The sequence below is a fragment of the Pseudochrobactrum albidum genome (assembly GCF_051851455.1).
Classification (GTDB): Bacteria; Pseudomonadota; Alphaproteobacteria; order Rhizobiales; family Rhizobiaceae; genus Pseudochrobactrum.
Map to the genome: position 1 here is coordinate 1 of NZ_JBPVTR010000018.1, position 57,671 is coordinate 57,671.

Annotated in this window: 51 protein-coding genes, 1 tRNA gene and 1 riboswitch (1 of these 53 running past the window's edge); of the genes, 28 read left to right on the top strand and 24 right to left on the bottom strand. The window is 50.9% G+C overall.

Features of this window, described 5'->3' with window-relative positions:
• Both ACSTTO_RS02935 and ACSTTO_RS02940 read left to right on the top strand, forming a co-directional pair.
• A partial coding sequence (locus ACSTTO_RS02935; RefSeq protein WP_439271647.1) for a hypothetical protein occupies positions 1 to 216 on the top strand: 216 nt, incomplete at its 5' end.
• A 78-nt stretch (positions 217 to 294) separates the two neighbouring features.
• Positions 295 to 708 carry an RrF2 family transcriptional regulator gene (locus tag ACSTTO_RS02940; protein ID WP_439271648.1) on the top strand — a complete coding sequence of 138 codons (414 nt, stop codon included), beginning with the start codon at positions 295 to 297 and terminating at the stop codon, positions 706 to 708.
• Positions 709 to 714: 6 nt separating this feature from the next.
• On the opposite strand, the gene ACSTTO_RS02945 is transcribed toward ACSTTO_RS02940, so the two are convergent.
• Positions 715 to 1,749 carry a zinc ABC transporter substrate-binding protein gene (locus ACSTTO_RS02945; protein ID WP_439271649.1) on the bottom strand — a complete coding sequence of 345 codons (1,035 nt, stop codon included), beginning with the start codon at positions 1,747 to 1,749 and terminating at the stop codon, positions 715 to 717.
• Between the two features lie 250 nt (positions 1,750 to 1,999).
• On the opposite strand from ACSTTO_RS02945, the gene ACSTTO_RS02950 reads away from it, so the two are divergent.
• From ACSTTO_RS02950 to ACSTTO_RS02960, 3 genes are read left to right on the top strand one after another with little or no spacing between them, the layout of a single operon-like run.
• Entirely contained in the window at positions 2,000 to 2,842 is an 843-nt protein-coding gene (locus ACSTTO_RS02950) for an ATP-binding cassette domain-containing protein (RefSeq protein WP_439271650.1), read from the top strand.
• Complete coding sequence (locus tag ACSTTO_RS02955) at positions 2,790 to 3,659, top strand: metal ABC transporter permease (RefSeq protein WP_439271651.1); 870 nt, start codon at positions 2,790 to 2,792, stop codon at positions 3,657 to 3,659. Before ACSTTO_RS02950 ends, ACSTTO_RS02955 begins: the two co-directional genes overlap by 53 nt.
• A gap of 2 nt (positions 3,660 to 3,661) precedes the next feature.
• Complete coding sequence (locus ACSTTO_RS02960) at positions 3,662 to 4,105, top strand: Fur family transcriptional regulator (RefSeq protein ID WP_439271766.1); 444 nt, start codon at positions 3,662 to 3,664, stop codon at positions 4,103 to 4,105.
• A gap of 55 nt (positions 4,106 to 4,160) precedes the next feature.
• Here the strand turns inward: ACSTTO_RS02960 and ACSTTO_RS02965 are convergent, their stop codons facing one another.
• The gene (locus ACSTTO_RS02965) at positions 4,161 to 4,982 is read right to left on the bottom strand and encodes a helix-turn-helix transcriptional regulator (protein ID WP_439271652.1); all 822 of its coding nucleotides are present in this window, start codon (positions 4,980 to 4,982) and stop codon (positions 4,161 to 4,163) included.
• Positions 4,983 to 5,700: 718 nt separating this feature from the next.
• Between ACSTTO_RS02965 and ACSTTO_RS02970 the strand changes: the two genes are divergently transcribed.
• From ACSTTO_RS02970 to ACSTTO_RS02985, 4 genes are all read left to right on the top strand, one after another.
• Positions 5,701 to 6,804: an ABC transporter substrate-binding protein gene (locus ACSTTO_RS02970; protein WP_439271653.1), complete on the top strand. Its 1,104-nt coding sequence runs from the start codon at positions 5,701 to 5,703 to the stop codon at positions 6,802 to 6,804.
• 185 nt (positions 6,805 to 6,989) lie between these two features.
• A complete protein-coding gene (locus ACSTTO_RS02975; RefSeq protein WP_439271654.1) occupies positions 6,990 to 7,892 on the top strand; it encodes an ABC transporter permease in 903 nt (300 codons plus the stop codon).
• Positions 7,889 to 8,707 (top strand): ABC transporter permease, encoded by an 819-nt coding sequence (locus ACSTTO_RS02980; protein ID WP_439271655.1) that lies wholly within the window; start codon positions 7,889 to 7,891, stop codon positions 8,705 to 8,707. The genes ACSTTO_RS02975 and ACSTTO_RS02980 overlap by 4 nt, the downstream gene beginning before the upstream one ends.
• A gap of 3 nt (positions 8,708 to 8,710) precedes the next feature.
• Complete coding sequence (locus ACSTTO_RS02985) at positions 8,711 to 9,772, top strand: ABC transporter ATP-binding protein (RefSeq protein ID WP_439271656.1); 1,062 nt, start codon at positions 8,711 to 8,713, stop codon at positions 9,770 to 9,772.
• 90 nt (positions 9,773 to 9,862) lie between these two features.
• Here the strand turns inward: ACSTTO_RS02985 and gnd are convergent, their stop codons facing one another.
• Together gnd and odc2 are read right to left on the bottom strand one after the other, a co-directional pair.
• The gene (gene gnd, locus ACSTTO_RS02990; protein ID WP_439271657.1) at positions 9,863 to 11,293 is read right to left on the bottom strand and encodes an NADP-dependent phosphogluconate dehydrogenase; all 1,431 of its coding nucleotides are present in this window, start codon (positions 11,291 to 11,293) and stop codon (positions 9,863 to 9,865) included.
• Positions 11,294 to 11,520: 227 nt separating this feature from the next.
• Positions 11,521 to 12,651, bottom strand: a complete 1,131-nt coding sequence (gene odc2, locus ACSTTO_RS02995) for an ornithine/lysine decarboxylase (RefSeq protein WP_439271658.1) — start codon at positions 12,649 to 12,651, stop codon at positions 11,521 to 11,523.
• 692 nt (positions 12,652 to 13,343) lie between these two features.
• On the opposite strand from odc2, the gene ACSTTO_RS03000 reads away from it, so the two are divergent.
• The 3 genes from ACSTTO_RS03000 (at position 13,344) to ACSTTO_RS03010 (ending at position 16,240) form a co-directional block, all read left to right on the top strand.
• Positions 13,344 to 14,264 carry a LysR family transcriptional regulator gene (locus ACSTTO_RS03000; RefSeq protein WP_439271659.1) on the top strand — a complete coding sequence of 307 codons (921 nt, stop codon included), beginning with the start codon at positions 13,344 to 13,346 and terminating at the stop codon, positions 14,262 to 14,264.
• A gap of 155 nt (positions 14,265 to 14,419) precedes the next feature.
• Complete coding sequence (locus tag ACSTTO_RS03005) at positions 14,420 to 15,046, top strand: DUF1007 family protein (protein ID WP_439271767.1); 627 nt, start codon at positions 14,420 to 14,422, stop codon at positions 15,044 to 15,046.
• A gap of 117 nt (positions 15,047 to 15,163) precedes the next feature.
• The gene (locus ACSTTO_RS03010; protein ID WP_439271768.1) at positions 15,164 to 16,240 is read left to right on the top strand and encodes a nickel/cobalt transporter; all 1,077 of its coding nucleotides are present in this window, start codon (positions 15,164 to 15,166) and stop codon (positions 16,238 to 16,240) included.
• A gap of 1 nt (position 16,241) precedes the next feature.
• Here the strand turns inward: ACSTTO_RS03010 and ACSTTO_RS03015 are convergent, their stop codons facing one another.
• The 6 genes from ACSTTO_RS03015 to trhO all read right to left on the bottom strand — a co-directional run bounded on the left by ACSTTO_RS03015 (position 16,242) and on the right by trhO (position 20,964).
• Positions 16,242 to 16,463 (bottom strand): hypothetical protein, encoded by a 222-nt coding sequence (locus ACSTTO_RS03015; RefSeq protein ID WP_439271660.1) that lies wholly within the window; start codon positions 16,461 to 16,463, stop codon positions 16,242 to 16,244.
• A 77-nt stretch (positions 16,464 to 16,540) separates the two neighbouring features.
• The gene (locus ACSTTO_RS03020; RefSeq protein ID WP_439271661.1) at positions 16,541 to 17,212 is read right to left on the bottom strand and encodes a GNAT family N-acetyltransferase; all 672 of its coding nucleotides are present in this window, start codon (positions 17,210 to 17,212) and stop codon (positions 16,541 to 16,543) included.
• Positions 17,213 to 17,250: 38 nt separating this feature from the next.
• Positions 17,251 to 18,390: a molybdenum ABC transporter ATP-binding protein gene (gene modC / locus ACSTTO_RS03025; RefSeq protein WP_439271662.1), complete on the bottom strand. Its 1,140-nt coding sequence runs from the start codon at positions 18,388 to 18,390 to the stop codon at positions 17,251 to 17,253.
• Complete coding sequence (gene modB, locus ACSTTO_RS03030) at positions 18,387 to 19,061, bottom strand: molybdate ABC transporter permease subunit (protein WP_439271663.1); 675 nt, start codon at positions 19,059 to 19,061, stop codon at positions 18,387 to 18,389. The genes modC and modB overlap by 4 nt, the downstream gene beginning before the upstream one ends.
• A 19-nt stretch (positions 19,062 to 19,080) precedes the next feature.
• Positions 19,081 to 19,824 carry a molybdate ABC transporter substrate-binding protein gene (modA, locus tag ACSTTO_RS03035; protein WP_439271664.1) on the bottom strand — a complete coding sequence of 248 codons (744 nt, stop codon included), beginning with the start codon at positions 19,822 to 19,824 and terminating at the stop codon, positions 19,081 to 19,083.
• A 216-nt stretch (positions 19,825 to 20,040) separates the two neighbouring features.
• Positions 20,041 to 20,964, bottom strand: coding sequence for an oxygen-dependent tRNA uridine(34) hydroxylase TrhO (gene trhO / locus ACSTTO_RS03040; RefSeq protein WP_439271665.1), 924 nt, complete (start codon positions 20,962 to 20,964; stop codon positions 20,041 to 20,043).
• A gap of 272 nt (positions 20,965 to 21,236) precedes the next feature.
• Here trhO and ACSTTO_RS03045 point away from each other — a divergent pair, with 272 nt between their 5' ends.
• Both ACSTTO_RS03045 and ACSTTO_RS03050 read left to right on the top strand, forming a co-directional pair.
• Positions 21,237 to 21,851, top strand: coding sequence for an N-acetylmuramidase family protein (locus tag ACSTTO_RS03045; RefSeq protein WP_439271666.1), 615 nt, complete (start codon positions 21,237 to 21,239; stop codon positions 21,849 to 21,851).
• A gap of 104 nt (positions 21,852 to 21,955) precedes the next feature.
• A complete protein-coding gene (locus ACSTTO_RS03050) occupies positions 21,956 to 22,594 on the top strand; it encodes a 2-dehydro-3-deoxy-phosphogluconate aldolase (RefSeq protein ID WP_439271667.1) in 639 nt (212 codons plus the stop codon).
• A 73-nt stretch (positions 22,595 to 22,667) separates the two neighbouring features.
• Here ACSTTO_RS03050 and mepK read toward each other — a convergent pair whose 3' ends face one another.
• A complete protein-coding gene (mepK, locus tag ACSTTO_RS03055; protein WP_439271668.1) occupies positions 22,668 to 24,494 on the bottom strand; it encodes a peptidoglycan L,D-endopeptidase MepK in 1,827 nt (608 codons plus the stop codon).
• Positions 24,495 to 24,634: 140 nt separating this feature from the next.
• Between mepK and ACSTTO_RS03060 the strand changes: the two genes are divergently transcribed.
• The 8 genes from ACSTTO_RS03060 to ACSTTO_RS03095 all read left to right on the top strand — a co-directional run bounded on the left by ACSTTO_RS03060 (position 24,635) and on the right by ACSTTO_RS03095 (position 32,490).
• A complete protein-coding gene (locus tag ACSTTO_RS03060; protein WP_439271669.1) occupies positions 24,635 to 24,826 on the top strand; it encodes a hypothetical protein in 192 nt (63 codons plus the stop codon).
• A gap of 462 nt (positions 24,827 to 25,288) precedes the next feature.
• The gene (locus ACSTTO_RS03065) at positions 25,289 to 27,112 is read left to right on the top strand and encodes a M3 family oligoendopeptidase (RefSeq protein ID WP_439271769.1); all 1,824 of its coding nucleotides are present in this window, start codon (positions 25,289 to 25,291) and stop codon (positions 27,110 to 27,112) included.
• A gap of 5 nt (positions 27,113 to 27,117) precedes the next feature.
• A complete protein-coding gene (locus tag ACSTTO_RS03070) occupies positions 27,118 to 28,305 on the top strand; it encodes an aminodeoxychorismate synthase component I (protein ID WP_439271670.1) in 1,188 nt (395 codons plus the stop codon).
• A complete protein-coding gene (locus ACSTTO_RS03075; RefSeq protein WP_439271671.1) occupies positions 28,305 to 28,997 on the top strand; it encodes an aminotransferase class IV family protein in 693 nt (230 codons plus the stop codon). The genes ACSTTO_RS03070 and ACSTTO_RS03075 overlap by 1 nt, the downstream gene beginning before the upstream one ends.
• A 254-nt stretch (positions 28,998 to 29,251) precedes the next feature.
• Positions 29,252 to 29,629 carry an outer membrane lipoprotein Omp10 gene (omp10, locus tag ACSTTO_RS03080; RefSeq protein WP_439271672.1) on the top strand — a complete coding sequence of 126 codons (378 nt, stop codon included), beginning with the start codon at positions 29,252 to 29,254 and terminating at the stop codon, positions 29,627 to 29,629.
• 265 nt (positions 29,630 to 29,894) lie between these two features.
• Positions 29,895 to 30,941 carry a ferrochelatase gene (hemH, locus tag ACSTTO_RS03085; protein ID WP_439271673.1) on the top strand — a complete coding sequence of 349 codons (1,047 nt, stop codon included), beginning with the start codon at positions 29,895 to 29,897 and terminating at the stop codon, positions 30,939 to 30,941.
• 59 nt (positions 30,942 to 31,000) lie between these two features.
• Positions 31,001 to 32,035 carry an SPFH domain-containing protein gene (locus ACSTTO_RS03090; protein ID WP_439271674.1) on the top strand — a complete coding sequence of 345 codons (1,035 nt, stop codon included), beginning with the start codon at positions 31,001 to 31,003 and terminating at the stop codon, positions 32,033 to 32,035.
• Positions 32,032 to 32,490 carry an NfeD family protein gene (locus ACSTTO_RS03095; protein ID WP_439271770.1) on the top strand — a complete coding sequence of 153 codons (459 nt, stop codon included), beginning with the start codon at positions 32,032 to 32,034 and terminating at the stop codon, positions 32,488 to 32,490. Before ACSTTO_RS03090 ends, ACSTTO_RS03095 begins: the two co-directional genes overlap by 4 nt.
• A gap of 109 nt (positions 32,491 to 32,599) precedes the next feature.
• On the opposite strand, the gene ACSTTO_RS03100 is transcribed toward ACSTTO_RS03095, so the two are convergent.
• Positions 32,600 to 33,595 (bottom strand): KpsF/GutQ family sugar-phosphate isomerase, encoded by a 996-nt coding sequence (locus ACSTTO_RS03100; RefSeq protein ID WP_439271771.1) that lies wholly within the window; start codon positions 33,593 to 33,595, stop codon positions 32,600 to 32,602.
• A gap of 266 nt (positions 33,596 to 33,861) precedes the next feature.
• On the opposite strand from ACSTTO_RS03100, the gene ACSTTO_RS03105 reads away from it, so the two are divergent.
• Positions 33,862 to 35,370 carry an outer membrane beta-barrel protein gene (locus tag ACSTTO_RS03105; RefSeq protein WP_439271675.1) on the top strand — a complete coding sequence of 503 codons (1,509 nt, stop codon included), beginning with the start codon at positions 33,862 to 33,864 and terminating at the stop codon, positions 35,368 to 35,370.
• Positions 35,371 to 35,459: 89 nt separating this feature from the next.
• Here ACSTTO_RS03105 and galU read toward each other — a convergent pair whose 3' ends face one another.
• On the bottom strand, positions 35,460 to 36,353 hold the full coding sequence (gene galU / locus ACSTTO_RS03110; RefSeq protein WP_439271676.1) for a UTP--glucose-1-phosphate uridylyltransferase GalU: 894 nt from the start codon (positions 36,351 to 36,353) through the stop codon (positions 35,460 to 35,462).
• A gap of 627 nt (positions 36,354 to 36,980) precedes the next feature.
• Here galU and ACSTTO_RS03115 point away from each other — a divergent pair.
• Together ACSTTO_RS03115 and ACSTTO_RS03120 are read left to right on the top strand one after the other, a co-directional pair.
• A complete protein-coding gene (locus ACSTTO_RS03115; protein WP_439271677.1) occupies positions 36,981 to 38,216 on the top strand; it encodes a lytic murein transglycosylase in 1,236 nt (411 codons plus the stop codon).
• 98 nt (positions 38,217 to 38,314) lie between these two features.
• Positions 38,315 to 39,598, top strand: coding sequence for an SGNH/GDSL hydrolase family protein (locus tag ACSTTO_RS03120; protein ID WP_439271678.1), 1,284 nt, complete (start codon positions 38,315 to 38,317; stop codon positions 39,596 to 39,598).
• 83 nt (positions 39,599 to 39,681) lie between these two features.
• Here the strand turns inward: ACSTTO_RS03120 and ACSTTO_RS03125 are convergent, their stop codons facing one another.
• A complete protein-coding gene (locus ACSTTO_RS03125) occupies positions 39,682 to 41,151 on the bottom strand; it encodes a glutamate synthase subunit beta (RefSeq protein WP_439271679.1) in 1,470 nt (489 codons plus the stop codon).
• Positions 41,152 to 41,183: 32 nt separating this feature from the next.
• On the bottom strand, positions 41,184 to 45,929 hold the full coding sequence (gene gltB, locus ACSTTO_RS03130) for a glutamate synthase large subunit (protein WP_439271680.1): 4,746 nt from the start codon (positions 45,927 to 45,929) through the stop codon (positions 41,184 to 41,186).
• 752 nt (positions 45,930 to 46,681) lie between these two features.
• Here gltB and ACSTTO_RS03135 point away from each other — a divergent pair.
• Complete coding sequence (locus ACSTTO_RS03135; RefSeq protein WP_439271681.1) at positions 46,682 to 47,734, top strand: threonine aldolase family protein; 1,053 nt, start codon at positions 46,682 to 46,684, stop codon at positions 47,732 to 47,734.
• A 52-nt stretch (positions 47,735 to 47,786) separates the two neighbouring features.
• Here ACSTTO_RS03135 and ACSTTO_RS03140 read toward each other — a convergent pair whose 3' ends face one another.
• Positions 47,787 to 48,281 carry an Hsp20 family protein gene (locus tag ACSTTO_RS03140; RefSeq protein ID WP_439271682.1) on the bottom strand — a complete coding sequence of 165 codons (495 nt, stop codon included), beginning with the start codon at positions 48,279 to 48,281 and terminating at the stop codon, positions 47,787 to 47,789.
• A gap of 277 nt (positions 48,282 to 48,558) precedes the next feature.
• Here ACSTTO_RS03140 and ACSTTO_RS03145 point away from each other — a divergent pair, with 277 nt between their 5' ends.
• The gene (locus ACSTTO_RS03145; protein ID WP_439271683.1) at positions 48,559 to 49,548 is read left to right on the top strand and encodes an alpha/beta fold hydrolase; all 990 of its coding nucleotides are present in this window, start codon (positions 48,559 to 48,561) and stop codon (positions 49,546 to 49,548) included.
• A gap of 28 nt (positions 49,549 to 49,576) precedes the next feature.
• On the opposite strand, the gene hisN is transcribed toward ACSTTO_RS03145, so the two are convergent.
• From hisN to ACSTTO_RS03185, 8 genes are all read right to left on the bottom strand, one after another.
• Positions 49,577 to 50,398, bottom strand: coding sequence for a histidinol-phosphatase (gene hisN / locus ACSTTO_RS03150; protein ID WP_439271684.1), 822 nt, complete (start codon positions 50,396 to 50,398; stop codon positions 49,577 to 49,579).
• Positions 50,399 to 50,675: 277 nt separating this feature from the next.
• Positions 50,676 to 51,581, bottom strand: a complete 906-nt coding sequence (locus ACSTTO_RS03155) for an N-formylglutamate amidohydrolase (RefSeq protein WP_439271685.1) — start codon at positions 51,579 to 51,581, stop codon at positions 50,676 to 50,678.
• Between the two features lie 288 nt (positions 51,582 to 51,869).
• Positions 51,870 to 51,944: transfer RNA gene (locus ACSTTO_RS03160), tRNA-Val, on the bottom strand.
• A 120-nt stretch (positions 51,945 to 52,064) separates the two neighbouring features.
• Positions 52,065 to 52,427, bottom strand: coding sequence for a cell cycle two-component system response regulator CpdR (cpdR, locus tag ACSTTO_RS03165; protein WP_439271686.1), 363 nt, complete (start codon positions 52,425 to 52,427; stop codon positions 52,065 to 52,067).
• Positions 52,428 to 52,747: 320 nt separating this feature from the next.
• Positions 52,748 to 53,191 carry an Lrp/AsnC family transcriptional regulator gene (locus ACSTTO_RS03170; RefSeq protein ID WP_439271687.1) on the bottom strand — a complete coding sequence of 148 codons (444 nt, stop codon included), beginning with the start codon at positions 53,189 to 53,191 and terminating at the stop codon, positions 52,748 to 52,750.
• Between the two features lie 55 nt (positions 53,192 to 53,246).
• On the bottom strand, positions 53,247 to 54,563 hold the full coding sequence (locus tag ACSTTO_RS03175; RefSeq protein ID WP_439271688.1) for an NAD(P)/FAD-dependent oxidoreductase: 1,317 nt from the start codon (positions 54,561 to 54,563) through the stop codon (positions 53,247 to 53,249).
• A 99-nt stretch (positions 54,564 to 54,662) separates the two neighbouring features.
• Complete coding sequence (locus tag ACSTTO_RS03180) at positions 54,663 to 55,490, bottom strand: transporter substrate-binding domain-containing protein (RefSeq protein WP_439271689.1); 828 nt, start codon at positions 55,488 to 55,490, stop codon at positions 54,663 to 54,665.
• A gap of 66 nt (positions 55,491 to 55,556) precedes the next feature.
• Positions 55,557 to 56,522: an amino acid ABC transporter permease gene (locus ACSTTO_RS03185; RefSeq protein ID WP_439271690.1), complete on the bottom strand. Its 966-nt coding sequence runs from the start codon at positions 56,520 to 56,522 to the stop codon at positions 55,557 to 55,559.
• 361 nt (positions 56,523 to 56,883) lie between these two features.
• Positions 56,884 to 57,031: riboswitch (FMN riboswitch) on the top strand.
• A gap of 103 nt (positions 57,032 to 57,134) precedes the next feature.
• Here ACSTTO_RS03185 and ACSTTO_RS03190 point away from each other — a divergent pair.
• Positions 57,135 to 57,671 carry the 5' portion of a DMT family transporter gene (locus ACSTTO_RS03190; protein ID WP_439271691.1) on the top strand. Its footprint extends 378 nt past the window's final position, so only the first 537 of its 915 coding nucleotides appear in the window; it begins with the start codon at positions 57,135 to 57,137; its stop codon lies beyond the right edge, outside the window.

Below are 57,671 nucleotides of genomic sequence, written 5' to 3' on the forward strand. Positions count from 1 at the left end.
TCCCTGCCGCTAGCAGCAAGGCCGCCCTCGTTGTGGCGCTATATAGACCCCCATAAACAAAACTGTCAACACTCAAAAATAAAAAAACAACACAAAACACAAACTTTCTTTCCACAGGGAAAAAACCGTTATTTAAGGGAATTTAAACGGTTTTTAAAAACCAAATCAAAGCAGATTCCGCAATTAAGAAAGACAGGGCTTTCAAATTCTGCATAGCCAGCCATTTGAAACAGGCAAGGGTCTGCGCTACACATAAAGGTAAGAATAAAATATGACGGAGGGGATGCCGCTAATATGCTGACCAAAAAAGGCAAATATGGACTTAAGGCAATGGTATATCTGGCGGAGGCAAAACAGGACAGTTTGATTTCTGTCGGTGAAATTGCCAAAGCCCGCAATATTCCGCGTAAATTTCTGGATAATATCCTGACGGATTTGCGTGCAGCCGGCTTTGTATATAGCCGCAAAGGCAAAGGTGGCGGCTTTTGCCTTGCCAAACCTGCCGATCAGATATCTCTCGGTAACATCATTCGCAGCCTTGACGGCCCCCTGGCTCCCTTACCCTGCGCCAGCAAAACAGGTTACAAACCTTGTATAGATTGCATCGAAGAGGACTGCAAAGTCAGACATATGATGCTGGAAGTGCGTGAAGCAATTGCCAGCGTACTGGATAAACGTACGCTGGCAGATAATTATTCCGATTTCTAAACGGAATTATTGCAAGCAGTCTTTCAAGGAAGAAGCCAGATTGCGAATGAGCTGAGGATAAAGCTCCGGACCATCCTGAAGATCTGAGCCCAGCGGATCCAGCACACCGGTTTTGGCACTTGTTCCCTCCAGAACAGTTTTCACCAGCCGCGGTTCAAATTGCGGCTCGGAAAACACGCAGGTTGCACCAAGAGATTTAACTTTATCCTGAATTTCGCGAATCCGGGCCGCACCTGGTGTTTTTTCCGGATCGACCGTTATAGAGCCGGCAGGCGCAAGATTAAAGCGTCGATCGAAATACTGATAGGCATCGTGGAACACAATATAAGGCTTATTGTGCAGCGGCTTAAGCTCTGCAGCCACTTCTTTCTGTAACTTATCAAGCTTTGCCGCATAAGAGACCGCATTTTCATGATATTGCTTGGCATGCTCCGGATCAGCCTTACTCAAGGCATCTGCAATCGGCTCCAGCATCAGCTTTGCATTTTGCGGATCAAGCCAGATATGCATATCATCATGATGATGATCATGTGCCTCCCCGTGATCATGACTATGCGCCCCGCCATGATCATCGTGTTTGTCATGACTGTGATCATCATGCTCATCGTGTTTCTCGTGACCATCATGGTCATGTCCCTCATGGTCATGCCCCGCATGGCCGTGATCATGTGCCTCAAAATTACCGCCTTCACGCGCCGGCAATAATTCAAGCCCTTTCACATCTTCAAGACGCACGACCTCTGCATTTTTGCCAAGGCTCTCCAATGGCTTAATCAGATAAGTCTCCAGTTCGGGCCCCACCCAGAAAATCACCTTGGCTTTTTCCAGAGCTGCAGCATCGGAAGGTTTGAGGCTGTAACCATGCGCTGATGCAGCCCCTTTAACAATCAGTTCCGGCTCACCCACACCCTGCATTACAGCTGAAACCAGCGAATGAACCGGTTTGATTGAAACAACCACATCCCCCTTCTCAGCAGCCATAACCGCCTGTGAAGAGAGCGACAAAAGTGCAGATGCCATTAAAACACGTAAAAAAGACATGAAACCTCGCAAATAATCCGGCTTGAGCTGTGCTCAGCTTGCAATTTCACCACATCGCAACAATATGTTATAAAGTTACGTTATTGCGTAATGCTATAACGTATGAGATAACAGGTGACAAGAGCGCATCCGCTTTTTTCATGAGTTTTGAAAGCCAGTCATGCATCATTCATCCCCCGCCCGATCAGGGTTTTCCGGGCAAAATACATATGCTCAGCCGCATATAGGGCAGACGCCGGAAGCTGATATTTTGCTGCGTCTTGAGAATGCCGGCATTGAACGCAATGGCCGCTGGCTTGTACGCAATATCAGCCTCAATCTGCATAAAGGCGAAATTGTCACCCTGATCGGCCCTAATGGTTCCGGCAAAAGCACCACTGCAAAACTGGCGCTTGGCATTCATATGCCTGATGAGGGAGCTGTGCAGCGCAAAAAGGCGCTGACTATTGGCTATGTTCCGCAAAAAATTACTATTGACGCCAGTCTGCCGCTTACGGTTGAGCGCATCATGCGCATGACACGCCCGCTGCCGCAACAATCCATAATGCAGGCTCTGGAGACAGTCGGAATTCCGCATTTACACCGCGCACAGGTTGCCCATCTTTCCGGCGGAGAATTTCAACGCGTTTTGCTTGCCCGTGCTTTTGCCTGCAAGCCGGATCTTCTGGTGCTGGACGAGCCTTTGCAAGGTGTGGATTTTTCCGGGGAAGCCGAATTATATGAGAAAATTACACGCTTCCGCGATGAAACAGGCTGCGGGGTGCTGATGATTTCGCATGATTTGCATATTGTTATGGCCGCAACAGACCGCGTAATCTGCCTCAACGGCCATATTTGTTGCAGCGGAACGCCGGTGGATGTGGCGGCAAGCCCGGAATATGCCAGGCTTTTCGGGCTGCACACAAATCGCGGCATGGCTATTGCGCCATCAATCGCACTCTACACACATCACCACGACCACACCCATCTTGCCGACGGACGCGTGCAACATGCAGACGGCAGTATAACCACCCACTGCCACCATGATGACGGGCATCATCATGGCGATGAAACACATAATGGCAATGACAGCAGCGGACACAGCCATGCTTGATGATTTTTTTCTGCGCGCCCTTATCGCGGGCACCGGCCTTGCCATGATTACTGGCCCGGTTGGCTGTTTTATCGTATGGCGGCGTATGGCTTATTTTGGTGATACAATGGCGCACTCCGCACTGCTTGGTGTGGGGCTTGCCATGCTGTTTAACCTCAACATCATGGTTTCCGTATTTGCCATCGCTTTTACCATTGCCATGTTGCTGGTTATCTTGCAGCGGCGCAACACATTATCAGCAGATTCGCTGCTTGGCATTCTTTCCCACGCCACATTGGCATTTGGTCTGGTTCTGGTTGCCTTTATGACATGGGTGCGCTTTGATCTTATGTCATTATTATTTGGCGATATTCTGGCCGTTTCGGTTTCTGATCTTGCTGCTATTTATATTGGCGGCGCCCTGATACTCATCCTGCTGATGAGATTATGGCGGCCGTTACTGGCGGCAACAATCAGCGAGGATATTGCCCGCGCTGAAAACCTGCAGCCTGAGCTCTACCGCACATTATTCATGATCCTTCTGGCCGTGCTCATTGCCATTGCCATGAAAATTGTCGGAATTTTGCTGATCACAGCCCTGTTGATCATTCCCGCAGCTACTGCACGGCGCTTTGCGGCCTCTCCGGAGCAAATGGCGATATTAGCCTCCCTTGCCGGCATCGGCGCCGTTATTGCCGGCCTGTTTGGCTCCTTGAATTATGATACGCCGTCCGGCCCTTCCATTGTTGTGGCAGCTGTCTGCTTTTTTGCTATAAGCCTGCTGCCATGGCACAGATTGAAAAGCCTTGTGCCTGCCGCAGCCGATAAGGAGACATGATGATGACCAGCCAGCCCCATTCTGCCGGCACAGCCAAAACGCCTAAATTGACGCGCAATCAAAATCTTGTTCTGCAAATATTGGAAAAGGCTGAGTCTCCGCTAAGCGCCTATACAATTCTCGACCAGTTGCGTGATGAAGGCTTTCGCGCGCCGCTGCAAGTCTATCGCGCTTTGGATAAATTACTGGAATATGGTCTCATTCACCGGCTTGAAAGCCTGAATGCGTTTATTGCCTGTGCACATCCCCATCACCACCAGCATGGCCATGCGCATGGTATCGCCGCCTTTGCTATTTGCGAACAATGCGGCCAGGCTGCAGAATTTTCTGAGCCGGATATCGAAAATTATGTGCGGCACTGGACTGAGAAAAACCACTTTCATCCGGTGAAAACCTCACTGGAAATCCGCGGCCTCTGCGCCTCATGCGCCGCCCACACCCCGTGAACGGGCAATAATCATTATCATCTGAATACCCGCGCCTGCAGCGCGGGTATTTATTTCAGCCCTGTAAATGTGATGTATCGGGCAGAGGTATAATACCAAGCGACATAGCCACCGCAACTGCCGATGTGCGATTGGCACAGCCCAGTTTAATTTTGGCATTTTGCAGATAAGTCACAACTGTCCAGCGGGCAATATTCAGAATTTCGGCAATTTCACCATCAGTTTTTCCCCGCGCCGCCCATTTCAGGCAATCAACCTCACGCGGAGTTAAAGCCACCAGTGCCTGCACGTCCTTTTTATGGCCGGCATGGGTGTTTGTTTCCGCCACAACTGCATTCTGCAACTGCATTGCAGCCCATTGCAAATCTTTTTCCAGCAGCCGGATAAGATCATCAGCATGCATTGGCTTATTATGATTATGATTACGCGGGCTATCAAAACCAAAAATACTATAGGCCACGCCATGGCTGTTCAAATTCTGCGTTACCAGCGCAAAAAGATCAGCAAATTTATGTGCACGTATGTCATTTACAAAGCTCTGCAATGCAGGCACAGACTGTTCTTCTTCATATATTTCAGTAATGCTTATTTTCCGGTCATCCTGCGCATCAGACCATGACTGATGAAATAACGGGTCGATATCGAAATAGTTTTTAGCTGCATAATGAACAACCCAGTCAGCCGGCGCTGTTGAAACAACAGTTTTCAAAGTTTCGCTCCCAACATCTCCCTCCGTAAGTTTGGGCGAAATATGTGTAATATGCTTGCATGAAAGACGCTCACGCACAGCACAACAGGTTTCAAGAATTGTCGAACAGTATTCCTTACCAAAAAAACTGTTCTGAAAGTCCGGAAAGTGGATAAGTTCAAGCTCCATTTATAAATTCCGTCTGAAACACCGCAACAGCGGCAATAGAAAACAAAAAAGCAAATTCAAACGACAAAACGCGCAAATATGAAAGTGATTCGAAAGATTACAGCGTTCAAAGCATGTTTTTAGATCAATATTGCGTCTTAAATACAGCGACAGCTCTCAACTCCTTCCTTTGTCGCAAACAAGATAAATTTCCAATACAGGAACCGGCATCATCAAAAAGAAAAAATCCTACAGGCAAAGCATAATAAAATCGCCTCCTTTTCAAGCGACCTCCATAAAAATACTTTAAAATCAAAAACTTAACTATAATTTTTGCTTTTAAAACAATCAATCCTCATTTCATAAATGCACAGAACCTTCATTAAAATGTTTTTATAAAAATGCACAATTACCAATAAATACCTCCCAACAAATATGATATTTGCGACATGAAAACCATGTTTTAAAAAGGATTCCTAATATTCTAAACCGCTAAACAGCATTTGTTTGTTATTTAAAAATAATAAACATATTCAATATATTAAGCTCTTCGCGCAGTTGCAAAAATTAAAATTACAACATGCAATTGATCAGCGCCTCAAAACATGGTTCACTTTCCGGCGAATTAACAAAAAAGATTATTGTCATGTAAATTTTACAAGGCACGCATATCGGGAAACAGGCGGATGCACTCAGTGCACTTTAACCGGATCCGCTTAGATTTATGGGGAGAATGACAATGCTATCAAAAACAACACGGCTGCTGTCTCTGACAACAGTTATCGCATTTACCGGAACCAGCCTGTCTGTGGCTGCTCCGTCAGAAGAGCTGATTGCTGCCGCCAAGGCAGAAGGCCAGCTGACCACAATCGCCCTGCCCCATGACTGGTGCGGCTATGGCGAGATTATCAAGAGCTTCAAGGATAAATATGGCATTCAGGTCAATGAGCTGAACCCTGATGCCGGCTCAGGCGATGAGATTGAAGCAATCAAGGCCAATAAGGATAACAAGGGCCCGCAGGCGCCCGATGTGATTGATGTGGGCTTCACTTTCGGCACCACAGCAAAGGCGGAAGGTTTGCTGCAGCCATATAAGGTCTCAACATGGGATTCCATTCCCGATGACGCCAAGGACGCTGAAGGGTACTGGTATGGTGACTATTATGGCGTGCTCGCCTTTGAGGTGAACAAGGATATTATTCAGGATGCCCCGCGTGACTGGGCCGACCTGTTGAAGCCGGAATATGCCAATGCCGTGGCACATTCAGGTGATCCGCGCGCTTCCACACAGGCAATCCTGAGCGTTTATGCTGCCGGTCTGGCGCTTAATGGCAAGGCTGGTGAAGATGCGGCACAAAAGGGGCTGGAATTCTTCCGCGATCTTAACAAGGCCGGCAATTTTGTTCCGGTTATCGGCAAGGCCGCCTCGCTGGCACAGGGGTCAACACCAATCGTTATCCGCTGGGATTACAACGCCCTTGCCGACCGCGATACGCTGAACGGCAATCCGGAAGTGGAAGTTATCATTCCAAAATCCGGTGTGGTAGCAGGCGTTTATGTGCAGGGAATCAGCGCCTATGCACCGCACCCGAACGCCGCAAAACTCTGGATGGAACATCTCTATTCCGATGAGGGCCAGATTGGTTATCTCAAAGGTTATTGCCATCCAATCCGCTTTAACCAGATGTCCAAAGACGGATTGATTCCGCAGGATCTGCTCGATAAGCTGCCACCGGCAGATGCCTATCAAAAGGCTGTTTTCCCGTCATTGGAAGATCTTGATAAATCGCAAGCCGTTATCACCAAAAACTGGGATAGCGTTGTCGGCGCGAATGTCCAGTAAGCTGCGCATATGAACCGCCCTGTTCCGGAACAATATAATATTCCGGAACAGTTTCATCATGCACACAACGCGGATCTGCGCTGATATGAAGGGCTGTGTTTTTACCGCTCTGCCCGGAATATTAACGCAGATCCTATCCCGGCCACGGAATTACCCATTGCCACGGAATCAAAAGCAATCATCATATGACCCTGTCCAATGATCATATTATCTCCGGCACACCGCCCTCATCGCGCAAAAAGCGTGGTCTGCCACTTGAGTGGCTGGGTGTCGCGCCATTTTTTATTTTTGCCATTCTGTTTCTGCTCTGGCCAACCATGTATCTTGTGGTCGGCGCCTTTCAGGATAATCAGGGCAATTTTACCCTGCAAAATATTATCGGCCTGTTTGAGCCGGGCATTTTGAGTGCCTATTGGGTTTCAATCAAAATCAGTTTTGCCTCTGCGCTTGGCGGCGCGGTTATCGGCTCTTTCATGGCCTGGGCAATCGTTCTTGGCAAATTGCCGCGCTTTCTGCGCCCCACAGTGCTGACCTTTTCCGGCGTTGCCTCCAATTTTGCGGGTATTCCGCTGGCTTTCGCTTTTCTGGCAACACTTGGGCGCACCGGTTTTGTCACTATTTTGCTGCGTGAATGGTTTGGTTTTAATCTTTATGCCACAGGCTTTAATCTTTTAAGCTTTTTCGGGCTCACATTAACCTATCTTTTTTTCCAGATTCCGCTGATGGTATTGATCCTCACCCCTGCACTGGATGGTTTAAAGAAAGAGTGGCGTGAGGCTTCCTCCATTCTCGGTGCAACAACATTCCAGTATTGGCGCATGGTGGCTTTTCCGATTCTCTGGCCCAGCCTGCTTGGCACCAGCCTGTTATTATTTGCCAATGCATTTGGCGCTGTAGCGACAGCCTATGCATTAACCGGCTCCTCGCTTAATATTGTACCTATTCTGCTTTATGCACAAATCCGCGGCGATGTGCTGCATAATCAAAATCTTGGCTATGCGCTGGCACTTGGCATGATTCTGATCACCGGCATTTCCAATCTGCTCTATATCTGGCTGCGCATGCGTGCGGAAAGGTGGCAGAAATGAAGCTGAAACATTTCCTGCCCAAAACCTTCATACCCAAGACCATCGGTGCATGGATCGCCTTTTTAATCGGCGCCATTTATTTTATTGTGCCTTTGATCGGAACATTTGAATTTTCACTGCGCATGCGCCGCGGAGAATATTCCTTTGATGCCTATCGTGTGGTGCTGACTGATCCTAATTTTCAGGCCACTTTCGGCTATTCGATTATTCTGGCGCTGATGACCATTGTGTTTGGTGTGCTTCTGGTGGTGCCAACCGCTTATTGGGTGCGGCTGCGCCTGCCCTATCTGCGGCCGGTAATTGAGTTTATCACCTTGATGCCATTGGTTATTCCGGCCATTGTTATCGTTTTTGGCTATCTGCGCATCTATAATTCATCCTCATGGCTGCCCTTCACTTCCTCAACCAGGGCAACCGATCTTTTGCTGATGTTTGGCTATGTAACGCTGGCACTGCCCTATATGTATCGCTCGATTGATACAGCCATGCGCACCATTGATGTACGCACCTTGACAGAGGCTGCCGAAAGCCTTGGTGCCGGCTGGCCGACAATCCTGTTCAGAGTGATTTTTCCCAATGTTCTTTCCGGTGTCATGAGCGGAGCATTCATTACATTTGCCATTGTAATCGGCGAATTTACCCTTGCCTCCCTGCTCAACCGGCCGGCTTTCGGGCCTTATTTGCAGCTTGTCGGCGCCAATCGCGCTTATGAGCCCTCAGCTCTGGCGATTATTGCCTTCGGCATCACTTGGGCAAGCATGATCATGCTCCAGCTTGTCACCCGTTTCTCTAAGTTCAAGACAGCAGGCAATTAAGTTATGGCGTTTCTTGATATCAAAAACCTCAAAAAAAGCTTTGGCGCCAATACGGTTGTGCATGATTTCAATCTGGCGGTTGAAAAAGGCGAATTCATCTCATTTCTGGGGCCGTCCGGCTGCGGCAAGACCACTGTCTTGCGCATGATCGCCGGCTTTGAAACACCTGATCAGGGTATCATCAAGATTAACGGACAGGATGTAGTCGATCTTAAACCCAACAGGCGCAATATTGGCATGGTGTTTCAGGCCTATGCATTGTTCCCGAATATGACTGTTGCGCAAAATGTCGCCTTCGGTCTGCGGGTATCAGGCACTCCAAAAGCCGAGATAACCACCACCGTGAAGGAAATGCTGGGGCTGATCCGGCTGGATCATCTGGCCGACCGCTTTCCCTATCAGATGTCGGGCGGACAGCAACAGCGCGTTGCGCTTGCACGCGCGCTGGCCACCAAACCGCAGGTGCTGTTGCTGGATGAACCGCTTTCGGCACTGGATGCCAAAATCCGCATTTCTCTGCGTGAGGAAATTCGCCTGATCCAGCGTCAATTGGGAATCACGACTGTTTTTGTGACCCACGATCAGGAAGAAGCATTGTCGATCTCTGATCGTATCGTAGTGATGCATGAAGGCAAAGCCGATCAAATCGGCACACCTTTTGATATTTACAACCGTCCGGCCTCGCGCTTTGTCGCCTCTTTTGTCGGCACGCTGAATATGCTTGAGGCCAAAGTGCTTGATCCGCACAATAATATTGTGGATCTTGGCGGCAACACAGTCACACTGGCTGAATCACTGGCTGCATACCGCAAATCAGATAATATTACGCTGGCCTTGCGGCCGGAGGCTATCAGCCTTGAAGCATCTCCCGCCCGCAGCAGAAATATTGAAGTTATTGTTCAGGATGTGCATTTTCTGGGTTCGGTTATCCGCACCCGTGTAAAGCTTGGCGGCGATCAGCTGTCTTTCGACAGTTTTAATAATCCTGCCATTCGTCCGCCGCAGCATGGTGACAAAATCACTGTTTATTTTTCACCATCCGATCTGCTGGTTCTTGGCAAATAAATCTTTGCCTTTGTTATTTATCAAGAAAAAGGCTCCGGATTGGGAAAATCCGGAGCCTTATTGCCACAGCGGTTGCAATCATTTACCAAATCACAGGCCCCCCCAGGGGCCGTGAAAATCGCCGGTTTTATCAATGCGCCTGAACCCGTGTGCGCCAAAAAAATCACGCTGCGCCTGAATCAGATTAGCCGATCCGCGCTTTTGCCGCAGGGCGTCAAAATAGGCAATGGCAGAACTTAATGCCGGAACCGGCACGCCGGCGGCCACGGCTTCCGCTACAATATGGCGCAGACTTTGTGAAGCTCGTGCCATTTGCGCGGTAAAAGCAGGCGCAAGCAGCAAATTCTCAACAGCCTGTTCCTGCGCTGTATGACTGGCAAAAGCCTCACCAATCTCATCCAGAAATTGCGACCGAATAATGCAGCCCGCACGCCAGATACGGGCAATTGTTGCCAATGGCAAATTCCATTGATGTTCTTTGGAGGCCGCCGCCATCACGGCAAAGCCCTGCGCATAAGCGGCAATTTTTGCAGCCAGCAGCCCCTGCTCCAGCGCCTCAATAAAAGCCTGATCAGCCTTAACATATCCCGCCCGCACCGGTTCGCCATAAATTGCCGCCAATTGCCGGCGCTCTTCAATGGCAGATGAGATTGAACGCGCCGCAACAGCCGCCTCAATACCCGTTGCCGGCACACCGAGAATCTGGCTTTCAATCGCTGCCCAGCGCCCCGTTCCCTTTTGTCCGGCAGCATCCAGAATAATATCCGGCACCGGCCTGCCCGTTTCAGGATCAATTGCCTGCAACACCTTTGCGGTAATTTCAATCAGATAAGAGTTGAGAGGCCCTTGATTCCATTTCTCAAAAACCGATGCGATCTCTGCGGCGGGCAAACCGCAGGCATCGCGCAAAATGCCGTAAACTTCGGCAATCATCTGCATGTCGGCATATTCAATACCGTTATGAATAGTTTTCACAAAATGCCCGGCACCATCCGGCCCCATCAAGGCGCTGCATGGCTCGCCCTTATAGCGCGCGGCTATAGCATCAAGAATGGGCTTAATCCGCCTGTAGGCCTCAACTGTACCGCCAACCATCATTGAAGGACCATTGCGCGCCCCTTCCGCACCACCAGAAATCCCCATACCGACAAAAGTCGGATCATTCTCACCAAGGGCATTCAACCGGCGAACCGTATCGCGATAATCAGAATTACCGGAATCAATAATAATATCGCCCTTATCCAGAAACGCCTTAAGTTTCTGCATTTCCGCATCCACCGGCGCACCGGCCTTGATCAACATGATAACCGGACGCGGGCGAATAATATTCCGGCTTAATTGCTCCATAGTTTCGCAGGGAATAATACGCTCCTGCAAGGCACCGCTTGAAGCATAAAACTTTTCCAGAACCGGTGGCTCGCGGTCATAAACGGCAATGCGATACCCTTTTTCAGCAATATTGAGCGCCAGATTGGAACCCATAACGCCAAGCCCGATCATTCCGATATCTGCCAGTTGCATCCTGTTTTCCCTGTATTTTTTAAAAATATTGCCAGCACAGACCTGCGCATTCACCAAGCCTGCCTGATAATCCATATGGTCGCAGTTTTATACAGCCGTCAACTCCGACAAGATAATGGATAATATGGCAGCAACACGATAGCGTGAACTGAAATCCATACAAAAAACAACCGGCAGAATAATATTCTGCCGGTTGTTGTATTTTTAAAAATAAAGGCGTTCACAATTCATATCACATAGGAACGCAGCGGTTCAAAACCATTAAACGCAACAGCCGAATAGGTTGTTGTATAGGCGCCTGTGCCTTCTATCAGCAATTCATCACCGATTGTCAGCGATACCGGCAGCGGATAAGGCGTTTTTTCATACAATACATCGGCACTGTCGCAGGTTGGTCCGGCCAGCACACAAGGCTCCATGGCATCGCCGTCACGCGGTGTCACAATCTGATAGCGAATGGCCTCATCCATGGTTTCAGCAAGGCCGCCAAATTTGCCGATATCCAGATAAACCCAGCGATTATCATTATCAGCCTTGCGGGAAACCAGAACCACTTCGGTTTTAATCACACCGGCATTGCCAACCATGCCGCGCCCCGGTTCAATAATTGTTTCCGGCAAGCGGTTGCCAAAATGGCGGCTGAGCGCATCAAAAATCGCTTCACCATAGGCTTGCGCACTCGGAATATCCTTGAGGTAACGGGTCGGAAAGCCACCGCCCATATTCACCATTTTCAGGATAATTCCCTCCCTTGCCAACTGGTCAAAAACCCCTTTGGTATCTGCCAATGCACGATCCCACGCGGTCAGATCTGTTTGCTGGGAACCGACATGAAAAGAAACGCCATAGGCATCCAGTCCTGATTTATGCGCCGCACGCAGCACATCCACCGCCATTTCCGGCACACAGCCAAATTTGCGCGACAACGGCCATTCAGCGCCCTCGCCATCGGCAAGAATACGGCAAAACACGCGGGAGCCTGGAGCCGCACGAGCCACTTTTTCCACTTCTTCAATACAATCAACAGCATAAAGACGAATGCCATAATCATAAGCGCGGGCAATATCGCGTTCTTTCTTGATGGTATTGCCATAAGAAATACGATCAGGAGTAGCACCGGCATTCAGTGCCATTTCAATTTCTGCAACCGATGCCGTGTCAAAATTCGAGCCCATAGAGGCGAGCAATGACAGGATCTGCGGCGCAGGATTTGCCTTGACCGCATAAAAAATACGCGAAGCAGGCAGCGCCTTTTCGAAATGTTCATAATTTTCACGCACAACGTCGAGGTCGACAACAAGGCAAGGGCCTTCCGGGCGACGGGTGGCAAGAAAGTCAATAATGCGCTGTGTAGCCATCCTGATCTCCTGAACTGCTTTTGGCAGTAAAAAGCCGCATCTCATACCGGTTGTGATGCGATGCCAGACACTTTGCATATCCTCACGCAAAGGCCGGCATGATTTTTTTAAAAGGACCGGAAACAAAAGCCACAGCAAGGCAGCCATATTCCGGAGCGACAAAGTATTGTGTTTGCAAGGATGAATCATCCGCACGCGCACCGGCCTTTGGAGCTGCCGAAACACGGGACAATACATTTGCAGGTGGATAAACGCCTTTTCTGAGCGTTTTTCCGCTTTGTCTGCCTTGGCTTGGAATGGGGGGGGAATCCCGGTTCCGCACTTGGGGCAATGAAGGTGTGCCTCTTTGAGTTCCCGACCTGTGGAGAGCCGGAAGACACCAGAAAGGCCCGCACCGTCGTTGCTTCAAGGTGTCCTTGATCTGTGGTTGGCCATCAGATCAACTGGAGCGGTTAGGTCCAGGTTACCGTACCGGTTCATTCTCCATTCAGAAGACCGGCGGACACCCACAGGCACGTGCGACTTTGGGCAAGCGCGATATAAGATGATTTATGTGTCTATACAATGACAAATTTGCATCAAAGCGATTTTTTTGGGCGTATTGGCCGTTTCTTTATAAAAAACAATTATTCTGCGCTATAAAGATATGCATAACCTGCTCAGATCACCGGTTTTTAAGGGGGCTTTGTAACATGGACACTCTCACGCGGATGCGTGCTTTTATCGATGTTGTGGAGGCCGGAGGTTTTTCTGCGGCGGCACGCAAAATCGGCCGTTCCAAAGCCCTGTTATCCAAATATGTGCGTGAGCTGGAAGATGATCTGGGCGTGCGCCTGCTCAATCGCACCACGCGGCAGTTTTCACTCACAGAAAGCGGCCACACCTATTATCACCGCGTTACGGAAATTCTTCGTGATCTGGATGATCTGCAGGATTCAATCTCTGAAAGCACCGGCGATATGCGCGGCAAGATCAGGCTCACGGCACCGCGCAGTTTTGCCGATACATCGCTTGGCATGTCCCTGATTGATTTTTGTGCTGACTATCCTGAAATATCGCTGGATATCCACCTTGATGACCGCTTTGTCGATTTGGTGGAAGAAGGCTATGACCTTGCCATTCGTATCACCCGCCTGCAGGATTCATCACTGATTGCCAGAAGGCTGACAAATTTTTATGCCGTTGTCTGCGCATCTCCTGATCTGATCGCCCGCCTCGGCAAGCCCCAAAGGCCTGAACAATTACAGGATTTGCCCTGTATTATTGATACCAACAGCCGTTCGCGCAATAATTGGCAGTTCCGCAATCAGGACGGTTCCCACCTCACCGTCTCCGTCCGCGGGCCGCTTGAGGTTAACAGCCCGCTCACCACAATGGCGGCAAGCGTCAGGGGACTTGGTTTCAGCATGCTGCCCCGCTTTGTCGCGGACAGTGAAATTTCCAGAGGCACGCTCATCCCTGTTCTGCAGGATTTTATGCCCGATGATGGCGGTATTTATGCCGTTTATCCGCACCGCACCTATTTGCCGGCCAGAATTCGGCTATTTGTAGACTATATGGCAAAATGGTTTAAAGATAACCCCTGCACGCAAGACATACAGCAAGAGCTGTAAAACACGTTTAATATAATGATTGTCGCAGTTTTGCCCAAGTGCTGAAGCAGTTTCAACCATGAGACCTTAGCCGCAGCACCCCTTGAGAAGATGATTTCCAGCCCATGACCCCAAGCCTGCACCGAAATTATCTGTTTTTATCCGGCCTGGCCTGCATGATGGCCGGTTTTGCCACAGTGCCGGCGGCCGCACACCCGCATGTTTTTGCCGAGGCACGGCTTGAAATCACCATTCAGCCTGACGGTTCGGTTGAGAAGCTGGCGCATGTCTGGCGTTTTGATGACCTTTTCTCTTCCACCGTGTTAATGGAATTTGACAAAAAGGGCACATTAAAACTCGACAATGAAGAGCTGGATGAACTGAGCAACACCATCAATACATCCATTGCCGAATATAAATATTTTCAAACCGTAACACAGGACGGCAAAGATGTTACCATGGCAAAGCCGGAACATCTTATTGCCGATTTACCGGATAATCAGCTCATCGTTCTGTTTGAAAGCAAACCGGCAAAACCGCTGAAACTGCAACCCGGCCACAAGGTCAGTTTTGGCGTTTATGATCCAACCTTTTATAGTGCTATTGATTATCTCAAGGATGAGGATCTGGTGGTTAAAGGCATGCCGGCCGGTTGCACATCAGCCGTAATACGCCCTGATCCGGATGAAGCCATAGCCATGAATCAGCAAAGCCTTACACAGGCCTTTTTTGATGAGGCTGCGGCAATGACAAATGACGTGTCCAAGTTTTTTGCCACACGTATAGAAATTACCTGCAAATAACATATTGGCCGGCAGCCTGTTAACCGCAATGGCTGGCATAAATATGTTACGTTATATCGTATGAGGCATTCAAGCATGAACCAGACAGACAGGCACACCGGCATCTCCCGTACCGTTATGCGTCCTGCCACAATAATGCTTATTCTTGCCGCCCTTTGCATAATTTATATGCCACATGCATGGGCGCAATCCTCGCTTGGTATTGGCGCCAATGAGGTTACCCTGCAGCCAAGCGGCCCTTTTGCCCGTCTGATCCTGTGGCTGAATGCCGAACAAAAACGCTTTTATCTGATGATGACCACGGCACTTAAAGCCATGCGAGACGACCCATGGGCGGCATGGTTGCTGATCAGCCTGTCCTTTCTCTATGGTATCCTGCATGCCGCAGGCCCAGGCCATGGCAAAGCCGTCATTTCCTCCTATATGATTGCCAATCAAACGGCCTTGCGCCGCGGCATATTATTGTCTTTCATTTCTTCCCTTTTACAAGCCGTCTCTGCCATTATTCTGGTGGGGCTGGCATGGTTTGTGCTGCGCGGCACCGGTATATCCATGGGGATGACGGGGCGCTATATGGAACTGGCAAGCTATGTGCTGGTTATCTTATGCGGGGTTTATATCATTATCCGCAAAATACGACCTGCCTCACAACCGGCCATACTCACAACCACTCCGGCCGGAGCCGAACCTGTCTGGCAAGGCTCGCTCTCCGCATCCGCCACGCAAAGGCCCTCCGCCCTTAACACATCCATGCGTCTCAAATATCAGCCAGCCGACAAGAAGGCGGCAGCATTTGACCATGAATTTTCCGGAACCGGCGCCAATTGCACAACCTGCGGGCACAGCCATGTGGCGGATCCCGCCGCTTTAAGCGGTGATTTTAACTGGAAAACCGCCTGGGCAGCCATTATTGCGGTTGGCATCCGCCCGTGCTCCGGCGCAATTATCGTATTGACATTTTCCATGCTCAACGGCCTTTTGCTTGGCGGCATCTTATCTGCCTTTGCCATGGCGCTTGGCACATTCATTACTGTGGCCTTGCTGGCCACCCTTGCCGTTACAGCTAAAAACACCGCCTTGCGGCTGGTAAAAAACCCGCTCATGTCATCGCGCCTGCAAAATATTATTGAGATAGGCGCGGCTTTATTCATCATTCTAACCGGTGTTTTGCTACTGCTTGCAGCACTGAAATAATTTAGTGCCGCTTTTTCTGGCTGCGCGCCCGCAGCCAGAAAACAATAAAAAACGCCAAAATAAAAATAATCGCAATCAAGGCCGCCAGCACATGGCTATAAGGCCCGACAGCCAGCATGATCACCGGCATAAAATAAAACAAAACACCAAAAACCAGCATGATCAGTGCTGCAGCAATTGCCGCATTGCGTGTTTCATTTTTATTTGGCTGTGGCATTGTCATGCATCCCTCCCGTGCAAGATCATACACAACAAGCGTGTAACAACCGGTATTATGGCTATGCAGGCGGCTTTACTTTATCACCTGTAAAAACTTTCCAATTTACGAATCTGCCGACCTTGCCTGTCAAAATTATCGGGCGCCAGCCAGTGTTCATAAGCCTGTTTTAAAACCGGCCATTCACTGTCAATCACCGAATACCATGCCGTATCACGGTTTTTACCCTTTACAATCAGATGCTGGCGAAAAATACCCTCAAATTTAAAGCCAAAACGCTCTGCCGCCCGTTTTGAGGGCAGGTTATCATTATCACATTTCCACTCATAGCGGCGGTAACCAAGCGTATCAAAAACATAGCGCATAAACAGAAACTGCGCCTCAGTTGCCGCAGCCTTACGGGCGATTAATGGCGCCCAATAAACGCTGCCGATCTCAATGCTGCCATTTTCAGCATCAATCCGCATCAATGCCTGCCGCCCGCCGATTTTACTCGTCGCCTTGTCAATAATCACAAAAAACAGGGCGGACGGGTTTGCAGCCGCCTTTTCCAGCCAGCGCCGCATCTCATCAACGCTTGCAGGCGGCGTATCAAACAACCAGGTAAAACGGCTTGCAATATCCGGCACCGCAGATGCTTCATAAAGCCCTTCAGCATGGCGTGCCGCATCCGCCGGCTCAAGCCGCACAAAACGCCCCTCCAGCACCATGCGCTCTGGCAGTGGCCGCGCCGTCCATCCTGACAAGTCCTGCATGTTCCCGCTCCTGTTTGACAAGCGGAGATGAACATATTTTACGATATTTGCAAACTAATTTCGCTTTGCTGAAGGCGGGCGGCACTGCGATCTATCGACACTGCCTTAATCAATGCAAAAACCTGTTCGCCTTCCTGCAATTGCAAATCCTGCACAGATTTGCGGGAAATCTGCGATAAAAGCTGTACATCCCCCAATTGCAGGGAAAGTTCTGCAAAAGGCCCGTCATTGACCTTGAGCGACCGGATCACCACCGGAAAAACATTGCGGATACTGATATTCACCGGCGCGCTGCGTGAGATGGAAATATCCTTTGAGCGAATACGCAGCCGCACTTTCATACCTGTTCGCAAGGCATGATCCGTCAACTGAAAACGATAATCGCCAATAGCAATTTCTGCCATTGCATAGGCATCATCCGTGCGTACCACCTCGCCCTGCAATAAAACACTGGCGGCCTCACCCTTGCCGTCAATCTGGCTGAAAATATCAAACACTGAACCACTCTCACGCATTTGCCCATGCTCCAGCAACACCAGCGTATCCGCCAGCCGCGCCACCTCATCCACCTCATGACTGACAAAAACAATCGGCAAACCGCTCTCATCACGCAATCGCTCCAGATAAGGCAGAATTTCCTGCCGCCTTGCCTGATCCAGCGAGGATAAAGGCTCATCCAGCAACAATAATTTAGGCGCAGAAAGCAAAGCGCGCCCAATGGCAACGCGCTGTTTTTCGCCGCCGGAAAGCTGGTGCGGCTTGCGTTGCAGCAAGGCTTCAATACCAAGCAATGCCGTGATTTCCTCCAACCGGTGCTGCGGGCGGCGTTTGCCTGCCCATTGCGCATAGGTAAGATTGCGCAGCACACTCAAATGCGGAAACAATCTGGCATCCTGATAGACATAGCCGATATGGCGCTGCTCCGGTTTGAGATTAATATGGGCACGGCTGTCAAACAGCACCATATCGCCAATGGCAATGCGCCCTTCATCGGGGCGCAGGGTTCCCGCGATCATCCGCAGCAGGGTGGTTTTTCCGGAGCCGGACGGGCCAAACAAAGCGGTTACCCCGGCCTGCGCACGGAATGCGGCCTGCACACGAAAACCGCCATTACCGCCTTTCACTTTCAGTTCCAGCGCGCCGGATGTGTTTGGTGCAAATATATTTGGTGATGTCATTGTTTTGCCCCGCTTAAACGGCGTTGCAACCATTCAGACAGGATCACAGCCAGCACCGAAAGTATAACAGCGATCAAAATCAGCTTCAGCGCCTGCGCATCACCACTTGGGCTTTGCAACAAGGCATAAATTGCCAGTGACAAGGTCTGGGTTTCTCCCGGAATATTGGAAACAAAGGTGATTGTTGCGCCAAATTCCCCCAGCGCCTTGGCAAATCCCAAAACACTGCCTGCAATGATGCCCGGTGCCAGCAAAGGCAGCGTCACGGTCATAAAAGCCTTAATTCTGCCTGCGCCAAGTGTACGCGCGGCCTCTTCCAGCCCCTTGTCAATATTCTCAATTGCCAGCCTGATCGGACGGATCAGCAATGGCAGCGCCATCACACCGGCAGCCAGTGCCGCCCCCGTCCAGCGAAAGGCAAAGCTGAAACCAAACCACTCCAGCAACAGGCTGCCTATTGCGCCGCGCGCGCCAAAAAGCACCAGCAAAAAATAGCCCGTCACCACGGGCGGCAGCACCAATGGCATTGTCAGCACCGCCTGCAACAGGCTTTTTCCGGGAAATTCAAACCGTGCAAGCAGCCACGCAAAACAAAAGGCAACAGGCAGCGCCCCAAGAATGGCACAACCTGCTACCTTCAATGATAAGATAATTATTTCCGCTTCCGGCATAACAATCCATCAAACTGTTTTACTTGGCTTCAGCGGCCGGCACAAAACCCTTTTCGGCAATAATTGCCTGCCCTGCATCACTATGCAAAAAAGCAAGAAAAGCCTTTGCATTATCATCAGCCTTGCCAACAAGCGCTGCAGGATAGAGAATAGGCGCATGGCTGGAAGCAGGGAAACGGTAAACCTCCGTCAGCTCCGGCACCTGTGCACGGTCAGACGCATAAACAATGCCGGCATTTACCTCGCCGCGGGCAACATATTGCAGTGCAACACGCACATTTTCAGCAAAAACCGCATTGGCGGAAACATCAGCCCAGATTCCCAGTTTTTCCAGCGCGGCCTTGCCATATTTACCGGCAGGCACATTGGAAGGATCGCCCATGGAGAAACGTCCGGCTTTTAGAATTTCCAAAGCGTCAGCAGGTTTGGCATCCTTGGCTCCGGCAATAACCAGTGCGTTACCGGCAAGGATTGCACGAGACTCATTATCAATAAGCTTGCGCTCCTGCACATAATCCATCCAGTCGAGATCTGCCGAGATGAAGATTGCTGCCGGTGCGCCAGCCTCAATCTGCTTGGCAAGAACAGAGGATGATGCATAGGAAGCCGAAACTTCGGCACCATTTTCCGCTTTGAATTTTTCTGCCGCTGTATCAATCACATCTTTCATGCTGGCAGCAGCAAAAACCACAATTTTTTCTGCCGCAGCCGCCGGCAGAACCGCACCGGCCAGAAAACCGAGCGCAACCAGAATTCTTAACATAGCTTTCCCTCTTCCATTATATTTCTCTATGCATAACGATTTCCGCACCGCACATCAAGCAAATAAAACGACACGTCAGGTCGCCATAAATTCAACCTGTGCGAAATATTGAAACAGTCAAAACAGCCCGCATAGTGGCATAAGCATCGGCCAGCAAAGGCCAGGAACAAAAAAGGCTCTTCCAATGAAGAGCCTTTAAAAAATGCAATACGGCAATTAATCGCCAATATGCCGCCCGGTACCACGTTGTCTGGCCAGCAGCACCTGCCTTTGGCGCTCGGCATAACGGGCGCGGTCAGCATCAGTGCGCTCATGATAGCAACTGTCGCAGGAAATGCCCTCCTGATAGAATTTCGACAATTTGCCCTCAGGTGTCACCGGATTGCGGCAGGCACGGCACAGCTCCACATCACCTTCCACAAGACCATGGCCGACAGAGACACGCTCATCAAAGACAAAACATTCGCCCTCCCAACGTGTGTCTTCCACGGGCATATCCTCAAGATATTTTAAAATGCCGCCTTTGAGGTGAAACACATCCTCAAAGCCCATACTTTTCACAAAGGCCGTTGCTTTCTCACAGCGTATGCCGCCGGTGCAGAACATGGCAATTTTTTTACCCTGCAACTCCTCCTGATGATCTTTCACCCATTGCGGAAACTCACGGAAAGTTTTGGTTTTCGGATCAATGGCACCCTTAAATGTGCCGATCGCATATTCATAATCATTGCGCGTATCGATCAAAATCGTGTTTTCATCGTCTATCAGCGCATTCCAGTCCTGCGGCTGCACATAGGTGCCAACGCTTTGCAGCGGATCAATGCCCTCAACGCCCATTGTCACGATCTCTTTTTTAAGACGCACCTTCATGCGGTTAAAAGGCATGAGGCTGGCTGTTGAATATTTAAGCTCAATATTCTGCGCCTGCAGGGCAGGAATAGCTTCAATAAAATCAATCAGCGCGGCAATACCGGATTTACTGCCCGCAACAGTACCGTTAATCCCCTCTGCCGCCAGCAGCAGGGTACCTTTAATACCCTGCGCATTGCAAAGTTCAGTCAAGGGTGACTGAAATTTTTCAAAATCCGGAAACCGCGCAAAACAATAAAGCGCAGCAACAGTAAAATGTGCTTCACACATAGAAATACCTCAAGTAGCCTTGCGCCTCGCAAAGGCGCTGCCCTTAACCTGCCTGATCTTCCGGCACGGAACAATCAGGCACCATAAAACAGACTGATCTGCCGCTGTTTGCCTAACGCCGGTCAGCATTGATTTCAAGATATTTGATCTCTCCTCACGCCTCCTGTCATAAATTTCAGGAAAAAAAGCGGCAAATTTATCCCCCTCCCTGATCAGGCATGACACAATACAAACCGTTGAAACGGCATAAATCACACCATAGGGAGCGCACTATGTTTGATGCAAAAACGCGGGAACTGATGCTGCAGGCAGCACAGGAGCAAAATCTTGATCCTGCCGCCCTGTCCGCCATTGCGCAAATAGAAAGCGGCGGCATTGTAACGACCCGCATTCAGGGGCGGGATGAGCCCCTGATCCGTTTTGAAGGTCATTATTTTGACAAACGCCTGAGCCCCGCAGAACAGGCAAAGGCACGCGCGCTCGGCCTCTCCTCGCCCAAGGCCGGTGCCATTGCCAATTCGCCAAATCAGGCTGCGCGCTGGATATTGCTCAATCGTGCAGCGGCAATCAACCGTGATGCAGCCTATGAATCCACCTCATGGGGTATCGGGCAAGTGATGGGCGCCCATTGGCACTGGCTTGGCTATCCTTCTGTTACTGCACTGGTAGAAGATGTGCGCCGCTCTGTAAAACAACAGATTGATCTGATGGTTCGCTTCATTATTTACAGCCATTTGCGCAACGCTGTGAACAATCATGAATGGCAGAAGATTGCCCATAATTATAACGGCCCCAATTATTCAAAAAACAAATATGACCTCAAGCTGGCGCAGGCCTATACATCCTATCTGCCGCTTTTTCCGCCTTTTCAGGCGCTGTCCGCCTGAGAAAAACAAACCGGCATATCAAGGTATTTATCATCCATACAGCACAAGTCTGGACAAAAATTCCCCCGCGCGTTAAATCGATTATAAAAATTATCGAGGGTGAAATGCCGCAGAAAACCGAAACTCTGATCCCTGTCATGACCGGGCAAGCCGTTATTCCTGTTTTGCTGGTTGATAAGGCCGCCTATGCCGTACCTCTTGCCCGCGCGCTTGCCAAAGGCGGCCTGCCTGCGGTTGAGATCACCCTGCGCACACCGGCAGCACTTGAGGCAATACACCTTGTGGCCAGTGAGGTACCGGAAGCCATAGCCGGTGCGGGAACCATTCTCAATGCCGCACAATATGAACAGGCTGTTGCTGCCGGCTCCAGGTTTGTCGTCAGCCCCGGAGCAACAGAGGCAATTTTAAACGCCGCCGATAACAGCCCCGTCCCATTGCTGCCCGGTTGCGCAACCGCCAGCGAAATAATGGCATTGCGCGAGCGCGGCTACAGCCATCTCAAATTTTTTCCTGCTGAACAGGCAGGCGGCGCAGCTTATCTCAAGGCGCTTTCCTCACCGCTTCAAGGTAGTTTTTTCTGCCCCACCGGCGGTATAAGCCTCAACAATGCCGCCGCCTATCTGCAACTGCCCAATGTGCTTTGTGTCGGCGGCTCATGGGTTGCCCCCAAAGAGCTGGTCAATGACGGCAAGTGGGATGAAATTACTGCGCTGGCTGCCGCCGCGGCACAGCTTAAAGCTTAAATCCCGCATAATTAAAAAGAAACAAGGGAGCCTTTAGGCTCCCTTGTTCTATCTGCCGGCCTGATTAAGCCTGTCAGTTCGTTTTTGAAAATTTGGCGATTGACATGAATGTCACAGCATTGCCGGTAAAGCGGTTTGCATTGGCCGTAGGAAGATCCTTCTGGAAACCTGCCGTATAAACCACTGTCGGCGCCTTGCGCATGGCATCATTACGCAGCACAGGATTGGACACAGGGACAATCTTTGCAACAGATTCCTTGGAAATCACGCCATCACCAGCCACATCTGCCGGCTGCACCACACCGGCCCGCGCTTTTGCCGCCGGCCGCTCGCTGCGCCCTGCCTTGGCAGTGGTGCGTGTGTTCTCAGCATTCACCGGTATCGTGGCCTTATGCGCCAGACGCCCTGTTTTACCTGAAGGCACATCTGCGGCAACAGCAACATCACTGCGGATCATTTCGGCGTTTTGCGGGGCAATCATAGCCACTTGTTGTGCAGGAGCCTGCGGGCGCCGCGCGGGAACCGCGGAAGGAATAGAGGCTGTATGCTCGCTGTTCAGCAAATCTGCAATCTTATCCTCACGCGGCTCATCATGAGCCATGGCAACCTGTTGCCCGGTTTCAGGGCGGGCTTCAGGCACCGCCTCAGAAGCCAGAACCGTGCTGATCGCCTGCCCTGCAGCCTGCGGACGGCGCACCGGAACCGGCACATATCCGCTCAGCACAGGGCTTGGATCTGCAGCTGCTGCAAGTGCTGCAATCTTATCTGTTGCGGGGCGCTCCGGTGCAGAAGGCTGACCTGTTGCACCGGCATAAACCTGCGCCTCAAGCGTATTTGGCGGCGGCGGCGCCATAGCCAGCTGTGTATCCGCCTCGGTTTGCGGGCGTTTTACCGGAACCGGCACGGCAAAAGCCATTGCAGCAGCAGTATCCGGCGTCATCTCCACCGCAGCCGCAGGGCGCGGGGCATTTACCGGCACCGGAGCATCGCGCGCAGGCAATGCGGCGATCAGGGTCTGCGCGGCAGGCTCAGGCTGTATTGCGCGATTTGGCTCTGCCGGCACCGGAGCCTGACGGGCAGGAACCGCAGCCGCAGGTGCGGGGGCATTACGTGCAGGGCGGGCTGCGGAGGCTACCGCACGGCCGCTGCTTTCGCTGATATCCTCTTCCTCATCCGCGCCACCGCCAAACAACATGCCAAACAGCGATTTGCTCTTTGGTTTTGCCGAAGCCATCATAATAGCGCCGCCTTTAGCCTTGCGTGCTTCATAAGCGGCAAGCGCCTGCTGATAACCCGGCAACGGCTTGCCGTCGCTTGGAACATGAATGGTTTTGCCATCAGGAAAAACGGCCAGCAACTCACGGCGGCTCATGCGCGGCCAGTGGCGCACACTGCCAACATCAAGATGCACAAAAGGCGAGCCGGAGGTCGGATAATAGCCCACACCGCCAACCTGAAAACGCAGCGCCGTATCACGCAGTTTTTTCAGCGGCACGCCCGGTATATAAAAATCCATCGCCTTGCCCAGCATATGCTGGCTGCTTTTGGCAACGCCGCGCGTGCGTGAGCGCAACATGGAATTGGTTGCCGGAGAGCGATAACCCGATACAACGGTTATGTAATCGCGCCCGCCTACAGCCTGATAAACCTGCCAGACCAGATCAAACAGACGCGGATCCATCTTGGTCGGCTCATTGCGGCGCCAATCACGCAAGAAGACATTCAGCTTTTGCAAACCGGCAGGCAGATATCTGCCGTTCTTTTTAAAAGCGATTTCTGCCTTTTCACCGGTATGCACAAAATGCAGTTTCAGCGTCCGTGTTTCAGCAGAAGCCTGAGACGGCGCGAGAGCTGTAACAGCGGTGAAAACAAGTGCCAGCTGTGCACCGAGTTTAAACACTCTGCCTGCCCAGCCTGCCAGTTTGGATATTTTGCTGTTTATCAATTTCGAATGCCTTACCGTTTACAGTCACGCTACTCATACGAATATCGGATTTAATGGTTAATAGACACTTATTGAACAGACAATGAGTTTTCAGCATGGCCAAAAAACTACATCTGGGAAGAGCTTTTCATTATGGTAAAGAAGTTATGAACAGGTTTTACAACCAAAGCGTGCATGAAGTGATTTTACACGCCGGTGATGCACGCCGCCCGCATCAAGGCAGTACTGTTGCATATATGCACCATCTGATTGATAATATTCAATATTCCAGCCATATGCCGCATTAATATATTAATTAATCACTAAAATAGTTATCCCAAAAAGGCAGAAAAATCATTTATTATTACAATGATAGGCCGTCACAGCTTCAGGCAGAATATGTATTTTTAAACTCACATTATTTCTTTTTTGTAACGCAAAGTGATGGGATACTGCCAGCATTTCCGGTAATGGCTCCACTTAACGGCACACAATAATGCGCCAAAATGCGTTTTTATACATTATGCGGCGCCGTGCAGAGATTGCCCCTCCCCCGCCACAGCCACCATTCTTTATCTTTTCCGCTCCTTTATCCCCCCCTTTTGAAAAGCCTGCACCGCATTTTGCAATGCCCGATATTTTTTACGCGGTTACACCGCTTGAAATTCATGAATTCTGCCACAGAACATCCTATATAGTCAGCACAGAGAAAAAGAATCGTATGAGGTTGAACAGCCATGAATTTATCCAGCCAGGCAGATTTTATCCGTATGCCCGCCGATATGCCGAAGCAACAGGGCGCAACACCGGCGGATTTCAACAATCTGCCGCGCTGGAACCTTGCCGATCTCTACCCTTGTGCAGATAGCCCGGAATTAAAGCGCGACCTGAAAGCTGCAGCAGAGGGTGCCGCAGCGTTTGAAACCAAATGGAAAGGCCGGCTGGAAGCTGAGATTTCCAAACCGCAAGGCGGTGATTTTGCCAATGCCATCAAGGAATTTGAACAGCTTGAAGAGCTGATGGGGCGTATTTATTCCTATGCGGGGCTGCTTTATGCCGATGACACATTGAGCACGACCAATGCAAAACTTTACGGTGACGTGCAGCAAAAACTGACCGATGCCAGCAGCCATCTGATCTTTTTTTCGCTGGAGCTTAATCGTATTGATGATGCTTTGCTTGATCAGGCTGTCAGAGCCAATCCTGCTATCGGGCATTACAAACCATGGCTTACAGATCTGCGCAAAGAAAAGCCCTATCAGCTTGATGACAGAATTGAAGCCCTGTTTCATGAAAAATCCGTCACCGGCTTTGGCGCATGGAACCGCCTTTTTGATGAAACCATGAGCGGCCTGCGCTTTACAATCGATGGTGAATCCCTGCCCATTGAGCCGGTGCTCACCCTGTTGCAGGATGCCAATGGCGAAACCCGCAAAAAAGCCTCAGCCGCACTTTCCAAAACTTTTGATGAAAATCTCCGCCTGTTCACACTGATCACCAATACACTGGCCAAGGATAAGGAAATTTCTGATCGCTGGCGTGGTTTTGAGGATATTGCCGACAGCCGCCACCTTGCCAACCGTGTTGAACGGGAAGTGGTGGATGCGCTGGCTGCAGCCGTTGAGGCAGCCTATCCGCGCATTTCACACCGCTATTATGCACTGAAAGCCAAATGGCTTGGCCTTGAACAGCTTGAAAACTGGGATCGCAATGCGCCATTGCCGGAAAGCACACAGGCCACAATCAGCTGGGATGAGGCCAAACAAACCGTGCTTGATGCCTATGCAGGTTTTGCGCCGGAAATGGCTGAAATTGCCCGTGAATTCTTTGATAAAAACTGGATTGACGCACCAAGCCGCCCGGGCAAGGCACCCGGCGCATTTGCCCATCCGACCGTGCCTTCTGCCCATCCTTATGTCCTGCTCAATTATTTGGGCAAACCGCGCGATGTGATGACCCTTGCCCATGAACTTGGCCATGGCGTGCATCAGGTTCTGGCAGCCGGACAAGGGGCCTTGATGGCCTCCACCCCGCTGACACTGGCCGAAACCGCATCGGTATTTGGTGAGATGCTCACCTTCCAGTCTCTGCTTGCCAAAGCAACAACCAAACGTGAGCGCAAAGCCATGCTGGCGCAAAAGACTGAAGATATGATCAATACGGTTGTGCGTCAGATCGCCTTTTACCAGTTTGAACGCAAAATACACACGGAGCGCAGGAATGGCGAACTAACCGCAGAACAGATCGGCAATATCTGGATGGATGTGCAGCGCGCCAGTCTGGGGCCGGCCATCCGCCTCAATCCGGGTTATGAGAGCTTCTGGACCTATATTCCGCATTTCATCCATTCACCATTTTATGTCTATGCCTATGCTTTCGGCGATTGTCTGGTGAACTCGCTTTATGCCGTGTATAAACAACATCCTGAAGGGTTTCAGGACAAATATTTTGATATGCTCAAGGCAGGCGGCACCCGTCACCATAAGGAATTGCTGGCGCCATTTGGCCTTGATGCCTCTGATCCGGCCTTCTGGCAGCAGGGCTTATCAGTCATTGAAAGCATGATTGATGAACTTGAAGCAATGGAAGACTGATCCGCGTGATACCCAGCTCTCATACGCCCTTTATCCTGTTTTGTGACGATATTGAACAGCACGCCCTGCTGTTCAATGCGCCTGACCGGCTGGTTGTGGTCAGCGATCCGGCAGAATTTGAAGCAGGTTTTGCCGCGCTTGAGCAGGCACGCCGTCAGGGTAACTGGCTTGCAGGCTATCTGAGCTATGAGGCGGGCTATCTTCTGGAGCCAAAACTGGCCGCCTTGCTGCCGGAACAACGCCGCACACCGCTGATCTGTTTTGGCATATTCAGCAAGCCGCCAACACAAGCGCCAGCTGAAACACCGGCGATAAACAATCAGGGCAATGCCTTCCTGTCGGATTTCCGCGCCGGCTGGACAGAAGCGGGTTATCGGCAGCGTTTCAACCGCTTACATCAGCATTTGCGTGAAGGCGATTGCTATCAGGGCAATCTGACCTTTCCGGTTCATGCCCGCTATCACGGCACAGCGCAAACCCTGTTTGCCATGCTGCGCACGCGCCAGCCTGTGCGTTATGGCGCCTATGTCAATCTCACACCACAGGGGCAAGGCCCTGTTATTCTTTCCCGTTCGCCGGAGCTGTTTTTCAGCATAGATAAAGAAGGCTGGATTGAAACCCATCCCATGAAAGGCACAAGCCCCCGCGGCACAACAATGCAGGAAGATGATGCCTATCGCGCCTTTCTTATCAATGATGAGAAAAGTCAGGCTGAAAACCGCATGATCGTGGATTTGCTGCGCAATGATATTTCTTTGATCAGCGAAGTGGGCAGCCTCTCCGTGCCCAGACTGTTCCATGTTGAGCGTTACCCGACCGTACATCAAATGGTAAGCCATGTGCGGGCAAAATTGCTGCAAGGCCTGAGTTTGCGGCAAATTTTTGCAGCCCTGTTTCCCTGCGGCTCCATTACCGGCGCTCCCAAAATCAGCGCCATGAGCATTCTGCGTAACCTTGAGCAACAGCCGCGCAATATTTATTGCGGCTCCGTTGGCTGGGTTGCCCCTTCCGGTGCGATGCAGTTCAATGTGGCCATTCGCACCTTATCGCTCTATCCGCAGGGGGAGGCGGTGCTGAATGTGGGCGGCGGCGTGGTCTATGATTCAACCGCTGAAGCCGAATATGCCGAATGCCTGCTAAAAGCCCGTTATGCCACCGGAACCGAAACCATATCAGGCACGCAGGATCAGTGATGGCAAATAACGATTCTGCCCGCACCTCTTCCGGCACCCCTGATTCCGGTTTTCCTGATTCCGGCCTTCCCGATTTCAATTTAATTGAGACTTTCCGCTATGAGCCAGGCCGGGGGTTTTTACGGCTGGAGCAACATTTGCAACGTCTGCAATCCTCTGCACAGGAGCTCGGCTTCAGTTTTAATGCACAAGCCATCCGCACACAGTTGCAGCCCTATGCAAACCATGATCAGAATCTGCGTCTTCGCCTGTGCCTGTCGGCAGATGGTTCTTCCGGCATAACAGCCACACCTTTTCAGGCCTTGCCACCGCAAGGCATATGGAAACTGGCCATTGCCAGAACACGCCAAAACAGCACTGCCCCGCTTTTGCGTCACAAAACCACAAAACGCGCGATTTATGAAGCAGCGCGGGCAGAATATACCGCCGGTCAGGCTGATGAAGTGCTGTTGCTTAATGAAAAAGATCAGCTTTGCGAAGGCACGATCACCACATTATTTGCAGATACAGGTGAGGGGTTGCTGCTGACACCCCCGCTTACTTGCGGCCTGCTGGACGGGGTTTTGCGAAAAACCCTGCTGCAACAGGGCAAAGCCCGTGAAGAAATACTCACAGAGCAACACCTGAAACAGGCTCACAGGATTTATGTCGGCAATTCCCTGCGCGGGCTGATCAGTGCTGAGCTTATTTGAGCATGTCTGAAGAAAAGCAGCCTATCCCTGCAGGCCATAAGCCATGAAAATTGCACAGTGATAATATAATGTATTAATATCTGAAATTATGCCTTACCTGCGCAAATGCAAAGATTATGAGACAAAAAAGCAACATATATAAGCTGGTCAGCGGTCAGCCATGGCTTAAAATGCGTCTGGTTGCTTGTATTTGTCTGCATTTCCATACATCAAATTATTAGAAAAAGTTAACAGGATTCCGGGAGAGCACGCTTATGAAAACAATCCGCACGGCCGCATCCCTTTGTCTGGCTGCTGCATTGGCGGCCTGTACCACTTACGGCCCGATCAATAATGGCGGCGGCAACATTCCCGCCCGTCCGGCCAATACCGGTATTGATGGCAGCTGGGTGGATGCCAATGGCATTACCTCAAATTTCAATGGCGGTATTTTTGAAACCCGCACAACTGATACCAACGAAAAACTGGCTGAAGGCAATTATCGTTATCTTTCGCCCCGTCTGGTTGAAATTGATATGCGCTCCATTGTGCGCGGCACAATTTCAAAAGTTAACTGCGCACAGGTCACGCCTTCGCAGCTCAATTGCACCACATCAACCGGTGCCCAGTTCTCGCTCACAAGGCGGGCTTAAGATTTTTGACATCAGAGCCTGTTGCCTGCGCGAAATCGCAACAGGCTCGTCAATATAAACACTTTGGCACAAGCGGCTCGCGCACGGCACAAAAGCCGGATTTAAAACTGATTTTTCTTATCATATTATGCTTAACTGCTGGTCATACAGGGCATAGTCCTGCTATGATATGAGCGAATATGTGCGGCGGTTTCCCGCCTTGATAAGGCGGGAATTTCCGCTGTTCAGGATCGGGACAGCCCCCTTGTCAAAATCGGGAAAAACTATGTGTGATAATATGATGAGCCAATCCGCCACCTCCGCACCGGCAGCCGCAAAACCGGTATTGGAAAAAACCGGTGTGATGCTGATCAATCTTGGAACACCGGACGGTACGGATTTCACATCCATGCGCCGTTATTTGCGCGAATTCCTGATGGATAAACGCGTAATCGAATGGCCAAAAGCCATTTGGTATCCGGTATTATTCGGCATTGTTCTTAATACGCGGCCTAAAAAATCCGGCGCTGCCTATGCACGCATCTGGAACCATGAGCAGAATGAATCGCCGCTGCGCACCTATACCCGCTCGCAAAGCGAGCAGCTTGGCGCCGGCTTGTCGGCTTTTGGCAATGTGGTGGTGGATTGGGCGATGCGCTATGGCAAGCCTTCAATTGAAGATGTGCTCACCCGCCTGCGTGAACAAGGCTGCACGCGCATTGTCGCTTTTCCGCTTTATCCGCAATATTCTTCCTCCACCACCGGCAGCGTCAATGAAAAGCTCAATGATGCATTGAACAAATTGCGCTTCATGCCTGCTATACGCACCATACCATCTTACCAGAATGATCCGGTCTATATTGATGCCCTTGCCTGTTCGATTGAGGAGCATCTGGTGCAGCTTGATTTTGAGCCGCAAATATTTGTAGCCTCCTATCACGGCATTCCGCAAAGCTATGCCCGCCGCGGCGATCCTTATTATGAACAATGTCTGGAAACCACGCGCCTGCTGCGTGAACGGCTGGGGTTGGATGAAAAAAGAATGATCAGCGCATTCCAGTCGCGTTTTGGCCCTGAGGAATGGCTGCAACCCTATACGGATAAAACCATCGAGGATATGCCAAAACAGGGCATCAAATCCGTTGCTGTATTTAATCCGGGCTTTGTGGCAGATTGTCTTGAGACAGTGGATGAGATCGGCAATGAGGCCGCAGAGGCATTTCATGAAAATGGCGGGGAAAATTTTACTCATATCCCATGCCTGAATGACACAGCCCATGGAATGCGGGTGATTGAGCATCTTGTGCGCCGTGAATTACAGGGCTGGGTTTAAGAAACCCGGTGCTCCGGTTTACATCAGGCTGCCCTGCAGCATAATAAAGAGGAACAACAATGGAATTTGGCGGTAATCTGGCCTTATTGATTTTGGCAATTGTGGTTATTCTCACCCTTTATGCCGGCATTAAGATTGTCCCTCAGGGGTCAAATTTTACTGTTGAACGCTTTGGCCGCTATACGCGCACATTGCTACCGGGGCTGAATATGATCGTGCCGTTTTTCGACCGTATCGGCGCACGCCTCAATATGATGGAACAGGTGCTGGATGTGCCCACACAGGAGGTGATCACCCGCGACAACGCAACAACATCTGTGGATGCGGTAGCGTTTTTTCAGGTGCTCAATGCCGCACAGGCAGCCTATCAGGTTGCGGATTTGCAATATGCCATTCTCAATCTGACCATGACCAATATCCGCACAGTCATGGGATCGATGGATCTTGATGAACTGCTCTCCAACCGCGATGCGATCAATGACCGCCTGCTGCGCGTGCTGGATCAGGCAGCGCATCCCTGGGGCATCAAAATCACCCGTGTTGAAATCAAAGATATCAACCCGCCCAAAGACCTGATTGATTCCATGGCGCGCCAGATGAAAGCCGAACGTGACAAGCGCGCACAGGTGCTGGAAGCCGAGGGCGACCGCAATGCGCAAATTTTACGCGCAGAAGGGTTGAAACAATCGCAAATTCTGGAAGCCGAAGGCAAGCGCGAAGCCGCCTATCGTGAGGCAGAAGCACGCGAACGTCTGGCAGAGGCGGAAGCCAAGGCCACCACAATGGTATCTGAAGCCATTGCACAGGGTGATGTGCAGGCGCTGAACTATTTCGTCGCTCAGAAATATACCGAAGCACTGGCAGATATGGCAGCCGCCAAAAATCATAAGGTAATCATGATGCCGCTTGAGGCTTCATCGCTGATTGGCACACTTGGCGGCATCGGCGCGATCGCCAGAGAGGTTTTCGGCAATAATGCAGATGGCAATATATCTCAGCCGCAGCCCGCACCGCGCCGCTCATCCGTTAAGGGCGGCGCTGCGGAAAACCCCTCCCCGACGGGCAGCCGTGTTCCTCCATCAGGATCACGCTGATGGAGACATTCTTTTCCGCACTGGGAGCATGGAACTGGGTTATCCTTGGCCTTATCCTGCTGTTTCTGGAGCTTGTAACTCCCGGTATTTTTCTGATCTGGATCGGGCTTGCCGCTCTGGTAACCAGCCTTGTGGTGTTTACGGGAGTGAGCTTTATCGCTGCATGGCAACTGCAATTGCTGCTGTTTCTGGTTCTCTCGGTGATTTTTGTGCTGGTCGGGCGGCGTTTTTTCAACCCGCGCAGTCAGCAAAGCGATGAACCTTTGCTTAACCGCCGCGCCGATCAGCTGATCGGTATGCGTGCCACACTTGAAGAGCCGATTATCAATGGCCACGGGCGCGCGCGTTTTGACGATACATTATGGCGTATCACCGGTAAGGATTTGCCAACAGGCGCTGTCGTAATCGTGCGCAATTATCACGATGGCCTGCTGGAAGTTGAAGAAACAGAATGAAAATAAAAGGCGGCCTGACAGCCGCCTTTTATTGAAACCCGCATATTCTTCAGACTATGCCTTCCGCCCGGGCTACGCATTATCTGCTTCAAACTACGCATTATTTCCTTCAGGCTACGCCGGCACGAAGCAAATCGTGAAAATGTACCAAACCCACAGGGCGGTTATTCTCCACCACAATCACCGCGCCAATCCGCGCTTCATTGAGCAATGCCAGTGTTGAGCCGAGCAGTTCATCCGGCCCAACCGTTTTTGGCTTACGTGTCATAATATCATCCACCTTCAACGATGCCATTGGCCGGTCAACATTGCGCGTCAGATCCCCGTCCGTGATAATACCGGCCAGAGTGCCATCCTCATTTTCCACAATGACACAGCCAAAATGCTTATGGGAATGAACACGCATTGCATCGGGCATGGCTGTACCAACCTTAACCAGCGGCAGCTCATCACCACGGTGCATAATATCCTTCACATGCGAGAGGCTTGCGCCAAGCGAGCCGCCCGGATGAAAGACGCGGAAATCCGTTGCCGTAAAGCCGCGTTTTTCCAGCAAGGCCAATGCCAGAGCATCCCCCAGCGCCAATTGCATTAATGTGGATGTGGTAGGCGCCGCCCCCAAAGGGCAGGCTTCTGCCACTTTTGGCAACAGCAACAACACATCCGATTGGCGCGCCAGCGCCGATTGCTTGCCGGAGGTCAATGCAATCAACGGCACCTTGAAACGGCGTGAATAGCTGACAATGCCCTTGAGCTCTGATGTCTCCCCCGACCACGACAAGGCCAGAATAACATCTTCACCATTGATCATGCCAAGATCACCGTGATTGGCCTCGGCTGCATGAACAAAAAAGGCCGGCGTACCGGTTGAGGCGAAAGTTGCCGCAAGCTTGGAGCCGATATGCCCGCTTTTACCAATACCGGTCACGATCACACGGCCTGATCTTGCGGCAATGATCTCAACTGCACGGTCAAACGGCTCCGCAAGACCGTTTTGCAACGCTTCTTCCAATGCGCTCACACCCGCCTTTTCAACGGCAAGTGTATGGAGGGCAGAGCGGATAGCAGGGCTGTGATTGCTCAATGGACTTCTCTCTTCATTGATCGGCCGGATATGCCGGTTGCGCCTTCTATATGGAAACCGCAATTCTATTCTGCAAATTTACAAGACCAGTAAAACTTAAGCGCCTGCCTGTCCAGAAATTATATGGCACGCCTGTAAGCCGGTTTGGCAAAATATAAACAGAACCAGTTCATTACCGGCATAAGAAACTATCTATTAACCATAATCATTTACCGTCTGAGGATAAGCCGCGCCGTTTCGCAGTTGCGGCTTGGCAGTTTATTTTATTATCAGGTTCTGATGTGGCCATGAAGAAGACCGCTGATACGGGGCGCGGCGCCCTGCCGTTCCCATGCAAACTGCACAAGGCAGCATTGCTGGCCGGTATTGTGCTTTATTCAGCGGTATCTGTGCAGGCGCAGACAATCAACGCCACACAACAAGATGATCTGACCGCAGCCCTGCCCGATGAGCCGCCAGTTACCTATGATGCCAATGGCCGCATTATCCTGCAGGAGCCGGTTATTACACAAAATACCGCCCCCGCCCTGCCTGATGCCGCCCCCCTGTTGACAGAGGCCGCCACCGGGCAGCGCACCGGCACGGATGGCGAGGGCAGAGCCCTGCGCATTGGCCGCGAAAACCTGCCGCAAGGTGCCATTGATGCGCGCCCGCGCACCGCTTTCAATGCCGATCCGTTCGAGCCGCAGGGCATACGCGCTGGCAGTTTTATCCTGCGTCCATCACTTGATCAGGGGATACGGGCTACCAGCAATGCCGATAACAGCGCCTCCGGCAGCAGCGCCGTCCTTTCTGAGACTGCATTGCGGCTCAATATGCGCTCCGACTGGGCGCGCCATCTGGCAACACTTGATGCCTCCGGCCTGTTTGAGAAAAATCTCTCCGGCCAATATGTTTCCAATCCGCGCGGGCAGATTGATGCGGCCTTGCGGCTTGACCTGAATGATGAAACCCGCCTGAATTTTGGCCTTGGCTATTCCGTTAACCGTGAGGATGCCTCTGACCCCAATGGGATCGGTGCCGCTCGCACCCGCCCTCTGGTGCACAGCACCACAGCGCAGGCAGGTATTGAGCGTGACATCGGCAAAATTTTTGCCCGCGCCGTCGCCCGTGTCAATAATACACGCTATGGCAAGGCCAAACTCTTCAATGGTGCGGAACTGGATCAAAGCGACCGCAACAATACCTATGTCAGCATGACATTGCGCGGCGGTTTTGAGCTTAGCGCCATTATCCGCCCCTTTGCGGAAATTGAGGTTGGCCGGCGTCTTTACCAAAATGATAACGGCCTTGACCGCAATGCAACACAGCTTGGTTTACGCGCAGGCCTGCAAATTAATAGCGGCGAAAAGCTCAATGGTGAATTTTCTGTCGGTTATATCGGCGCACGCACCAGCGATGACCGCCTGCAAAATACCGGTGGCCTTTCACTGGATGCAGCCATGAACTGGTCGCCGCAGCGTGGCACCGATGTGCGGCTGGGGCTGCACACATATCTTGACAGCAGCCCGGATATTGGCGGCAATTCCTCCATTCTCTATCTTGCCAATATTGATGTCACACGGCTCATCCGTTCTGATTTGAGCCTGAATATGCGCCTTGATGCTTCCGTGCGTGATAATCGCGACGGCAGCGGCACTGATTTTGGCATGGGGGCGGAAATCGGCGCAACTTACTGGTTTAACCGCTTCTTCGGTGTGGACGGCAAATTGCGCCATCAATTCATTAATAGTGATGTGGCAAGCCGCAAATATAGCAGCAACAGTGTCTATCTCGGCGTCAAAATGCGCCGCTGAATATTGGTAAAAAAGAAACAAGCCGGTCAATAACCGGCTTGTTCCGAGCACTTGTATTCATAAAGAATATGAGCGGTTTCCTGTCAGGATTACGCAAGCTTGATCGTCTTTAGCAGCTCCTCAATGCTGGTTTCAACCAGCGGGCGGATATCCTGCCGCCACAGGGCAAAAGCCACATTGGCCTGAATAAACCCTTCCTTTGAGCCGCAATCAAATGTGCGTCCCTGATAATTGAAACCGTAGAAAGATTGTTCTTTGGCCAGTTTCAGCATGGCATCGGTCAATTGAATTTCATTGCCCGCACCTTTTTCCTGCTTGCTCAGCAGCTCAAAAATTTCCGGCTGTAAAATATAGCGGCCATTAATATAGAGATTAGACGGCGCAGTGCCCTTGGCCGGTTTTTCAATCATCTGATCAATTTCAAAACCATTGCCGATTGCCTTGCCCTTGCCAACAATGCCATATTTATGCGCTTCTGCAGGGTCACATTCCTGCACGGCAATCACATTGCCGCCGGTCTGCTCATAGAGCTCTACCATTTCTTTGAGGCAGCCTTTTTTCGACTGCATCACCATATCCGGCAGCAGCAGGGCAAAAGGCTCATTACCCACAATTTCACGGGCGCACCACACCGCATGGCCAAGGCCGAGCGGCACTTGTTGGCGGGTAAAGCTGGTGGTACCGGGTTGCGGCTGCAATTCCTGCATATGATTAAGCTCATTAAGCTTGCCGCGCTCCTGCAGGGTTGTATAAAGCTCAACCTGCGCATCAAAATAATCTTCAATCACCGCCTTATTGCGTCCGGTTACAAAGATCAGATGTTCAATTCCCGCTTCACGCGCCTCATCAACCACATATTGAATGACAGGCTTGTCAACAACGGTCAGCATTTCCTTCGGCACAGATTTGGTAGCCGGCAGGAATCGTGTTCCAAGCCCTGCAACAGGAAAAACTGCCTTGCGGATTTTTTTAACTGAACTCATATCTCTTCCCGTGATACGCCCATAAGACGCGGTTACATTTCAGATCAATAAAAGTGGAAACAAATATATTTTCTATACCACATTTATTTTATGCGGAACTATAAGAGCCAATACAGCCAAACTATGAAAAAAACCTGTCTTTTCTATAAGTTAAGGTCACTTTTCATGTGCGATTATTAACGGATTTGAGCATAAAGCTTCAAAATTATCCGGATTTTTCAATACGCGCTCAATCTGCCCCTGTTAAAAAAAACACGTCATCCCCTGCCTCTGCCCTGCTCCAGTCTTTGCCTCTGTCCAGACTGGTTCCCCGTCATGTCTTGATTCGCAAAATTTATGGCCTCCTCCCGCACACAAATTCCTGCCGCTTAACCCCTGATCATTACCCGTAAACATTGCCTGTAGACATTGTTTGTCGTTTTATAATTGTGCAGCTGCATGGTAAACTAATTACTAACTTCCGCATGTCATAAAGAATGGACGCAAGACAGATCAAATCAAAGCCTGTCATTGATTTATCCTATTGGCATAACCGTAACATAATCGCCAAAAGACCGCGGGATTACGAGCCGCGGAATTACAGCCGCGGGATTACGGAATGCACTTTATATATTCAGGGAGAAAAGCATGCTTCGAACCCCAATTTTTAACAGTCGCCTGCTGAAAAAAACCGCGACAGCTGTTTCTGCCGCAGTGCTTTCGCTCGCCCTGTCAACCGGCTATGCTTCTGCTGATGCGCAATTCCGCAAATGGGTTTCAGGCTTCCGCCCCGTCGCCATTCAAAACGGCATTACACCCGCCACTTTTGACCGTGCTTTTGCAGGTGTTAATGATATTGACCCTGAAGTACTGCAAAAAGCCCGCTATCAGCCGGAATTTGTGGCACCGGTCTGGGATTATATGGATAATCGTGTCAATGAACATTCCATCGGCACCGGTCAGGCTATGGCGCGCAAATGGGGCAAGGCACTTGCGGCCATTGAGCGGCAATATGGCGTGGATAAAAACATATTACTGGCAATCTGGTCGATGGAGACAGGCTACGGCGAAATGATGCAGCGGCCGGATGTCATGCGTGATGCAATCCGCTCGCTGGCAACACTGGCCTATGCCGATCAGCGCCGCGCCAAATATGCCCGCACCCAATTGATTGCCGCCATGAAAATTCTCCAGACCGGCGATATAGACCGCGGCCATTTAAGCGGCTCCTGGGCAGGTGCTATGGGGCACACACAGTTCATTCCGACCAGCTATCAGGCCTATGCTGTGGATTTTGATGGCAATGGCAAGCGCGACATCTGGAATTCCGTGCCGGATGCCTTGGCCACCGCTGCCAATCTTCTGCGAAAAAACGGCTGGGAGCCTGGGCGCACATGGGGCTATGAAGTTGTCCTGCCGCCATCAGGCAAATTTCCCGCCGGATCTCTCACAATTGCCGAATGGCGCCGTCTGGGGCTTGTGCGCGCCAATGGCCGCCCTTTTCCAAGCAATACGGAAAAAGCCACTCTCAAAGTTCTGGATGGCAGAAACGGTCCCGCTTTTTTGATGACCAAGAATTTCTTTGTTATCAAACGCTATAATAATGCCGATAAATATGCGCTGGCTGTTGGCTTGCTGGCAGATCGTATTGCCGGCTATAGCGGCCTTGTGCGCGACTGGAACCGCCCCTTCACACCAATTTCCATGAAAGAGCGTGAAGAATTACAGACACATTTGCGTGCCCTTGGCTATTACAGCGGCAATATTGACGGCAAAATCGGCTCCAGTTCACGCAAGGCGATTGAAGCCTTCCAGCAGCGCAACGGCTTGCAGGCTGACGGGCATCCTAGCAAGGAAGTCCTCAACATACTGCGCCGCCGCTAAATTAAGCCTGATCAGGCCGGCTCCGGAATATTTTATTTTTCTAAGTGATGAAATGCTCCGAACCGGTCTGATACCTCTGTTACAGGGGAATACCGGTTATGCATTGCCCGATGCCCGCACAAAACAGTTTGAAAATTGCCCGCCATTATCTGCGCTATGCCATGGCGGGTTTTTGTCTGGCAGTGCTTTTTCTGCTTGTCATACCGGTTAACGCGCAACAATCCGCACCGCAAGATTCAATTCTTCTTGCACAGCAATATCCCCCGCAGGCGCCAAAACGGCGCACATTGTTTGATCTTCTTTTTGGTAATAACCGGCAGCAAAAACAACCGGAATATACGCGCCCTCGGGTTCAGCAACCCCAACGCCGCACATCGGCGCCGGTGAAGAAAAAACCTGTCATTGCCAAACCAAAACCTGTGATCGCTCCGCCGCCGATAACTGAAACCGTGGCCAAAAATCCGGATGCAAAAAAAATTCTCGTCATTGGTGATTTCACCGCCAGCAGCCTTTCAGAAGGGTTGAATGAAACATTTTCGCAAAGGCCGGATGTGCAGATTATCAATCGCAGCAATGGTTCATCAGGTTTTGTCAGGCAGGATTACTATAACTGGAACAAGCAATTGCCGGCACTTCTGGCAGAGCAGAAACCGGCGGCTCTTGTTATTATGATCGGCGCCAATGACCGCCAGACGATGACGCAACAGGATATAAATGCCGCACCAGATACCGATGAGTGGAAAAACCTCTATCAGGCACGGGTTGAGGCGTTTTTACAGGTGACTGCAAAATCCGGCATACCGGTTGTCTGGATCGGGCAACCACCCTATCAATCGCCCGGCCTGTCAAAAACAATGCTATCACTCAACGCAATCTATGATGCAGCGGCAAAACAGGCAGTCAGCCAGCAAGCCGCCAAAGCGGACAAAACAACCGATGCCTCACCGCAGCTTGTTTTTGCCGATATCTGGGACGGTTTTGTGGATGATAAAGGCAACTTCACCCAAACCGGCGTCGACATAAACGGGCAGACTGTGCGCCTGCGCGGCAATGACGGCATCAGCATGACAGCCGCGGGCAAGCGCAAACTGGCTTTTTATGCAGAAAAGCCTTTGCAGCGGCTGCTCGGCCTGAGCGCACCGGAGGCCGCCAATATGCCCGATAACACAGCCGCAGAAAGAAAAAGCAATGAGCGCATGGCCATGCCTGTGCAAAAAGAAATAACCCGCCTCGCACCGGTCAGGATCAGCGATCTGGATCAGGACAATAGCGGCCAACTGCTTGGCGATACAATGCCTGCAGAAAAAACAAGCCAACAGTACAAAGCGCCAAAAGCTGCCCCTTTGGGGCGGGCAGATAATTTTCACTGGCCGCGCCCCTGAGAATATTTGCAAGCCATAAATGAGGTGGCTACGGCTCGCAAATGCGCACAGACCCTGTCCCGCCAATCAGCGGGACAGGCTATTCAGGCAGGCAACAGGCTCACCCCCATCAAATGTAAATCAATGGCGCGGGCAGCCTGTCTGCCTTCACGGATTGCCCACACAACCAGCGACTGGCCGCGGCGCACATCACCTGCCGCAAAAAGCTTTGGCACCGATGTCTGATAATCCACCTCATTAGCCAGCACTGTTTCACCGCCGCGGGCATCTTTTTTAAGCTTCAGCCTGTCCCCCAGTTCCGGCAAGATGCCCTGTTTTGCAGGGCCGCTGAACCCGAGCGCAATAAAGGCAAGATCAGCCTGAAGAATAAATTCCGTACCGGCAACCGGCTTGCGCCTTTCATCAACAGAACAGCATAAAACATGGGTGAGCCGGCCATCCTCGCCGCCAAAACCCAAGGTTGCCACCTGGAATTCACGCTGTGCCCCTTCCGCCTGACTGGAAGAAATGCGGATTTTGGTTGCCCAATAAGGCCACACCCCCAATTTATTCTCACGCAAAGGCGGCTCGGGGCGAATATCAAGCTGTGTTACCTGCACTGCACCCTGACGAAAAGCCGTGCCGATACAATCGGAAGCCGTATCACCGCCACCCACCACAACAACCCGCTTGCCTGCCGCAGAAATACTGTCCGCAACAGCCCATGCGCGGGATTGCTCATCCTCACCGCCATTGCGCCGGTTTTGCTGTACCAGATAAGGCATAGCATCATAAACACCGTTTAAATCAGAGCCGGGCAAAGCCGGATCGCGCGGTGTTTCCGCGCCTCCGCAATAAAGCACCGCATCATATTGCGTAAGCAGGTCTTTCACCGCAATATCGCGCCCCACTTCCGCACTGCAATGAAATGTCACGCCCTCTGCTTCCATCTGGGCAATGCGCCGGTCAATCAGATGTTTTTCCATCTTAAAATCCGGAATACCATAGCGCAGCAAACCACCAATGCGGCTTTCGCGCTCATAAACATCCACATTGTGGCCGGCACGCGCCAATTGTTGCGCTGCCGCAAGCCCCGCAGGCCCCGAGCCGATAATTGCCACCCGCTTATCCGTTTTAACCGCCGCAATTTGCGGGCTGATCAGCCCCAGTTCAAAGGCTTTATCCGCCAATGCCTGTTCAACGGTTTTGATCGCCACCGGCATATCTTCCAAATTAAGCGTGCAGGATTCCTCACAAGGCGCGGGGCAGATGCGGCCGGTAAATTCCGGAAAATTATTGGTGGCATGCAAATTGGCAATCGCCTCTTCCCATTGCCCGCTATAAACCAGATCATTCCAATCCGGAATCTGGTTGTTAACCGGACAGCCGCTGTCACCGCTTTTATCGCCATGGCAAAACGGCACCCCGCAATCCATGCAGCGCGCGGCCTGTTTTTGCACTTCCCAATCACGCATCGGCAGGGTGAATTCACGAAAATGCCTGATACGGTCAGATGCCGGCTGATATTGTGCAACCTGCCGGTCAATCTCCAGAAAACCTGTAACTTTACCCATTTTAATAAACCTGTTCTGTTCCGGAGATGGTTTTACTCTGCGGCAATATTATTGCGCAGAAGCTCCATCTCTTCCAAGGCGCGGCGATATTCAACCGGCATGACCTTGACGAATTTCGGACGATATTGCTCCCAGTGATCAAGGATCATGCGCGCCTGCTCAGAGCCCGTATAATGATGATGATTGGTCAGAAGCTGCACCAGCCGCTCCTCATCATGGCGGGTCATATTGCCGGAAACATCCACGCGGCCTTTATGCATCAAATCACCACCGTGATGGTGCAGACGCTCCAGAATATCGTCTTCTTCCGGCACCGGCTCCAGTTCCACCATGGCCATATTGCACCGCTTGGCAAAATCACCGGCCTCATCCAGCACATAGGCCACACCGCCGGACATACCAGCCGCAAAATTGCGCCCCGTTTCGCCAATCACAACCACCACACCGCCGGTCATATATTCACAGCCATGGTCGCCCACGCCCTCAACAACCGCCACCGCGCCGGAATTGCGCACCGCAAAACGCTCGCCCGCCTGCCCGCGAATATAGCATTCGCCTTCAATCGCACCGTAAAGCACAGTATTGCCGGCAATAATTGCCTTTTCAGCTTTGAGCCGGCTGGCTTCATCAGGGCGAATAATAATGCGCCCGCCGCTTAAGCCCTTGCCTATATAATCATTGCCTTCGCCGTATAGTTTAAAGCTGATACCATGCGCCAAAAAAGCTGCAAAAGACTGCCCCGCAGTGCCATTGAAACGCACCGCAATTGTATCTTCCGGCAAGCCTTTATGGCGGTAGCGTTTGACCAGCGCGCCGGAAAGCATGGCACCTGTTGAACGATCCGTATTTTTGATACTGCGTGTGAGTGTGACTTTTTCACGGTTTTCCAGTGCCGGCGCGGCAGCGGCAATCAGCTCCCTGTCCAGTACATCCTCAATCGGATGCTGCTGCAATTGCGTATGGCGCAATTGTGCCCCCTCACCCCCATTAACATAAGGACGATAGAAAATACGACTGAAATCCAGGCCTTGCGCCTTCCAGTGGTTGATTGCGGCCTGTTTTTCCAGAAGATCAGAACGGCCGATAATCTGCTCCAGTCTGGTAAAGCCCAGTTCCGCCAGCAACAGCCGCACTTCCTCTGCCAGATAGAAGAAGAAATTGATCACATGTTCCGGCGTGCCTTTAAAACGCTGGCGCAAGACAGGATCCTGCGTTGCCACCCCGACCGGACAGGTATTGAGATGGCATTTGCGCATCATAATACAGCCGGCGGCAATCAAGGGTGCGGTTGAAAAGCCAAATTCATCCGCGCCAAGCATTGCGCCGATAATCACATCGCGCCCGGTGCGCAAACCGCCATCCACCTGCAATGCAATGCGCGCGCGCAAGCCATTGAGCACCAAAGTCTGATGGGTTTCGGCAAGCCCTGTCTCCCACGGGGAGCCGGCATGTTTGAGCGATGTGAGCGGTGAAGCACCGGTGCCGCCATCATAGCCGGAAATTGTAATATGATCAGCGCGCGCCTTGGCAACACCGGCCGCAACCGTGCCAACGCCCACTTCCGACACCAGCTTGACGGAAATGTCGGCTTGCGGATTGACATTTTTAAGATCAAAAATCAGTTGTGCCAAATCTTCGATCGAATAAATATCATGATGTGGCGGCGGCGAAATCAGCCCAACACGCGGGGTGGAATGGCGCGTCTTGGCAATTGTCGCATCCACCTTATGCCCCGGCAATTGCCCGCCCTCGCCGGGCTTTGCGCCTTGTGCCACCTTGATCTGGATCACATCGGCATTAACCAGATATTCCGTTGTTACGCCAAAACGCCCTGATGCCACCTGCTTGATGCTGGAGCGGTGCGGATTGGGCGTGCCGTCGCGCAGCGGATAGAGCCGGTCCGGCTCTTCTCCGCCCTCACCGGTATTGGATTTGCCGCCAATCCGGTTCATGGCAGCGGCCAATGTGGTATGCGCCTCACGCGAGATGGAGCCAAAGGACATGGCGCCGGTGGAAAACCGCTTGACAATCTCGGCAGCCGGCTCAACATCTGCCAGATCAGCCGGTTTTTTGCCGCGCTCGCCTGCCCGCTTTATATGAAACAGGCTGCGGATGGTTTTGGCAGCGGCCGAGCGGCTATTGAGCATTTCGGAATATTGCGCAAAACTCTTCGGATTATCATTGCGCACCGCATGCTGGAGTTTTGCCACCGCATCGGGCGACCACATATGCGCCTCACCACGGATACGATAGGCATATTCACCACCTGCCGGCAAAGCACCGGTGCCGCCGATCTCCTTCATAAAGGCTGCATTGTGGCGCAGCACGGTTTCCCTTGCCACTTCTTCCAGCCCCACGCCCTCAATAACCGAAGCCGTGCCGAAGAAAAACCGGTCAACAAAATCCTGCCGCAGGCCGACAGCATCAAAAATCTGCGCACCGCAATAGGATTGATAGGTGGAGATGCCCATTTTTGACATCACCTTCAGCATGCCCTTGCCGATGGATTTGATATAGCGGGAGACAACTTCTTCACTATCCACTTCCGGCGGGAAGCTGCCAAGCTGATGCATATTTTTCAGCGTATCAAAGGCAAGATAGGGGTTGATTGCCTCGGCACCATACCCGGCCAGACAGCAAAAATGATGCACCTCACGCGGCTCGCCGCTTTCCACCACAAGGCCAACAGATGTGCGCAAGCCCTTGCGGATGAGGTGGTGATGCACCGCCGCCGTTGCCAGAAGAGCAGGAATGGCAATACGGTCAGGCCCTACCTGCCGGTCAGACAGGATGATGATATTATAACCACCATGAACCGCCGCTTCTGCACGGTCGCAAAGGCGCTCCAGCGTGCCGCTCATACCGGCAGCCCCTTCATTCACCGGATAGGTTATATCCAGTGTTTTGGTGTCAAAGCGGTCTTCGCAATGGCCGATGGAGCGGATTTTTTCCAAATCCGCATTGGTCAGGATCGGCTGGCGCACTTCCAGCCGCTTGCGCCGTGAAGTGCCGATGAGATCAAACAGGTTTGGCCGCGGCCCGATAAAGGAGACAAGGCTCATCACCAGTTCTTCACGGATCGGATCAATCGGCGGATTGGTAACTTGTGCAAAATTTTGCTTGAAATAGGTATAAAGCAGCTTGGATTGATCAGACAATGCCGAAATCGGCGTGTCTGTACCCATTGAGCCCACAGCTTCCTGCCCGGTTGTTGCCATGGGCGACATCAGCAATCTGGTATCTTCCTGTGTGTAGCCAAAACTGCGCTGGCGCTCCAGAAGGCTCACATCGCGGCGCAGGGCGCGCGGCTCAACAGGGCTTAGGTCTTCCAGCACCAGTTGCGTGTTTTTCAGCCATTGGCGATAGGGGTGAGCGGTGGCAATCTGCGATTTCAATTCGTCATCGCTGATAATGCGCCCTTCTTCCAGATCAATCAGCAACATGCGCCCCGGTTGCAGCCGCCATTTCTTAACAATCCGGCTTTCCTCCACCGGCAAAACGCCGGCTTCCGATGCCAGAATGATACGGTCATCATCAGTGACCAGATAACGCGCCGGACGCAAACCGTTACGATCCAGCGTCGCGCCAATCTGGCGGCCATCAGTAAAGGCAACCGCCGCAGGCCCGTCCCACGGTTCCATCAATGCGGCATGATATTCATAAAAAGCCTTGCGCTCATCATTCATCAGCTGATTATTGCCCCAGGCTTCAGGGATCAGCATCATCATCGCATGGCTCAAGGAATAGCCGCCCTGCACCAAAAATTCGAGCGCATTGTCAAAACAGGCCGTATCAGACTGCCCTTCATAGGAGATCGGCCAGAGCTTGGAAATATCATTGCCAAACAACTCGCTGTCTACCGATGCCTGACGCGCCGCCATCCAGTTCACATTGCCGCGCAGCGTGTTGATCTCGCCATTATGGGCAACCATGCGGTAAGGATGCGCCAGTTTCCATGACGGAAATGTATTGGTTGAAAAACGCTGATGCACCAGCGCAATGGCGCTTTCAAAGCGCGGATCACTGAGATCCTTGTAATATGCGCCCACCTGAAAACTAAGAAACATGCCCTTATAAACAAGGGTGCGGGCAGACATGGAGACAATGTAAAAACCATTGTCGCGGCCTTCCGTTTCCTGAAAAATCCGGTTGGAAATGACTTTGCGCAAAACAAACAACCGGCGCTCAAAATCATCATCACTGGTAATATTCGGGTTACGGCCGATGAATACCTGCCGGTGCACCGGTTCTGTCGCGGCAATATCAGGCGCCTTGGAGAGGGAACTATTGTCCACCGGCACGTCACGAAAGCCCAGCAATATCTGGCCTTCCGCGGCAATCACTTCTGTGATCACCCGCTCCAGATGAGCGCGCAACTGCACATCCTGCGGCATAAAAATCTGACCAACGGCATAATAGCCGGCATCTGGCAGGTTTATGCCGTTTTGAGCCATTTCCTCCACAAAAAAGCGATGCGGTATCTGCACCAGAATACCCGCGCCGTCGCCCATCAAAGGATCAGCGCCCACGGCACCGCGATGGGTGAGATTTTCCAGCATCTTCAGGCCGTCCAGTATAATCTGGTGTGACGGCACATTTTTCATCTGGGCAATAAAGCCAACCCCGCAGGCATCATGCTCATGACGCGGATCATAAAGCCCTTGTTTTCGCGGTGTTCGTGTGGTTGTGGCGGTTTTGGTCGATGTTGTGGTTTTGCCGCCTTTTTCTGTAAATTTAAGAGCCTGAAATGCCCCAACAGAATGCGACTTGATCAACATCGAAACCTCCTTAGACCCGGTTAAGAGCCATGTGCCGGTTCAGGCGTGCGGCACCAACCCGCCCTCCGGACGGGATCAGCACCTGCACCGAAGCAGCAGAATTGTGAATGATTGTGAAAATGCCAGCCCGTAAAGCGCAGCCAAAAAGGCACACAGCAAAATAAAACAGATTCATCAGCCGGCCTCCTTTAAGGCTTAACCACGCATGAAGCGTGTGGTTATCAATGAAACACGCATATGCATTGCCATGCAATTTTGCGCTGCAACGGGACACCCGCCCATCATCGCAACGGCTGATTTTTAGCCATTACACAGAACGAATGAAATTATAGCATGAATTGAGTAAAATTCGCCGGATAATGCCTGAGACGAAACCTGCCCAATAGGTCAGCATTGCTGCCCTATCATTTTATTGCAGAATATTTTCCGCTCCACAAGCAGGAAATATTCAATTTTTAATCGATTTTTTGTAATTTTATTGCGCAGTCAGTCTCATCTTGTGAAAAAACAAGGATTTAGCCATTTGTGCCCGCCGCAGAATAGGCTGACTGCGTCAATGTGACCACACGCTGATTTGATCGCAGGTTTCATTCGTATGCGATAAAAAATTCGCTATAACACCTGCATCAGGCATTTGCCGGCAAAACTGCGCAGCGGTATTGTACCCGGATGATGCGAAAAAACAAATATTTACAGCAGTTGCAGCGATTCTGCCTGAACCGCAACCGCTATTAAAGCAGACGGAGCTCTTGATGCATTTTGCTTCCGATAACTGGGCTGGCGCCCATCCCGATATTACCGCCAATATCAGCGCCCATGGCGATGGTTTTGCGGCTTCCTACGGTGCCAGTATCATTGATAAACAGGTTGAACAGCGCTTTAATGAATTGTTTGAACGTGAGGTGGCGGTTTATTTTGTCGGCACCGGAACGGCGGCCAATTCTCTGGCTCTGGCCAGTGTTAACCGTCCGGGCGGCGTATCGCTCTGCCATCGGGAAGCCCATGTGATTGAAGATGAATGCGGCGCACCGGAATATTTTACCGGCGGAGCCCGCTTGCATCCTGTGGATGGTGATCTTGGCAAGATCAATCCTGCAAACCTGCGCAAGGAGCTTAAGCGCTTTAATCCGGCCTTTATCCATGCCGGCCAGCCCATGGCCGTCACAATCACACAGGCCACTGAAATCGGTACAATTTATACGCTGAATGAAATCGCCGCCATTTCCGGCATTTGCCGTGAACATGACCTGCCCTTGCATATGGATGGTGCACGTTTTGCCAATGCGCTGGTAACACTTGGTGTAACTCCGGCAGAAATGACCTGGAAACAAGGGGTGGATATCGTCTCTTTCGGCGGCACCAAAAATGGCTGCTGGTGCGCAGAGGCGCTGGTATTTATGAACCCGCAACAGGCAAAAGATCTGCCCTTTATCCGCAAACGTGCCGCGCAGTTATTCTCAAAAACCCGGTTCATTGCTGCACAATTTGATGCCTATCTCAACAATGATCTGTGGCTGGATCTCGCCCGCCATGCCAATGCCATGACCGGCAGGCTGGCGCAGGCCATTAATGCCTCAGATAAGATAAAACTGGCCTGGCAGCCGCAGGCCAATGAGATTTTCGCAATTCTGAAAAAATCAGACAGCCGGAAACTTCAGGATCAGGGAGCAGTGTTTTACGACTGGAACCCGCCGCACAGCGCCGATCCGATTGCTGAAGATGAAACTTTTATCCGCCTTGTGACAAGCTTTGCCACGACAAAAACCGAAATTGATCATTTCATCACCCTGATCAAGGCACTGTAAAACAAAAAGGGCAGGAAATTTCCTGCCCTTTCTCATTCAAATACCTGACTATTTATTTGTCGCCAATCGCCTTGGCATTAACCGTTTTGGCATCAATATTCTGTACAGCTTCCTTGCCAACAGCGGTCACATGGATCTTGCGAGGCTTCAATTCCTCCGGAATTTCACGTTTAAGATCAATATGCAACAAACCGTTTTTCAGGCTTGCACCGGCAACTTCAACATGATCAGCCAGATGGAAGCGGCGCTCAAAGGCACGCGATGCAATACCGCGATAGAGAAATTCTTTTTCGTCTTCTGCCTCATCGGCAATTTTCGTGCCTTTAATGGTCAGCTGATTGCGATGGGCTTCAATTTCAATCTCGTTCTGGTCAAAACCGGCCACAGCCATAGTAATGCGGTAAGAGCTCTCACCGGTGCGCTCAATATTATAAGGCGGATAGGCCTGCGCACTATTATCCGGCTGGCCAAGGCTGTCCAGCATGGTGAACAGACGGTCAAAACCTACAGTTGAACGATATAATGGGGAAAAATCAAAATGACGCATAATATGCCCTCCTTCAGAGCGACGATAGCGTAATGGTTTGAAACAGAAAAACTCCCGCAAACGGCAAGCTTTTCAGGTGATGCAACCCCGAAAGCGGCGGTTACAACAATGATCTGGTATTACAGAAAACACATTTCAAGGGGTATTCAGCGCATTTACTATATGTCTTGCAGACACCATGATAAGCCTTTCAATGATCTGCCTTTATACAAGCAAGGTAAAAATACCCGTTTCACAAGCAGCAATTCCAAGCGTTCAATCAAAAAGCGATAAAGCCATGACCAGCGCCTTTTATGAGACAGAAAACAATCCTGCGCCTGCTGGTTTGCAGGCAGGTTATTTTCAATCCGCACAGGGCGGGCAGCTGCGCTATGCATTATGCAAAGCCCGAACAAACAGCCCGCGCCATGGCACTGTCATTTTGCTGCAAGGGCGCAATGAAACCATCGAGAAATATTTTGAAACCATCAAGGATCTGAACAAACGCGGCTTTTGCGTTGCCACAGCCGATTGGCGCGGGCAAGGCGGATCTTTTCGTATACTCAAAAATGCCGTGCGCGGTCATGTGCGCCATTTCAGTGATTATCGCAACGATCTGGAAATTTTTCTCAAAACCATCATATTGCCCGATTGCCCGCCGCCATTCTATATTCTGGCGCATTCCACCGGCGCATTAATCGCCCTGCAGGCGCATGAAATCTTGCAATCGCGCATCACCCGCATGGTTCTGGTTTCGCCTTTTCTCGGATTAGCACGCGGCATTCTCACAAACCGCCAGTTGCGGCCGCTGGCACGCCTCTTAACAGCTCTTGGCCTTGGCAGACGCTTTGCCGCAAAAATTCCCCTGCAACTGCCGCCTGAAAGTTTCAGCGGCAATGTTCTCACACATGATCATGCGCGTTATTTACGCAATGCGATGATTATCCATGATCAGCCGCAGCTTGGTATTGCAGGCCCCACAATAGGCTGGCTGGCACAAATGCTCAATGCCATTCACAGCATCAATAATCCGCATTTTTATGAAAGTTTTTCTATCCCTACCCTGATTATAACCGCGGGAGAAGACCGCGTGGTGGACAGCAAGGCCACAATGCGCTTTGCAGCGCATTTGCACTGCACTGCACTGCTTACCATTGACGGCGCCAATCATGAATTGCTGCAGGAAAGTGATTTTTACCGCGAACAGGTCTGGGCAGCCTTTGATGCATTTATTCCCGGATCCAATGCGCCGGAACAAATAACTGAACCGGCGCTGACAGGCATATAATCACATATCAGGCGCAAATGATCGCATATCAGGCATTGAGAAATTTCAGCGCCTTTTCATGCAGGGCCGCATTTGCGGCTGCAACAATATAGCCGCCCTTTTCCGCAGGCCCGCCATCAGCCTGCGTGATAATTCCGCCAGCCTGCTCAATAATAGGAATAAGCCCCATCACATCATAAGGCTGCAACCCGCTTTCAATCACCAGATCAGCAAAACCCGAAGCCAGCATGGCATAGGCATAGCAATCCACACCATAGCGCGACAAAAGCACTTTTTTTTCCAGCCGGTCAAATCCCTCTTTCTGCTTATCATTGAATAAGGAGGGGGATGTCGTAAATAAAGTTGCCTCAGACAGCTCTGTTGTATCACGAGTTTTCAACGCCACACTGCCACCATTTTGCGCATATTCAGGCCCGCTCCAGAAAGCGCCATCTCCCAAAGCGTAAAAAAGCTCCTTGGTAAAGGGCTGGGACATCAGCCCCACCTGCGCATCACCGTCGATCATAAGCCCAACCAGTGTGCCCCAAACCGGCAGGCCGGAGATAAAGGCGCGCGTGCCATCAATCGGATCAATCACCCATATATGGCTGCTATCGAGTTGCTCGCCGCCAAATTCCTCACCCAGAATACCGTGATCAGGAAAATATTCCCTGATCACTTTGCGGATAGCTTGTTCCGCAGCCCGGTCAGCCTCTGTTACCGGATCAAAGCCAATTGTATATTTATTATCTACGGCAATCTTCTGCCGGAATCGCGGCAAGGTTTCCTGTGCTGCCGCCTGCGCTATTTCTTTTAAAAACGACGAACTCACCACGAAATTGCACTCCTTTTCGCAGCTGAATTTTGGCATTTTGACGAAAATTCAGCGATATTTTTCATTAAAATATCCGGCCGCCGGAAAAGTGGACACATATTTTAATGAAAAATATCAATGATTTAGGACAGCACTTTATTCAGAAAATTCAGAAATTGCATAAAAATTTATTTTTTACCTGTTTCTGAATTGACCCTTTTACATCTGCCCAATAAAATAGTTAACGGACAATATGTCTGATTTCGCCCGCAAGGGCGTTTCCTCCCTAGATTTTGGACCGCGCTTTTAAGTGCGGTCTTTTTTTATATTGCTACTATTCAGCAGCCTGCCGGTTACGCTGAAAAATATGATCCGGCAATGCTGTCAGATCCGCCATGAACTGCGCCAGATCACGACACAGTTTTTCAAATGAAGGCAATCGCCGAAGGCTTGTCTCATCCACATAAAGCGCGCGGTTCACCTCAATCTGCAAAGCATGAAAATCACGGTGCGGGCGCCCGTAATGCTCGGTAATATAGCCCCCTGCATAGGGCTTGTTATGCGCTACATGATAGCCCATATTCTGCAATAATTCGATCGCGGCCCATGACAGGGCATCGGCACAGGAACAGCCAAACCGGTCGCCGATAATAAAATCCGGACGCATATGATCATAGGGCTGATTGCCATCATGATAATCCTGCCCGCTTGGCATGGAATGGCAATCAATCAGCACCGCATAGCCAAATTGCATCCGCGTATCACTCAGCAACTGCCCCAATAGATCATGATAAGGTTTGTAGATGGTTTCAATCCGGTTCATTGCCTCGCTCAGCGGCAATCTTGATTTATAAATATCCTGCCCCTCACCCACAATCTTTGCAATTGTGCCAAGCCCGCCGGCAACACGCGAAGAGCGTATATTGGCATAAGGCGGCAACGGCTCCTGATACATTTTCGGGTCAAGCTCGTAAGGCTCGCGGTTTACATCAAGATAGGCACGGGGAAAATGCGCACGCAACAACGGCGCCCCCAGCGGCACAGCTGCGGCAAACAGCTCATCCACATAACAATCTTCCGACTGGCGGATATCATGTGCACTGAGGCGGGATTGCAGCAAAAATTCAGCAGGATAAAACTGCCCGCTATGGGGCGAGTTGAATACAAACGGGATACGCTGTTGTGCCGGCGCACAAACTTCATAGGGCAGAACAGATGGGAAATCCCGCTGCAGGCTCATCACTTTCCTTCATAGGCCATTTTATGCAATAATTAATCTGTTTAAGCCTAACGGATAATCCTGAAAAGCAAAGCTGAAATTGTTATAATTTATCAGATAAAACCCGCCATCCGCTACAATTATACAAGTCAGCATTTAGTACGGATTAAAATGTCAAAAAGCATAGCGCATTGTTATTATAAGATTGTGCACACAATCTGCGCCGAAAAAGCAGCCGGGAACACGTAGCAAGTACCTGTACACAGGCGCCTTAGTGACTAAAATTAAATATTTTCCAATGATTTCAGATGGTGGGCGTAACAGGGATTGAACCTGTGACCCCTACAATGTCAATGTAGTGCTCTCCCGCTGAGCTATACGCCCATCTGATGACGCGCATACACCATATTGGCTTGCGCGCGTCAATGCTCTTTTGAAGGATAAAGAAAAATTTCTTTGTTTATAATATGATTTTCAACAAGATGATCCAGTAATAGCCGGCGCTCAGGCGGCGAGCAGCATTTTCTCAACCTCGTTAACAAGATCACGCAGGTGAAACGGCTTAGACAGCACCTTGGCTTCACGCGGCGCATTCGAATCAGGATTAAGCGCAACAGCTGCAAAACCGGTGATAAACATAACCTTCAGATCCGGATCAATTTCTGTCGCGCGGCGCGCCAGCTCAATCCCGTCCATTTCCGGCATTACAATATCCGTCAGCAACAGGGAGAACGGCTCCTCGCGCAGGCGTTCATAAGCACTGGCACCATTATCAAAATGAGTGACATGATAGCCGGCTCGCTCCAGTGCCTTCACCAGAAAACGGCGCATATCATTATCATCTTCAGCAAGCAGAATTCTTTTCATTGATCCGTCCGAATATCTGTACGCCTTTATATGCAATATGGTTAATTTGTTCACGGCATGAAATTGCGGTGACAAAATGGCAATAAAAGCGATTCATTTCATCCTATAAGACCCCGCTTTGGTAAATATCGGATGAATCATTGCCGCTCATCCGGCCTTGCCGGCTATAGTGTCACTCATTAGCCACACATCAGCGCAGGGCACATTCACCACCTCATTCTTCGGCAGATCATCAGCGCCTGTGGTATAACAAGAAACCGGCAGCAAATAAGAGTGATCCGCTGTCGGTGCAACAGATCCGGATTTAAAAAGAAGCAGAATTACAAACTCATTCCGCGGTTGAATTTGGTTTCCATCACAATATTGGATGTGGTGCGCACAATGCCCATCATTTCATTAATCTTGTTAATCTCGGCATTGAGCTTTTCCAGCGTATCCGTGCAGATATGAATAATAAGATCCCAATCGCCGGAAATTGAATGCACCGCCTGAACGGCAGTCAGGTTTTTCAACTGCTTGATCACATCCGGAAAGTTTTTATTATTCAAGGCCGCAAAAGTAAAACATTGAATCGGCGCGCGCACGGCATTAGCGCCAAGGCGCACCGAATAACCATCAATAATGCCATTATTTTCCAGCCGCTGAATGCGCTCCTGCAGGGCTGTGCGGGAAACACCAAGCTGACGCGCCAGCGATGCCACGGATTCCCGTGCATTCTTTTGCATCAAGGCCAGTAATTGCTTGTCCTTCTCAGTCATTTGCATGGCTGTCATCCCGCTTTTAGCGTTGCCGCACAGGCTCTGAAAATTTGCCGTTATCTTACCGGTGCGCGCCCTTATAGCGCCCTTCCTGAAAGTAATCCATCAGGCGCAGATAACGATAAACTGTTTCTGCCGCAACAGGGCCGAAAATACCGCCATTCCATGTCAGCCCATAGGGTTTGAACAAACGAATACGGTCGCTCTCGCCGCTCAGGGCTTCAGCCACCACACGACCGCCAATGGCAGTTGTATTCATGCCGTGCCCGCCAAAGGAGCTGCATGCCCACAAACCATGCCCGATCTGCGCCACATGCGGCATTTTATGGCGGGAATAGCCCATCAAACCAGACCAGGCCTTTTCAATTTTCACATCTTTAAGGCCTGCAAAAACATCACCCATATCCTTGCGCAAAATAGCTGAAAGACGCGCCTCATTCTGCTCATTTTTTGTGGTGATACGCCCGCCCCACAAAATACGATCCCCCTCAACCACACGATAATAATCGGAAGAGCGCCGGTCATCGCCAACAGCATCCGTTGTGCGGATAAAATCCTGCAAACGACTGCCAAGCCTTTCAGTGAGCACAACATAAGTGGCAATCGGCAGGAAGGAGCTCCGCAACCTGCCAAATTCAGCGCCGCCATAGCCGCCGCAACACAACACCACATCATCACATTGCACAGCACCGGCAGCCGTTTTTACAGTGTAACGATGCGTTGCACCCGCCTGCCGCACAGGGCTGAAAGATTGCATGGCGCTATCTTCAAAAATCTGCCCGCCCTTTGCGCGTATCAGATCAGCCAGTCCGAGTGCATAATTAAGCGGATGAAAATGAAAGCCGATATTATCGCGCAAAGCCTGTTTATAAACCGGCGTATTCAGCTTTTCACGAATGGCCGCCCTATCCAGATATTCATATTCATAATTAAAATGCTGCGCCATGCGATCCCGGTAGCGTTGCAATTGCTCTCCCGCCTCATAGCGCACCACACTCAGCTTGCCTTTGACAATATTGCAATCCGGCAGGTTGTTCTGCTCAATATTCTCACGCACAATTTCAACCCCTTCAACAGAAAGGGCAAACAATTTTTTAGCATCATCAAGGCCGGAGCGCCTTTCAATCGCGCTTAAACCTTCAGACCAGCCATTAAGGCAAAAGCCGCCATTGCGGCCTGATGCCCCCCAGCCAACCTTGTTTTTCTCAAGCACAACCACAGACTTATTGCGTTTGAGCAGCTCCCACGCCGTTGTCAGACCGGCAAGACCACCGCCAATAATACAAATATCGGCCTGCACATTTTGCTGTAATGAACCAAAAGACGAAGAAGATGCCACCCGTGTGGCGCTGTAATAGGTCGCTGGATATGAACTCATAATAGAACTGCTTCTAACAGAAAATACAAAAACCATATGGCAAGGCACGGCTCCTGAAGACGGGGGCAACTTCAGGAACCGGCAGGTTGAATAAGATGGTTATTTCAGCTTGGTGTAATCCACACCGTACCATTTCACTGACAATTCAGACAGTGTGCCGTCAGCCTTCATCTCTTCAAAAATCTCTTTGATCTTGGCAGTAAATTCAGGATCGCCCTTGTCAACCGCTGCGGCAAGCGGCTCATAAAATGCAGGTTCATCTGCAAGTGCACGGATAGGATAGCCACGCTTGATTGCATTCTCCACAGTCGGCATTGCCGATACGCTTGCATCAAGGCGCGTGCCATCACCAAGGCGCAGGTCATCAAGCGGGCCAACACTATCGCCATAGGTTTTAATATCGCCCGGCTTCACATCATATTTAAATTCAGGCACACCCACAGCATCAATTTTCAATGTGCCGTTAATATAGTCTTCTGTTGTTGTGCCACCCTCAACGCCAATAACCTTGCCGTTCAGATCAGCACGCTTTTCAGCTTTGGAATCCTTATGAACGGTAAAAACATAAGGCGTGTAATAATAAACAGCCGGAAAATCGAGAACGCGCGCACGGCCGCTTGTCGGAGTCATGGAGCCGACGGAAATATCCCAACGGCCATTCCAGTGACCGGCGGTGATAACCCCCCATTCCGGCGTTACAAAACGGGCAGCCGCGCCAAGGCGCCTTGCTACTTCAGTGGCAACATCAATATCAAAGCCAACCAGCTTGTCATCTTTCATAAATGATTGCGGCGCCCAATTGGCAGCCGTTGCCACAACCAGCTCCTTTTTCTCATTCACACGGTCGAGTGTTGCCCCTGCCTGAGCAGGAAGCGCAATTCCCAGTGTCAAAGCGGCAGCAAAAACAGATATTACTATATTTTTCATTATGTTTTCCTCCTTGGCCAGAAGGGCTGGCCTTCCCAGATTGACTAGACGAATATTCGGTATTGTTCAGCGTTCCTGCCGTTTCATGCGCTGTTCCAGCACAGCCTGGCAACGTTCCAGAATGATCGACAAAGCCCAATACAGCAGCGCCGCGGTAATCAGCATTTCCAGATGACGGAATTCCTCACGCCCCTGCGTGCGCGCCAAAAACATCAGTTCCCAAACACCAATAACCGAGACAAGGGATGAATCTTTCAGCATGGCGATAAACTGGTTGCCTGTCGGCGGTATAATCAGTTTCATAGCCTGCGGCATAATAACCTTGCGCATTGTGGTAACCGGACGCAGGCCAAGTGCACGCGCAGCCTCCCACTGGCCACGCGGAATAGACATAATACCGCCGCGGAAAATCTCGGTCATATAAGCGCCATAGCAAAGCGAAAGCGCCATCACACCGGCAGGCACGGCATCAATCACATAGCCAAGCTGCGGAATGCCGAGATAGATAAGATAGATCTGGATCAGGAGCGGAACGCCGCGAAAAAACGACGTGTAAAAGGACGCGATAGCTACCGCAAAACCGTTTTGTGACAATTTGGCAATCGCACCGATAATTGCCAGCACAAAGGCAATCGCAATGGAAATTGCGGAAATATAAACCGTGGTAAACACACCTTGCGTTACCAGAAACGGCAGTTTTGAGAGGATAAAGCTGTAAGACAGTTGAAAACTGGCAAAGAAATACAAGGCCGCAAGCAACAAGCCAAACCAGACAACAATGGTTTGCGCACGTAACGGCAAACGGCCAACCATATTGAGTATCAGCGTGAGAACCAGCGAAGTGACGGCTGCAACCGCTATAACGCCGCCTGTCATTTGCAGCAGGCCGGCAACACCTGTGGCCGCCGCATCAGCGCCAGCTGCTATTTTCCAGTTACTCCAAAGGATAACGGCAAAGCTGATCAGGGCAAAAACACCCAGAAACCACGGCTGCTGCGTAATCTTGTTTTTTTGAACTTTATCGTAATACATGCTGATCTGCTCCCTCCCCTTATCTCTCCGCCAAAAAACAACAGGCTTCTACCCGAACATCTGACGGAAATGACAAGAAAAGCAGTCATATTCACTGAAATAACCGGCTTAATGCATTTCAAGAACTATATTTAACTGGCTAAATGTACGGAAATTTCTGAAAAAAGTTATTTTGCAAGGAGAAAATATGCAAAAACACGGCTGCTGAGCCGTCTTTATGTGTAAGGGGATTCTGCGCTTCAATCATTGATTTCATATATTTATGCGCAGCCTTATCAGGAATGTTTTGTCTGCATCGTCTCTTGATTTTAATAAACCGCCGGCATAAATTGCCCGCACAAATAAATTCAGTTTCATGAATTCCAGTTCTCAGGGCGGGGTGAAATTCCCCACCGGCGGTAACAGGCAAAGCCTGAAGCCCGCGAGCGCCTGAATATCCTGTTTCAGGGTCAGCAGATTCGGTGTAATTCCGAAGCCGACGGTCATAGTCCGGATGAGAGAGAACGGGGCTGACAGCAATGTGCCGGCGCTTTACCGTCTGCATCATGCGGTTTCTTCCCGTAGCATTTCCCAAACCCTGGGGTAACAGGCTTACACAAAGGAAGAGCACCGTTGAGCCAAATTGCCTCTGCATCTCATCTTAACCCGCGCATTCGCGGCGCGGCCTATATGCTGGCCGCCTGCGCCGCCTATGCCGGCGTGAATATCGCCACCCAATGGGCGGGCAGCCGCACCAATATCCCCTCAGTCATCATCGCTTTCTGGCAATATGTCATTGCACTTGTGCTAACCCTGCCCTTGCTGATCCGTGAGGGCGCCAGGGCTTTGCGCACCAATCATCTCGGGCTGCATATTATCCGCGTGGCACTGGCTGCAGCCGGCGTGCAAGTATGGATTTTTGCCCTTGCACATGTGCCGATCTGGCAGGTTATCGCACTCTCCATGACATCGCCATTTTTTGTCATTCTTTGTGCAAAACTATTTCTGCATGAGCGCGTTACCCAAACCCGTCTGCTCACCACGCTTGCAGGCTTTATCGGCGCGCTGATCATCATCGCCCCGTGGTCAGACAGTTATACGCTCTATTCCCTGTTGCCGGTTCTTGCTGCTGCGCTCTGGGCAGGCTATTCTGTGATGACCAAATATCTT

What these genes read in the sequence shown, in the direction of transcription:
- ACSTTO_RS03185 (WP_439271690.1), bottom strand. Translation starts at nt 56,522, where the DNA reads ATGTATTACGATAAAGTTCAAAAAAACAAGATTACGCAGCAGCCGTGG.
- hisN (WP_439271684.1), bottom strand. Translation starts at nt 50,398, where the DNA reads ATGCCAAAATTCAGCTGCGAAAAGGAGTGCAATTTCGTGGTGAGTTCG.
- ACSTTO_RS03170 (WP_439271687.1), bottom strand. Translation starts at nt 53,191, where the DNA reads ATGCAAATGACTGAGAAGGACAAGCAATTACTGGCCTTGATGCAAAAG.
- ACSTTO_RS03000 (WP_439271659.1), top strand. Translation starts at nt 13,344, where the DNA reads ATGGACACTCTCACGCGGATGCGTGCTTTTATCGATGTTGTGGAGGCC.
- ACSTTO_RS03010 (WP_439271768.1), top strand. Translation starts at nt 15,164, where the DNA reads ATGCGTCCTGCCACAATAATGCTTATTCTTGCCGCCCTTTGCATAATT.
- ACSTTO_RS02970 (WP_439271653.1), top strand. Translation starts at nt 5,701, where the DNA reads ATGCTATCAAAAACAACACGGCTGCTGTCTCTGACAACAGTTATCGCA.
- ACSTTO_RS03050 (WP_439271667.1), top strand. Translation starts at nt 21,956, where the DNA reads ATGCCGCAGAAAACCGAAACTCTGATCCCTGTCATGACCGGGCAAGCC.
- gltB (WP_439271680.1), bottom strand. Translation starts at nt 45,929, where the DNA reads ATGTTGATCAAGTCGCATTCTGTTGGGGCATTTCAGGCTCTTAAATTT.
- odc2 (WP_439271658.1), bottom strand. Translation starts at nt 12,651, where the DNA reads ATGGCTACACAGCGCATTATTGACTTTCTTGCCACCCGTCGCCCGGAA.
- modC (WP_439271662.1), bottom strand. Translation starts at nt 18,390, where the DNA reads ATGACATCACCAAATATATTTGCACCAAACACATCCGGCGCGCTGGAA.
- ACSTTO_RS03105 (WP_439271675.1), top strand. Translation starts at nt 33,862, where the DNA reads ATGAAGAAGACCGCTGATACGGGGCGCGGCGCCCTGCCGTTCCCATGC.
- ACSTTO_RS03175 (WP_439271688.1), bottom strand. Translation starts at nt 54,563, where the DNA reads ATGAGTTCATATCCAGCGACCTATTACAGCGCCACACGGGTGGCATCT.
- ACSTTO_RS03140 (WP_439271682.1), bottom strand. Translation starts at nt 48,281, where the DNA reads ATGCGTCATTTTGATTTTTCCCCATTATATCGTTCAACTGTAGGTTTT.
- ACSTTO_RS03090 (WP_439271674.1), top strand. Translation starts at nt 31,001, where the DNA reads ATGGAATTTGGCGGTAATCTGGCCTTATTGATTTTGGCAATTGTGGTT.
- cpdR (WP_439271686.1), bottom strand. Translation starts at nt 52,427, where the DNA reads ATGAAAAGAATTCTGCTTGCTGAAGATGATAATGATATGCGCCGTTTT.
- ACSTTO_RS03155 (WP_439271685.1), bottom strand. Translation starts at nt 51,581, where the DNA reads ATGAGCCTGCAGCGGGATTTCCCATCTGTTCTGCCCTATGAAGTTTGT.
- gnd (WP_439271657.1), bottom strand. Translation starts at nt 11,293, where the DNA reads ATGCAACTGGCAGATATCGGAATGATCGGGCTTGGCGTTATGGGTTCC.
- ACSTTO_RS02980 (WP_439271655.1), top strand. Translation starts at nt 7,889, where the DNA reads ATGAAGCTGAAACATTTCCTGCCCAAAACCTTCATACCCAAGACCATC.
- ACSTTO_RS03060 (WP_439271669.1), top strand. Translation starts at nt 24,635, where the DNA reads ATGGCCAAAAAACTACATCTGGGAAGAGCTTTTCATTATGGTAAAGAA.
- galU (WP_439271676.1), bottom strand. Translation starts at nt 36,353, where the DNA reads ATGAGTTCAGTTAAAAAAATCCGCAAGGCAGTTTTTCCTGTTGCAGGG.
- ACSTTO_RS02975 (WP_439271654.1), top strand. Translation starts at nt 6,990, where the DNA reads ATGACCCTGTCCAATGATCATATTATCTCCGGCACACCGCCCTCATCG.
- ACSTTO_RS02955 (WP_439271651.1), top strand. Translation starts at nt 2,790, where the DNA reads ATGGCGATGAAACACATAATGGCAATGACAGCAGCGGACACAGCCATG.
- ACSTTO_RS03120 (WP_439271678.1), top strand. Translation starts at nt 38,315, where the DNA reads ATGCATTGCCCGATGCCCGCACAAAACAGTTTGAAAATTGCCCGCCAT.
- ACSTTO_RS02985 (WP_439271656.1), top strand. Translation starts at nt 8,711, where the DNA reads ATGGCGTTTCTTGATATCAAAAACCTCAAAAAAAGCTTTGGCGCCAAT.
- modA (WP_439271664.1), bottom strand. Translation starts at nt 19,824, where the DNA reads ATGTTAAGAATTCTGGTTGCGCTCGGTTTTCTGGCCGGTGCGGTTCTG.
- ACSTTO_RS03125 (WP_439271679.1), bottom strand. Translation starts at nt 41,151, where the DNA reads ATGGGTAAAGTTACAGGTTTTCTGGAGATTGACCGGCAGGTTGCACAA.
- ACSTTO_RS03180 (WP_439271689.1), bottom strand. Translation starts at nt 55,490, where the DNA reads ATGAAAAATATAGTAATATCTGTTTTTGCTGCCGCTTTGACACTGGGA.
- modB (WP_439271663.1), bottom strand. Translation starts at nt 19,061, where the DNA reads ATGCCGGAAGCGGAAATAATTATCTTATCATTGAAGGTAGCAGGTTGT.
- omp10 (WP_439271672.1), top strand. Translation starts at nt 29,252, where the DNA reads ATGAAAACAATCCGCACGGCCGCATCCCTTTGTCTGGCTGCTGCATTG.
- ACSTTO_RS03020 (WP_439271661.1), bottom strand. Translation starts at nt 17,212, where the DNA reads ATGCAGGACTTGTCAGGATGGACGGCGCGGCCACTGCCAGAGCGCATG.
- ACSTTO_RS03005 (WP_439271767.1), top strand. Translation starts at nt 14,420, where the DNA reads ATGATGGCCGGTTTTGCCACAGTGCCGGCGGCCGCACACCCGCATGTT.
- ACSTTO_RS02965 (WP_439271652.1), bottom strand. Translation starts at nt 4,982, where the DNA reads ATGGAGCTTGAACTTATCCACTTTCCGGACTTTCAGAACAGTTTTTTT.
- ACSTTO_RS03145 (WP_439271683.1), top strand. Translation starts at nt 48,559, where the DNA reads ATGACCAGCGCCTTTTATGAGACAGAAAACAATCCTGCGCCTGCTGGT.
- ACSTTO_RS03115 (WP_439271677.1), top strand. Translation starts at nt 36,981, where the DNA reads ATGCTTCGAACCCCAATTTTTAACAGTCGCCTGCTGAAAAAAACCGCG.
- ACSTTO_RS03065 (WP_439271769.1), top strand. Translation starts at nt 25,289, where the DNA reads ATGCCCGCCGATATGCCGAAGCAACAGGGCGCAACACCGGCGGATTTC.
- ACSTTO_RS03075 (WP_439271671.1), top strand. Translation starts at nt 28,305, where the DNA reads ATGGCAAATAACGATTCTGCCCGCACCTCTTCCGGCACCCCTGATTCC.
- ACSTTO_RS03135 (WP_439271681.1), top strand. Translation starts at nt 46,682, where the DNA reads ATGCATTTTGCTTCCGATAACTGGGCTGGCGCCCATCCCGATATTACC.
- trhO (WP_439271665.1), bottom strand. Translation starts at nt 20,964, where the DNA reads ATGTGTGAAGCACATTTTACTGTTGCTGCGCTTTATTGTTTTGCGCGG.
- hemH (WP_439271673.1), top strand. Translation starts at nt 29,895, where the DNA reads ATGTGTGATAATATGATGAGCCAATCCGCCACCTCCGCACCGGCAGCC.
- ACSTTO_RS02940 (WP_439271648.1), top strand. Translation starts at nt 295, where the DNA reads ATGCTGACCAAAAAAGGCAAATATGGACTTAAGGCAATGGTATATCTG.
- ACSTTO_RS03045 (WP_439271666.1), top strand. Translation starts at nt 21,237, where the DNA reads ATGTTTGATGCAAAAACGCGGGAACTGATGCTGCAGGCAGCACAGGAG.
- ACSTTO_RS02960 (WP_439271766.1), top strand. Translation starts at nt 3,662, where the DNA reads ATGACCAGCCAGCCCCATTCTGCCGGCACAGCCAAAACGCCTAAATTG.
- ACSTTO_RS03015 (WP_439271660.1), bottom strand. Translation starts at nt 16,463, where the DNA reads ATGACAATGCCACAGCCAAATAAAAATGAAACACGCAATGCGGCAATT.
- ACSTTO_RS02945 (WP_439271649.1), bottom strand. Translation starts at nt 1,749, where the DNA reads ATGTCTTTTTTACGTGTTTTAATGGCATCTGCACTTTTGTCGCTCTCT.